Annotated in this window: 55 protein-coding genes, 1 tRNA gene and 1 pseudogene (2 of these 57 cut by a window edge); 21 read left to right on the top strand and 36 right to left on the bottom strand. The window is 70.3% G+C overall.

The window, feature by feature from the left end:
* The 9 genes from ABD299_RS09285 to ABD299_RS09245 all read right to left on the bottom strand — a co-directional run.
* On the bottom strand, window positions 1-598 hold the beginning of the coding sequence (locus ABD299_RS09285; RefSeq protein WP_344260295.1) for an MFS transporter. It extends 857 nt beyond the left edge of the window; the window shows 598 of its 1,455 coding nt (coding positions 1-598); it begins with the start codon at window positions 596-598; the stop codon falls past the left edge of the window.
* A 78-nt stretch (window positions 599-676) separates the two neighbouring features.
* Window positions 677-1,474 carry an ATP/GTP-binding protein gene (locus ABD299_RS09280; protein ID WP_344260293.1) on the bottom strand — a complete coding sequence of 266 codons (798 nt, stop codon included), beginning with the start codon at window positions 1,472-1,474 and terminating at the stop codon, window positions 677-679.
* A gap of 15 nt (window positions 1,475-1,489) precedes the next feature.
* Window positions 1,490-2,155, bottom strand: coding sequence for an AAA family ATPase (locus ABD299_RS09275; RefSeq protein ID WP_344260291.1), 666 nt, complete (start codon window positions 2,153-2,155; stop codon window positions 1,490-1,492).
* Window positions 2,156-2,192: 37 nt separating this feature from the next.
* Window positions 2,193-3,347 (bottom strand): LLM class flavin-dependent oxidoreductase, encoded by a 1,155-nt coding sequence (locus ABD299_RS09270; RefSeq protein WP_344260289.1) that lies wholly within the window; start codon window positions 3,345-3,347, stop codon window positions 2,193-2,195.
* Entirely contained in the window at window positions 3,284-3,730 is a 447-nt protein-coding gene (locus ABD299_RS09265; RefSeq protein ID WP_344260453.1) for a flavin reductase family protein, read from the bottom strand. The genes ABD299_RS09270 and ABD299_RS09265 overlap by 64 nt, the downstream gene beginning before the upstream one ends.
* Window positions 3,731-3,985: 255 nt before the next feature.
* On the bottom strand, window positions 3,986-4,864 hold the full coding sequence (locus ABD299_RS09260) for an MBL fold metallo-hydrolase (protein WP_344260287.1): 879 nt from the start codon (window positions 4,862-4,864) through the stop codon (window positions 3,986-3,988).
* Entirely contained in the window at window positions 4,861-5,739 is an 879-nt protein-coding gene (locus ABD299_RS09255) for a helix-turn-helix transcriptional regulator (RefSeq protein ID WP_344260285.1), read from the bottom strand. The genes ABD299_RS09260 and ABD299_RS09255 overlap by 4 nt, the downstream gene beginning before the upstream one ends.
* A 469-nt stretch (window positions 5,740-6,208) precedes the next feature.
* Complete coding sequence (locus ABD299_RS09250) at window positions 6,209-7,123, bottom strand: serine hydrolase (RefSeq protein ID WP_344260283.1); 915 nt, start codon at window positions 7,121-7,123, stop codon at window positions 6,209-6,211.
* Window positions 7,120-8,013 carry a LysR family transcriptional regulator gene (locus ABD299_RS09245; RefSeq protein WP_344260281.1) on the bottom strand — a complete coding sequence of 298 codons (894 nt, stop codon included), beginning with the start codon at window positions 8,011-8,013 and terminating at the stop codon, window positions 7,120-7,122. Before ABD299_RS09245 ends, ABD299_RS09250 begins: the two co-directional genes overlap by 4 nt.
* A 190-nt stretch (window positions 8,014-8,203) precedes the next feature.
* Between ABD299_RS09245 and bla the strand changes: the two genes are divergently transcribed.
* Entirely contained in the window at window positions 8,204-9,124 is a 921-nt protein-coding gene (bla, locus tag ABD299_RS09240) for a class A beta-lactamase (protein ID WP_344260279.1), read from the top strand.
* 91 nt (window positions 9,125-9,215) lie between these two features.
* On the opposite strand, the gene ABD299_RS09235 is transcribed toward bla, so the two are convergent.
* The 5 genes from ABD299_RS09235 to ABD299_RS09215 all read right to left on the bottom strand — a co-directional run bounded on the left by ABD299_RS09235 (window position 9,216) and on the right by ABD299_RS09215 (window position 13,153).
* Entirely contained in the window at window positions 9,216-10,004 is a 789-nt protein-coding gene (locus ABD299_RS09235; protein ID WP_344260277.1) for an ABC transporter permease, read from the bottom strand.
* Window positions 10,001-10,984, bottom strand: a complete 984-nt coding sequence (locus ABD299_RS09230; RefSeq protein ID WP_344260451.1) for an ATP-binding cassette domain-containing protein — start codon at window positions 10,982-10,984, stop codon at window positions 10,001-10,003. Before ABD299_RS09230 ends, ABD299_RS09235 begins: the two co-directional genes overlap by 4 nt.
* A 65-nt stretch (window positions 10,985-11,049) precedes the next feature.
* The gene (locus ABD299_RS09225) at window positions 11,050-11,895 is read right to left on the bottom strand and encodes a DUF4097 family beta strand repeat-containing protein (RefSeq protein WP_344260275.1); all 846 of its coding nucleotides are present in this window, start codon (window positions 11,893-11,895) and stop codon (window positions 11,050-11,052) included.
* Between the two features lie 88 nt (window positions 11,896-11,983).
* Window positions 11,984-12,496 (bottom strand): toxin-antitoxin system HicB family antitoxin, encoded by a 513-nt coding sequence (locus tag ABD299_RS09220; RefSeq protein WP_344260273.1) that lies wholly within the window; start codon window positions 12,494-12,496, stop codon window positions 11,984-11,986.
* Window positions 12,497-12,787: 291 nt separating this feature from the next.
* Window positions 12,788-13,153: a PH domain-containing protein gene (locus tag ABD299_RS09215; RefSeq protein ID WP_344260271.1), complete on the bottom strand. Its 366-nt coding sequence runs from the start codon at window positions 13,151-13,153 to the stop codon at window positions 12,788-12,790.
* A 905-nt stretch (window positions 13,154-14,058) separates the two neighbouring features.
* Between ABD299_RS09215 and ABD299_RS09210 the strand changes: the two genes are divergently transcribed.
* The 3 genes from ABD299_RS09210 (at window position 14,059) to ABD299_RS09200 (ending at window position 17,378) form a co-directional block, all read left to right on the top strand.
* Window positions 14,059-14,679 (top strand): DUF4956 domain-containing protein, encoded by a 621-nt coding sequence (locus ABD299_RS09210; protein WP_344260269.1) that lies wholly within the window; start codon window positions 14,059-14,061, stop codon window positions 14,677-14,679.
* Window positions 14,676-15,539, top strand: a complete 864-nt coding sequence (locus tag ABD299_RS09205) for a polyphosphate polymerase domain-containing protein (RefSeq protein WP_344260267.1) — start codon at window positions 14,676-14,678, stop codon at window positions 15,537-15,539. The genes ABD299_RS09210 and ABD299_RS09205 overlap by 4 nt, the downstream gene beginning before the upstream one ends.
* Before the next feature lie 84 nt (window positions 15,540-15,623).
* Window positions 15,624-17,378 (top strand): CotH kinase family protein, encoded by a 1,755-nt coding sequence (locus ABD299_RS09200; RefSeq protein WP_344260265.1) that lies wholly within the window; start codon window positions 15,624-15,626, stop codon window positions 17,376-17,378.
* Window positions 17,379-17,449: 71 nt separating this feature from the next.
* On the opposite strand, the gene ABD299_RS09195 is transcribed toward ABD299_RS09200, so the two are convergent.
* The 4 genes from ABD299_RS09195 to ABD299_RS09180 all read right to left on the bottom strand — a co-directional run bounded on the left by ABD299_RS09195 (window position 17,450) and on the right by ABD299_RS09180 (window position 21,425).
* Window positions 17,450-18,328 (bottom strand): LLM class flavin-dependent oxidoreductase, encoded by an 879-nt coding sequence (locus ABD299_RS09195; protein WP_344260263.1) that lies wholly within the window; start codon window positions 18,326-18,328, stop codon window positions 17,450-17,452.
* Between the two features lie 221 nt (window positions 18,329-18,549).
* The gene (locus tag ABD299_RS09190; RefSeq protein WP_344260261.1) at window positions 18,550-19,248 is read right to left on the bottom strand and encodes a glycoside hydrolase family 11 protein; all 699 of its coding nucleotides are present in this window, start codon (window positions 19,246-19,248) and stop codon (window positions 18,550-18,552) included.
* Between the two features lie 449 nt (window positions 19,249-19,697).
* Window positions 19,698-20,963, bottom strand: a complete 1,266-nt coding sequence (locus ABD299_RS09185; protein ID WP_344260259.1) for an MFS transporter — start codon at window positions 20,961-20,963, stop codon at window positions 19,698-19,700.
* 111 nt (window positions 20,964-21,074) lie between these two features.
* A complete protein-coding gene (locus ABD299_RS09180; protein ID WP_344260258.1) occupies window positions 21,075-21,425 on the bottom strand; it encodes an ArsR/SmtB family transcription factor in 351 nt (116 codons plus the stop codon).
* Between the two features lie 216 nt (window positions 21,426-21,641).
* Between ABD299_RS09180 and ABD299_RS09175 the strand changes: the two genes are divergently transcribed.
* The 5 genes from ABD299_RS09175 to ABD299_RS09155 all read left to right on the top strand — a co-directional run bounded on the left by ABD299_RS09175 (window position 21,642) and on the right by ABD299_RS09155 (window position 25,921).
* Window positions 21,642-22,778 (top strand): Fic family protein, encoded by a 1,137-nt coding sequence (locus tag ABD299_RS09175; protein WP_344260256.1) that lies wholly within the window; start codon window positions 21,642-21,644, stop codon window positions 22,776-22,778.
* Window positions 22,779-23,038: 260 nt separating this feature from the next.
* On the top strand, window positions 23,039-23,560 hold the full coding sequence (locus tag ABD299_RS09170; RefSeq protein ID WP_344260254.1) for a tectonin domain-containing protein: 522 nt from the start codon (window positions 23,039-23,041) through the stop codon (window positions 23,558-23,560).
* A gap of 266 nt (window positions 23,561-23,826) precedes the next feature.
* The gene (locus ABD299_RS09165) at window positions 23,827-24,342 is read left to right on the top strand and encodes a hypothetical protein (protein WP_344260252.1); all 516 of its coding nucleotides are present in this window, start codon (window positions 23,827-23,829) and stop codon (window positions 24,340-24,342) included.
* Between the two features lie 24 nt (window positions 24,343-24,366).
* On the top strand, window positions 24,367-25,233 hold the full coding sequence (locus tag ABD299_RS09160; RefSeq protein WP_344260449.1) for a DNA glycosylase AlkZ-like family protein: 867 nt from the start codon (window positions 24,367-24,369) through the stop codon (window positions 25,231-25,233).
* Window positions 25,234-25,249: 16 nt separating this feature from the next.
* Window positions 25,250-25,921, top strand: a complete 672-nt coding sequence (locus ABD299_RS09155) for a DUF6544 family protein (protein ID WP_344260250.1) — start codon at window positions 25,250-25,252, stop codon at window positions 25,919-25,921.
* A gap of 68 nt (window positions 25,922-25,989) precedes the next feature.
* On the opposite strand, the gene ABD299_RS09150 is transcribed toward ABD299_RS09155, so the two are convergent.
* The 3 genes from ABD299_RS09150 to ABD299_RS09140 form a co-directional block, all read right to left on the bottom strand.
* Window positions 25,990-26,520 carry a Uma2 family endonuclease gene (locus ABD299_RS09150; protein ID WP_344260247.1) on the bottom strand — a complete coding sequence of 177 codons (531 nt, stop codon included), beginning with the start codon at window positions 26,518-26,520 and terminating at the stop codon, window positions 25,990-25,992.
* A 215-nt stretch (window positions 26,521-26,735) separates the two neighbouring features.
* Window positions 26,736-29,894, bottom strand: a complete 3,159-nt coding sequence (locus ABD299_RS09145; protein ID WP_344260245.1) for an NACHT domain-containing protein — start codon at window positions 29,892-29,894, stop codon at window positions 26,736-26,738.
* A 131-nt stretch (window positions 29,895-30,025) separates the two neighbouring features.
* Window positions 30,026-31,102 carry a GNAT family N-acetyltransferase gene (locus tag ABD299_RS09140; RefSeq protein WP_344260243.1) on the bottom strand — a complete coding sequence of 359 codons (1,077 nt, stop codon included), beginning with the start codon at window positions 31,100-31,102 and terminating at the stop codon, window positions 30,026-30,028.
* Between the two features lie 31 nt (window positions 31,103-31,133).
* Between ABD299_RS09140 and ABD299_RS09135 the strand changes: the two genes are divergently transcribed.
* Together ABD299_RS09135 and ABD299_RS09130 are read left to right on the top strand one after the other, a co-directional pair.
* Window positions 31,134-31,652, top strand: a complete 519-nt coding sequence (locus ABD299_RS09135) for a MarR family winged helix-turn-helix transcriptional regulator (protein ID WP_344260241.1) — start codon at window positions 31,134-31,136, stop codon at window positions 31,650-31,652.
* Window positions 31,653-31,681: 29 nt separating this feature from the next.
* Complete coding sequence (locus tag ABD299_RS09130; RefSeq protein WP_344260239.1) at window positions 31,682-31,912, top strand: helix-hairpin-helix domain-containing protein; 231 nt, start codon at window positions 31,682-31,684, stop codon at window positions 31,910-31,912.
* Window positions 31,913-31,929: 17 nt separating this feature from the next.
* Here ABD299_RS09130 and ybiA read toward each other — a convergent pair whose 3' ends face one another.
* Complete coding sequence (gene ybiA / locus ABD299_RS09125) at window positions 31,930-32,523, bottom strand: riboflavin biosynthesis intermediates N-glycosidase (protein ID WP_344260238.1); 594 nt, start codon at window positions 32,521-32,523, stop codon at window positions 31,930-31,932.
* Between the two features lie 100 nt (window positions 32,524-32,623).
* A complete protein-coding gene (locus ABD299_RS09120; RefSeq protein ID WP_344260236.1) occupies window positions 32,624-33,250 on the bottom strand; it encodes a LysE/ArgO family amino acid transporter in 627 nt (208 codons plus the stop codon).
* A 70-nt stretch (window positions 33,251-33,320) separates the two neighbouring features.
* Here ABD299_RS09120 and ABD299_RS09115 point away from each other — a divergent pair, with 70 nt between their 5' ends.
* From ABD299_RS09115 to ABD299_RS09100, 4 genes are all read left to right on the top strand, one after another.
* On the top strand, window positions 33,321-34,250 hold the full coding sequence (locus ABD299_RS09115) for a LysR family transcriptional regulator ArgP (protein WP_344260447.1): 930 nt from the start codon (window positions 33,321-33,323) through the stop codon (window positions 34,248-34,250).
* Between the two features lie 700 nt (window positions 34,251-34,950).
* A complete protein-coding gene (locus tag ABD299_RS09110; protein ID WP_344260234.1) occupies window positions 34,951-35,922 on the top strand; it encodes a glycoside hydrolase family 6 protein in 972 nt (323 codons plus the stop codon).
* A 419-nt stretch (window positions 35,923-36,341) separates the two neighbouring features.
* Entirely contained in the window at window positions 36,342-36,575 is a 234-nt protein-coding gene (locus tag ABD299_RS09105) for a FitA-like ribbon-helix-helix domain-containing protein (protein WP_344260231.1), read from the top strand.
* Between the two features lie 166 nt (window positions 36,576-36,741).
* On the top strand, window positions 36,742-37,014 hold the full coding sequence (locus ABD299_RS09100; protein WP_344260229.1) for a hypothetical protein: 273 nt from the start codon (window positions 36,742-36,744) through the stop codon (window positions 37,012-37,014).
* Window positions 37,015-37,400: 386 nt separating this feature from the next.
* Here the strand turns inward: ABD299_RS09100 and ABD299_RS09095 are convergent, their stop codons facing one another.
* Window positions 37,401-37,661, bottom strand: coding sequence for a hypothetical protein (locus ABD299_RS09095; RefSeq protein ID WP_344260227.1), 261 nt, complete (start codon window positions 37,659-37,661; stop codon window positions 37,401-37,403).
* 94 nt (window positions 37,662-37,755) lie between these two features.
* A complete protein-coding gene (locus tag ABD299_RS09090; protein WP_344260225.1) occupies window positions 37,756-39,225 on the bottom strand; it encodes an endo-1,4-beta-xylanase in 1,470 nt (489 codons plus the stop codon).
* 878 nt (window positions 39,226-40,103) lie between these two features.
* Here ABD299_RS09090 and ABD299_RS09085 point away from each other — a divergent pair.
* A complete protein-coding gene (locus tag ABD299_RS09085) occupies window positions 40,104-41,570 on the top strand; it encodes a non-reducing end alpha-L-arabinofuranosidase family hydrolase (protein WP_344260223.1) in 1,467 nt (488 codons plus the stop codon).
* A gap of 422 nt (window positions 41,571-41,992) precedes the next feature.
* Here ABD299_RS09085 and ABD299_RS09080 read toward each other — a convergent pair whose 3' ends face one another.
* From ABD299_RS09080 to ABD299_RS09050, 7 genes are all read right to left on the bottom strand, one after another.
* Complete coding sequence (locus ABD299_RS09080) at window positions 41,993-42,409, bottom strand: PIN domain nuclease (RefSeq protein ID WP_344260221.1); 417 nt, start codon at window positions 42,407-42,409, stop codon at window positions 41,993-41,995.
* Window positions 42,406-42,597, bottom strand: a complete 192-nt coding sequence (locus ABD299_RS09075; RefSeq protein ID WP_344260445.1) for a type II toxin-antitoxin system VapB family antitoxin — start codon at window positions 42,595-42,597, stop codon at window positions 42,406-42,408. The genes ABD299_RS09080 and ABD299_RS09075 overlap by 4 nt, the downstream gene beginning before the upstream one ends.
* Window positions 42,598-42,812: 215 nt before the next feature.
* Window positions 42,813-45,644, bottom strand: a complete 2,832-nt coding sequence (locus ABD299_RS09070; protein ID WP_344260219.1) for a DUF5682 family protein — start codon at window positions 45,642-45,644, stop codon at window positions 42,813-42,815.
* Window positions 45,641-46,762: an ATP-binding protein gene (locus ABD299_RS09065; RefSeq protein WP_344260443.1), complete on the bottom strand. Its 1,122-nt coding sequence runs from the start codon at window positions 46,760-46,762 to the stop codon at window positions 45,641-45,643. Before ABD299_RS09065 ends, ABD299_RS09070 begins: the two co-directional genes overlap by 4 nt.
* 67 nt (window positions 46,763-46,829) lie before the next feature.
* Window positions 46,830-48,335 (bottom strand): VWA domain-containing protein, encoded by a 1,506-nt coding sequence (locus ABD299_RS09060; protein ID WP_425581289.1) that lies wholly within the window; start codon window positions 48,333-48,335, stop codon window positions 46,830-46,832.
* Complete coding sequence (locus tag ABD299_RS09055) at window positions 48,230-49,666, bottom strand: hypothetical protein (protein ID WP_344260215.1); 1,437 nt, start codon at window positions 49,664-49,666, stop codon at window positions 48,230-48,232. Before ABD299_RS09055 ends, ABD299_RS09060 begins: the two co-directional genes overlap by 106 nt.
* Complete coding sequence (locus ABD299_RS09050) at window positions 49,633-50,145, bottom strand: hypothetical protein (RefSeq protein ID WP_344260213.1); 513 nt, start codon at window positions 50,143-50,145, stop codon at window positions 49,633-49,635. The genes ABD299_RS09055 and ABD299_RS09050 overlap by 34 nt, the downstream gene beginning before the upstream one ends.
* A gap of 298 nt (window positions 50,146-50,443) precedes the next feature.
* Here ABD299_RS09050 and ABD299_RS09045 point away from each other — a divergent pair.
* Window positions 50,444-50,663 (top strand): annotated as a pseudogene (locus ABD299_RS09045) (type II toxin-antitoxin system RelE/ParE family toxin); the annotation flags it as partial.
* Entirely contained in the window at window positions 50,663-50,986 is a 324-nt protein-coding gene (locus ABD299_RS09040) for a helix-turn-helix domain-containing protein (RefSeq protein WP_344260211.1), read from the top strand. The pseudogene ABD299_RS09045 and the gene ABD299_RS09040, both read left to right, overlap by 1 nt.
* A 61-nt stretch (window positions 50,987-51,047) precedes the next feature.
* Here the strand turns inward: ABD299_RS09040 and ABD299_RS09035 are convergent.
* A tRNA-Gly gene (locus ABD299_RS09035) sits at window positions 51,048-51,121 on the bottom strand.
* Window positions 51,122-51,414: 293 nt separating this feature from the next.
* Between ABD299_RS09035 and ABD299_RS09030 the strand changes: the two genes are divergently transcribed.
* The 3 genes from ABD299_RS09030 to ABD299_RS09020 all read left to right on the top strand — a co-directional run bounded on the left by ABD299_RS09030 (window position 51,415) and on the right by ABD299_RS09020 (window position 52,611).
* On the top strand, window positions 51,415-51,870 hold the full coding sequence (locus ABD299_RS09030; RefSeq protein WP_344260209.1) for an OsmC family protein: 456 nt from the start codon (window positions 51,415-51,417) through the stop codon (window positions 51,868-51,870).
* Window positions 51,871-51,959: 89 nt separating this feature from the next.
* A complete protein-coding gene (gene trxA / locus ABD299_RS09025) occupies window positions 51,960-52,352 on the top strand; it encodes a thioredoxin (RefSeq protein WP_344260207.1) in 393 nt (130 codons plus the stop codon).
* A gap of 100 nt (window positions 52,353-52,452) precedes the next feature.
* Window positions 52,453-52,611 (top strand): hypothetical protein, encoded by a 159-nt coding sequence (locus ABD299_RS09020; protein WP_425581288.1) that lies wholly within the window; start codon window positions 52,453-52,455, stop codon window positions 52,609-52,611.
* A gap of 120 nt (window positions 52,612-52,731) precedes the next feature.
* On the opposite strand, the gene ABD299_RS09015 is transcribed toward ABD299_RS09020, so the two are convergent.
* The 3 genes from ABD299_RS09015 to ABD299_RS09005 form a co-directional block, all read right to left on the bottom strand.
* Entirely contained in the window at window positions 52,732-54,237 is a 1,506-nt protein-coding gene (locus tag ABD299_RS09015) for a ricin-type beta-trefoil lectin domain protein (protein ID WP_344260203.1), read from the bottom strand.
* 182 nt (window positions 54,238-54,419) lie between these two features.
* Window positions 54,420-54,995 carry a dCTP deaminase gene (gene dcd, locus ABD299_RS09010; protein ID WP_344260202.1) on the bottom strand — a complete coding sequence of 192 codons (576 nt, stop codon included), beginning with the start codon at window positions 54,993-54,995 and terminating at the stop codon, window positions 54,420-54,422.
* A gap of 9 nt (window positions 54,996-55,004) precedes the next feature.
* Window positions 55,005-55,399: the 3' portion of a Yip1 family protein gene (locus ABD299_RS09005; protein WP_344260200.1), read on the bottom strand. It continues 388 nt past the right edge of the window; 395 of the gene's 783 nt are visible here — the last part of the coding sequence; its start codon lies beyond the right edge, outside the window — the gene reads right to left on this strand; its stop codon occupies window positions 55,005-55,007.

The following is a 55,399-nucleotide window of genomic DNA, read 5'->3' as shown; positions in this document are numbered from 1 at the left end:
ACCCCTTGGCGGTCGGCTGGTCGTCGGGCAGCAGGGTGAAGGCGACGAACATGGCGCCGCCGGCCAGGAGCACGTTGACGTAGAACACCGAGGGCCATCCGAAGGCATCGGTGAGCAGACCGCCGAGAATGGAGCCCAGCACCATCCCGGAGCCACCCGCGGCGCCCCACACCGACAGTGCCCGGTTCCGCTCGGCCCCCTCCTTGAAGAGAGTGGTCACCAGCGACAGTGTGGCGGGCGCCAGGAAGGCACCTCCCAGGCCCTGGACGCCTCGGGCGGCGATCAGCAGCCACTGCTCCTGGGCCAGGCCGCCGGCCAGGGAGGAGGCGGCGTACAGGAACAGGCCCAGAAGGAACATGCGCTTGCGGCCGAAGAGGTCGGTGGCCCGGCCGCCGAGCAGCAGGAACCCGCCGAAGGCCACGGCATAGGCGGACACGACCCACTGCAGGTTCTGAGCGCTGAAGCCGAGCTCCCGCCCGATCTCGGGCAGGGAGACGAAGACGATGTTGTAGTCGATAGCGATGATCATCTGGGCGAAGGCCAGAAGAGCCAGGACAGCTCCCAGATGGCGCGGCCTGGCTGAAAGGCTTGTCGGCACGCGATTTCCTCCTTTGTGTTTCTTTGATCGGGGACAGGGGGAGGGGGACCGGCCGGAGAGAGGGGTTCCGGCCGGTGGTCAGTAGCGCAGGGCGTAGGACAGTTGACGGGCGAAGGACTTCTTCCGCTGCGCCTCGTGGAAGCGGGCGTCCGCCTTGAGGTCCTCGATGTCGGCCTTGACCCGGCGCTCCGCCTCTTCGATGGCCTCGTCGATCGGCACCACGACGGGCAGGTCGAAGATCTTCACGATCTGCTCGATGCGGTCGGGTACCGGGCCGCCGATGATGCGGTAGGGGATGCGCATCTTGTCGAGCGATTCAATGAGAAGGTCGTCGGAGAGCCGCCGGAACTTCTCCGAGACCGGACGGTGGCCATCCGGTTCCATGTCGAACTCCACCGGCAGGTGCACATACGCGTCGTAGATCCGCTTGGCCCGGGCCCTGGTGATCTCGCCGAGCGTATCGGTGTAGCGCTGGTAGAAATGCTTCACGGGAAGGCCCATGACCTTCTTGATGCCTTTGAACCACCAGTCGGCACCCGGGTTGATGCCCACCCGCATACGGGCCTCGAAATAGACCCACTCGTGGAAGACGCCACCGTCGGAGATGAACGCGTCCCCACTCGACTCGTTGTGCACCCGCTCCTCGAAGCGGCGCAACCCGAGCTTCACGAGTTCCATCGCGTTGAGTTCCATCACCGTCTTGCCGGGGACGAGGTCGACCAGCAGTTCACGTGAGGTCTTGGCGTGGGTCCGGGGTATCCCGGTCGCGATGGACAGTGCTTCCGTCGTGGTGGACTTCCCCGTCGAATAGGTGCCGGAGATGGCCAGTTTGAGCTTGGGGTTGTCCTTGAAGCTGGGAACTTCCATGACGTGCATGACAGGTCTCTTCCTTCACTCGGTGGACTTCTCGGCGAGCCGGGCGGCTTCGTCGACGGTGGAGACCGAGGGCCGGCCCAGGTACTCACCTGCCTGCTCAAGGCGCTCGGCAAGCGTTCCGCGCACGGTGTACAGGGGGATTCCGGTCGCTTCGAGTGCGGGAATCAGAATCGCATCCGAGAGACGTCGGAAGTTTTCGTTGATGGGGCGGTTCTCCGGGGCCAGCGGGAACTCGATCGGGATATGAAGGAAGGCGTCGTAGGTCCGTCCGGCGTGATGCTTCATGAGCAGCCCGAGCTCGTCCGCGACCTCTTCGAGTACGGCGGTCTCGGTGCTGCGGTGGCGGTCCGCGAGCGGAACATCTGTCCCCGGGTAGGACCCGGTCACCAGACGTACCTTGGCGTACGCCCATTCATGCACCACTGAGCCGTCAGAAATGAACCCGTCCGCATGCCGGGACTCGTCCAGCACGCGTTCCGTGTACCTGTTGACGGTCAGTTGCAGTAACTGTCCTGGTGTCCAGTTGTGGACACTTCTCCCCTCTCCGCCGACAGGCTCCCGCATGGGAGATCCATGAGTGCGGGGCAGGCCGGTGAGATGAGAAAGCGCGGTGGAGAGCAACGTCTTTCCGGACCCGTAGGCGCCGACTACGGCAACTTTGTTCTTCACGGCCAAGAGCATCGCATGGCCGAAAACGGGCTACCAGTGGCCAACAATGCTATTGCTGCCACCAACAGGAAGAGGAGAGGAGAACCGCCGGGCAGGGAGACGCCCCGCAGGGACACGTCCCTGCGGGGCGCGGGGGAGTCAGCGTGAGCGGATGGCCTCGGTATGAGGGAAGAGGGCCCGGTTCTCCACGCTCCACCGGATGGACTCGGCTTCGCCCGACCTTCTCGAAGGAAGCCCAGTTGACGGCGTAGTTCAGGAAGGTTCCGAAACCACCGGTGGTCTCCCGCAGGTGCCCGATGGCTGCCACGGCGTCCTCGGCCGAGCCGACGATGACGCGCCCCTGCTCGACGGCTGCCTCCAGTTCCCGGTCGCGGCCCACACCGGGTGTCGTGACGTCCACGCCGACGGCCTCTCCCCAGTAGCCGTGCAGCCAGGCACCGAAGCCCTCCCGCACGTCGCGGTACGCCTCCTGGCGGGTTTCGGCGATGTGCAGGGGGACCGCGATCCGCCAGGTGCTCCGGTCCATCGTGCGGCCGTGCTCCTCGGCGGACTCCTCCGCGTACCGCCACTGCCGGGCCAGATCCACCGGCGGCCGGCCGGGCGGAGGGGCGCCGAACGAGAGCAGGCCCAGCCCGTACTTTCCGGCGTGCTGAGGGCTGTTCGGGGTACCGACGCTGGACACGGCCATCTCGATGCCCGGTTTGCTGTACCGCGGCAGCTGCATCTTGGCGTCCCGGAGGGCGAACCAGTCCGACGTGGCTGTCACCCGGTCCTCGCCGTTGACGAGCTCCTTGATCACCGGAATCGCCTCGCGGGCCATGCGCTTCAGCTCTCCAGCGTCCAGGCCGAGCATATGGGCGTCGTTGGGGGTGGCCCCGGGCCCGACTCCGAGGATGTAGCGTCCGCGGGTCAGGTGATCAAGAAGGATCGCCCGGGTGGCCACGTGGAACGGGTGGTGGAAGGGCAGCGTGACCACGCCGTTGGCGAGCCTGATCTGTCCGGTGCGCTCGGCCGCGGCGGCGATCAGCGTTTCCGGGGCACCGATGGTCGGCCACGCGAGGGAGTGGTGTTCGCCGAACCAGCACTCGTCGAAGTTCAGCTCGTCAAGATGCTCCACGAGCCGCAGGTCCCGGCGGATCGTCAGGTGCGGATCCTGGCCCGGCTCGTGCAGCGGGGACAGGAAGACGCCGAATCCGGTGTGCATGAGAGGTCGGCCGGGTGTCCTCGCCCCGCGCTCCGCGGATGACCACCTGTCCGAACTGGAGATGCCCGGAGTCTCCGGTGACGAGCAGATCTCCCTGCGTGCCGTTGATCTCCCAGAGAAAGTTCGTGCCCCGGGAGGTCCCGCCCCTCGCCGAGGATGTTGACGCAGAAGCTTTCGGCTGTGCGCAGCCGGGGCCAGCTCGTACTGGTGTGGGCCACGCGGAAGAGAACGAGAGGGGGGTCCAGGGATACCGGGGCGAAGGAGTTCAGCGCGAGCCCGGCAGGCGATGCGTCACCTGTTCGGAGTGCTGTGACGGCGACGACTCCCGTGGGGAATCGTCCCAGGGTCGCGCGGAACCGCTCCGGGGATACGGACGGTTCCATGACGTTGCTGTTCTGGTCGTCCGGGCCTGGCGCGTTCTCCTGCCTTGCGGGAGAAGGGCTTTCGGATGTCCGACTGCCGCGACGGGGCGTAACCGAGGTGGACATGTATCCAGCGTCAGCTCGGGTAAGCGGGGCAGCCAGTGCTTGCTCAACATAGTGGCCCTGCCAACAGACAGATTCACTCTCTTTCCGGAGGCACAACGGAAAGCCCGCCCCGCCTGTGGCGGAGCGGGCCGCGGTCACGACCGTCCGGCTTCAGCGCAAGGGCTGCCAATGCGGGCCCGCGCTGTCCTCGGTGACGTTTCCGAAGACGACATCGGCGAAGTGCCCCCCGAACCCCGCCGTGCCCGGCCGGCGCAGTTCGCGGAGCACCCGCCTGCGGCTGCGTACGGCTTCCGCGGGGTCGGCATCGGAAGCCGCGCGCCACTGCGGTCGGGCCACCTGCAGCGGTGAGTGCATCACGTCCCCGATGACCAGCACACGGCTGCTGCCCGAACCGATGAGGTAACTCAGATGCCCCGCGGTATGCCCCGGCGTGGCCATCACTGTCACCCCGGGAAAGATCTCGTCCCCGTCACCGGCGGTCTCGATCCGGCCCCGGAGTCTTGACGCGGCCGACCGGGGCATGTTCCAGCCCTGCCATTCCTTCTCCGAGGCCACGTACCGGGCGTGCACCGGACCGGCGTCGGCTCCACCGGCACCGAAGGCCCATCCGACGTGGTCGTCGTGCAGATGGGTGAAGGCGATGGTGTCAATGGAGGAGAACGTCCGGCCCGCGGCACTCAGGCTGTCCGGCAGGCTCCCTCCCTCGAGCCTGCCGAGCGGGGGGATCGTGTGCTCGGCGGGGATCCGGTGCGGGCCGAAGCCGGTGTCGATGAGAAGCGCTCTCCCGTCCTGCTCGACCAGCAGCCCTCCCACGGAGCCGATGAGGAACCCCTCGGCGTCGAGGTGATCACGCTTGTCCTGCCAGTAGTCGGGCGAGGACTCGGGAAACCAGGAGAGCGGGTGCAACTGGACGTAACCGTCCGGTAGGTAGGTCAGACGCAGGTCACCGCACGTGAGGGTCCGCAGGGACGAGGCCCGGCTGAACGGGCTGCCGGCACCGGAGTGCGTCTGAGAGGTCGGTCCGGTCATCTGGCTTCCTCCATCACGTCGAGCCCGGGGGTCACTGTCAGATGCGAGAGGCGCCGCAAGGCCGCCTCCGTACCGGTTCCGGGGACCGGCAGGTACACCGTCATCCGCAGTGCGATGCGCTGTGTGAAGTCGAGGGCCGTCCGGGTGAAGTGCAGGTCGTCCGTGGCGGGGTGAGTGAGATACTCGGGCCCGCAGGAGTCCTCCATGACGTCCCGCTGTTCCCACAGTTCGGCGAACCGAGGGCTGGTCGAGGCTAACGCCTCGACCATGGCCTGAAGCTCCTTGTCGCCGGTGTGCTGTGCCGCCCGGCTGCGGAAGCGGGCGACCACCGAAGGGGCGATCTGTTCCCAGGCCGGATACGCCGCACGCACGTGCTTGCTGGTGAAGAACTCCTCGAGCACGTTGTACCGCTCACTCCTGATGCCCAGGAGGATCCGGGCGGCTTCGTTGGCGATGACCACATTCCACCGGTGATCGGCGATATAGGCGGGGTTCGGCGACCAGTTGTCCACGAAGGGCTGAAGGTTCTCGGCCTTCGGGGTGGTCATCGGTACCGGGTAGTTGGCCTGGACGCCCGCAAGGTGCCGCAGGTAGAGCCGCTGGTTGTCATTGAGCATGAGGACCCGGGCGATCGAGTCCAGGACTTCACCGGAGACATTCTCCGCGCGGCCCTGCTCGATCCAGGTGTACCAGGAGACACCGACGCCGGCCAGAAGGGCCACTTCCTCCCTGCGGAGTCCGGGAGTGCGACGCTTGCCCGCGTCCGGGAGGCCTACCCGGGAGGGGGGAACCTGTGCCCTGCGGGCCATCAGGAACTTCCCGAGCTCGGCCAGTTGCCGTGATGTGCCACGTCGGTGCGAAGAGATCTTCCTCATGATGCGCCACCCTTTCTTCTCTGCTCGTGCCCGGCTTGTGCGGTCCGGGAATAGCGCAGCTTCGCAAGGATCTTGATCTGAGATGCTGAGGGCTGTCCTGCATGCAGGAGTCCGGTCGTGCCGCTCTGCGGGTGGTGCACATCTGAGCGGCCGTATGCCTCGCGTGTTCTTCCCCCGTTCCCCCGTTCCCCCCTGGAAAGCCCCGGAGCGGAATGCTACACACTCCTGTGGTCGACGTCCTGATCTTCTTGTGTCAACCTCCGGACAAGATGACGGGGCGCCCGCGAGACAGCGGAGCCGCGCCGAGGCCGGAGCCGGCCAGGACCACCGCCGCGCCGCGGTGCGAGAGGTGAACAGCCGGCCCCCGGCGGTCTATTCCCGCCGGCTGCCCGGACGCACCGGTGAGCGGGGGTGACGGTGATGGTGCCCGTTTCTCCTGGTCACTTCCACATCGCGGCCCGCCCTGGGGTCACCGGCCCCGCCAGTGCCGCCTGAGTTCGTCCCGCAGGGTGCGAGCCACCCGGCCCATGAGGGCGTCGGCGCCCGGCTGGGTGGCCGCCGGCACCCGGGACTCGGTGAGCACGGCCACGGCGAAGCACTGCCCGTCGGCGTGCTCCACGACACCGATCTCGTGGCGAAGGTTCAGCAGCGTCCCGGTCTTCGACGACCAAGTGGACAGGTCGGAGGCGAAGTCCGGGGCGAGCCGGTGCCGCAGCAGGTTGTCCGCCATGAGCCCCCGCACCCGCGCCGCCGCCTCGGGGTGGATCGCCGAGGGCCGCCACAGGGCCTCCAGCAGGTCGGTATAAGCCCTGGCCGTACCGGAGTTCGCACGGGTCACGTCGAGCTGGGGCACCCGGTGCCCCCGGCCGCCGGTGCCTGCGTCGATCGCCAGGGCCTGGGCGAGATGGGCGTCGGCCGCGTCGAAGCGCTCCGCCGGGGTGTCGTTGAGCGCGCCCGTGGTGTGCCGGACGACGATGCCGCGCACGCCCATGCCGTGCAGGATCTCCGTGACCCGGGCCGGCGGGGTGAGACCGAACAGCGTGTCGGCCGCCGTCCCGTCGCTCAGGCAGGTGCTGAGGTAGAGCAGGTCGTCGACGGCGATGCGGGCGGGGTGGCGGAACCGGCTCAGTCCGGTGGGCCCCGGGGAGGTCACCTCGCCCGGCCGCACCTCCAGGGCGGCCGCCCCGTCGAGTTCGCCGCGCCGGATGCGCTCCACGGTGGCGAGAGCCAGCGGCACCTTCACCAGGGACGCGACGGGCAGCTCGGTGTCGGGGTCGATGCCCAGCTCCTCCCCGGTGCGCAGGTCCCGCACCAGTACGGAGCCGCGCAGACCTCCGTCCGCGAGGGTCCGGCGCTGCTCCCGCAGCAGGGACTCGGTGGTCACCGGGCGCCGCCGTGCTCGCCGGCGGCGCCCAGGTACCGGGCGAGGGCGGGGCCCAGCCGGGTCCGGAGGCGGGCCGCGTCGGTCTCTGCCGCCGCGTCCACGCAGTAGCCCCGGGCGAGAGCGAGTTCACCGACGGGCCGCCAGTACAGGTCCAGCTCCCCGGCCTGCGCCGGTGAGCACAGCAGCAGGCCGCCGTCCGGCCCCAGGACCCCGGCCGCCGCGGAGGCGAGGTCGGTCGCGACCGAGAGCTGGGCGGGCATCAGGCCGACCGCGTCGCACAGCCGGGTCACGCGGTCCCGCACGTGCGGCACGTCGTCCTCGGGCTGGAGCCGCACGCACCGGGGCGGGCCGTCGTCGGTGCGGCCGGGCCGCAGCGTCTCCAGGTGGACCGGCCCCGGCCCCGGGTCGCGCGCCGTGGCCAGGCCGAGCGGGACGGTCCACACCGCCTCGCCGGGCGGCACCGCGACCAGAGCCGCGCGCACCTCGTGGGTCCGCACGAGTTCCGCCCGTTCCGCCGGCGGCACGGCGCGCGGGGCCAGCGCGATGCCGTGCCGGCGGGCGTCGGCGATGAGGCGGGCCAGGCCGGCCGTCGAGCACGCCTGGGGGAGCGCGAGACGGAACGGCGCGCGCCTTGCCTGCGCCGCCTCCTCCTCCATGCGGTCGGCCAGTCGCACGAGTCGTCTGGAGACCGGCAGCATCTCCCGGCCGAACGGGGTGAGCGTCACCTGCCGCGAGGACCGCTCGAACAGCTGCTCACCGAAGTGTTTCTCCAGCGCGGCGACGCGGCGGCTCGCCACCGACTGGGCCATCCGGGCCGCCGCTGCCCCGATCGTGAAACTGCCGCGGTCGCTGACGCTGACGAACGCGCGGCACGCGCCGACGAGATCCACGGCAACCCCCCTCCCGCAGGATCATCCATGCCGGATCAGCATCGAACCACACACAACGGTCTTGGACCGCATGGGGCCGCCGGTCCCAGGATGGCCGCGCGGCCGGGTCGCGTCTCCGCGCGGAACCCCCGGCCGCGCCTGCCCGCACGGCACTCCCGGCGGGCAGTCCTCACGACTCCCGGAGGCCCGAATGGCACCTCTTTCCCTGGCCCGACGCGTCGCCCTGCGGGCGCTCGGCGTCCTCGTGCTCGTCCCGCTGGCCGCCTGCGGCCAGGACACGGCTCCACCACCCGCGGCCCCGGACTCCGCGCAGACCGCCGCTCCCGACCACCTGGCCGAGGAGTTCGAGCGGCTGGAGGAGAAGTTCGAGGCGCGGCTGGGCGTGTACGTGCTCGACACCGGCTCCGGGGAGGAGATCACCCACCGGGCGGACGAACGCTTCGCCTACGCCTCCACGTTCAAGCCCTTCGCGGCGGGCATCGTGCTGCGGGACTTCTTCCCGGACCGGATCGACGACGTGATCACGTACACCTCCGAGGACCTGGTTCCCTGGTCACCGGTGACGGAGGAACACGTCGAGGAGGGGATGAGCCTGCGCGACCTGAGCGAGGCGGCTGTCCGGCACAGCGACAACACCGCGACCAACCTGGTGTTCGACGCGCTCGGCGGGCCGGAGGCGCTCGGCGGGGAGCTGCGGGAGCTGGGCGACGAGGTCATCCGGATGAACCGCTACGAGACGGAGCTGAACGAGGCGGTGCCCGGCGACACCCGCGACACCAGCACGCCCCGGGCCCTGGCCACCACCCTGGAGATGTTCCTGCTGGGAGATGTCCTGGGCGACGAGGAGCGGGAGATCCTCGCGGACTGGATGCTGACGAACACCACCGGAGCCAACCTCATCCAGGCCGGGATGCCCGACGGCTGGAGGGTCGCCGACAAGAGCGGTGCGGGGGAGTACGGCACCCGCAACAACATCGCCGTGGTGTGGCCCGAGGACGGGGAGCCCTTGGTGATGGCCGTCCTGTCGAGCCGTGACGAGCAGGACGCCGGATACGACGACGTGCTGGTGGCGGAGGCCGCCGCGGTGGTGGCCGGGCATCTGACGTCCTGACCGCAGCCGGCCGCGCGGTGAACGCGGCCCGGCGGCGCGCTCCGGCGCGGTGCCGGAGTACGCCGCCCCTTCCGGGCGGGCTCGTTTCCGGCTAATTCGGACCCCGGTCGAAGGCCGCCTTCGACCAGAGGAATCCGAGCACGGTCAGGGCCAGGCACCAGGCGACGGCGATCCAGCCGTTGTTGCCGATCCCGGTGCCGAGGAGGAGGCCGCGCAGGGTCTCGATGGCGGGGGTGAACGGCTGGTACGCGGCGATCGGCTGGAACCAGCCGGGCATCGACTCGACCGGGACGAACGCGCTGGAGACGAGCGGCAGGACGATCAGCGGCAGTGCGTTGTTGCTGGCCGCCTCGGCGTTCGGGCTGACGATGCCCATGCCGACGGCGATCCAGGTGAGGGCCAGGGAGACCAGCACGACCAGTCCGAACGCCGCGATCCACTCCGTGGCGGTGGCGTCCGTGGACCTGAAGCCGACGGCCACCGCGACGGCGCCGACGAGGACCACGCTCAGCACGCTGCGCAGCACGCCGCCGAGGACATGCCCGGTGATCACCGATCCGCGGTGGATGGCCATCGTGCGGAAGCGGGCGACGATGCCCAGGGTCATGTCGTTGGAGACGGACACCGCGGTCCCGATCACGGTGCTGCCGATGGTCATCATCCAGATGCCCGGCACGAGGTAGGCGAGGTACTCGGAGCGGTCGGCGCCACCACCGATGCCCGCGCTCATCACGTCTCCGAAGACATGGACGAAGAGGAGCAGCAGCATGATCGGCGTGAGCAGGAGGTTGAGCGTCATGGACGGGTAGCGCCGCGCGTGCAGCAGATTCCGCCGCAGCATCGTGTGCGAGTCGCGTACGGCTGAGGAGAGGGAGCTCATCGGGCGGCCCCGCCTTTCTGTCCGGGCCGGCCGGTGCTGCCGGTCAGGGCGAAGAACACGTCGTCGAGGTCGGGGGTGTGCACGGTGAGCTCGTCCGCCTCGACGCCGGCGGAGTCGAGCCGGCCGAGGAGGGAGCGCAGGGCGCGGGGGCTGCCGTCGCCGGGCATCCGCAGGGCCAGTGCCTTGTCGTCGAGGACGGCTTCGCGCAGGGCGGAGGCGGCGGACCGGTAGGCGGCCGGGTCGGTGAAGCGCAGCCGGACGTGCCCGCCGGGGACGAGCCGCTTCAGTTCGTCGGGGCTCCCCTCGGCGGCGATCCTGCCGTCGTGGAGCACGGCGATGCGGTCGGCGAGTTGGTCGGCCTCCTCCAGGTACTGGGTGGTGAGGAGGACGGTGACGCCGTCGGAGACCAGCTCGCGGACGGTCTGCCACATGGTGTGCCGGTTGCGGGGGTCGAGGCCGGTGGTGGGTTCGTCGAGGAAGATGATCCGCGGGCTGCCGACCAGGGTCATGGCGAGGTCCAGGCGGCGCCTCATGCCGCCGGAGTAGGTGTCGGCGGGCTGTTTCGCGGCGTCGTCGAGGCCGAAGCGCTCCAGCAGGCCGGCGGTGACCCGGCGGCCCTCGCTCCGGGGCAGGTGGTGCAGGTCCGCCATGAGGAGCATGTTCTCCTCGCCGGTGATCAGTCCGTCCACGGCGGAGAACTGCCCGGTGACGCCTATGGCCGCGCGTACCCCGTCCGGGGAGACGGCGATGTCGTGGCCCGCGACCTGGGCCCGGCCGCCGTCGGCGGTGACGAGCGTGGACAGGATCTTCACGGTGGTGGTCTTGCCCGCGCCGTTGGGCCCGAGCAGGGCGAACACCGAGCCGGCCGGGATGCGCAGATCGATTCCGCCGAGCACGGTTGTGTCGCCGTACGACTTGCGCAGACCGACGGCGGAGACGGCGGCCGGCGGCTGAGCGTCCGGTGGAGCTGATGTGGGCATGACAGATGAGCTCATGATTCCTCCCTTGAGGACGAGCGGGCGGGGCGGGGCGGTGGCGGCGGTGTTCAGGGCCGGGCGCGGAGAATGTCGATGTTGCCGTGCCGGGTCCGGGCCCGGACCTCGACGGTCTCCGTCGCCTTCTCGGGGGCCTCGGACGCGGTGAGCGCGTTGCGCACCTGTCCCGACTCCGAGACGACGTCGAGCCAGGCGGCGGAGCCCTCGCGGACGCCGACCTCGATGGCTCCGTAGGCGGTCTTCAACTCGACGTTGCCGCGCACCACTTCACCCAGGCGCAGGGTGCCGTGGGCGGTCGTGGCGACGACCGATGCCTCGGCGCGTGCGATGTCGATGTCACCGTTGGAGCCGCTCACCCGCAGATCACCGGTCGCGGCGCCGACGGTCGTGGTGCCGTGGGAGTTCTTCAGGACGGCGGGGCCGTCGACGAGGCCGACGCGCAGGCTGCCGGAACTGGTGGTGATCTCGGCCTTGCCCCGCACCCGGTCCACGGTGATCGAGCCGTGCGAGGCCGCCAGCCGCAGCGGACCGGTCGTGTCCAGGCGCACATCACCCGAGGACGTCTTCACGTGGACGTCGCCGAGCCGGCCCTCGCCGAGCACCTGGACCCAGCCGCCGGTCATGTCGATGTGCGACCCGGTGGGCAGTTCGATCGTCACGTCGACGGTGCCGGTGCGGCCGAACAGATGACGCTGCTTGGGGGTCCTGACGGTCAGGGTGCCGTCGGCGAAGGCGATCTCGGTCTGTTCGGCCGCCCGCAGGTCCTGGGGCTGGCCGGGGTCGCGGGGCCGCACCCCGACGACGGTGTCGAGCCGGTCGCCCGCGGTGAACCGGAGGGAACCGGCTTCCACGTGCGCCGTGGCCGAGATCGGTCCGGGGGTGTCGAAAGAAGGCATGGCTGTCCCGTCCTCATGGGTGTCGGAAACGTCCTCGCTGGTGGGACGTGGTGTCGGTGATGGTTGGGGGGGAAGTGGTCCGGGCGGGCTAGCGCACCCAGCCCGTGAAGCTCTGGCCGACGGAGTGGGTCCGTCCCGAGGTGTCCGGCCGGGTGCGGCCGTCGACCGCTGCCGACACGGCCCGCACCAGCCAGGCGTTGACCGACAGGCCCTGGCGGCTCGCGGCTTCCTCGGCCCGGGCCTTGAGGTGTGCCGGCAGGCGAAGGTTGACGCGGGCCGTGCCCCCCTCCTCTCCGTCGGCCGGGGCCGCGGGGGGCGGTTCGACGGGTGCGGCCGGCTCCGGGACACCGTCCTCGGCAGGTGGCGGTGTCACCACGAAGTCGGGATCCAGCCCCCGCAGCCGTACGTCGACCGAGCCCGGGGCGAGTTCGCGGGTGACCTCGTCCATCGCGGCGGAGAGCACATTGAGCATGGCCAGCCGCGCCGCCGACTCCAGGGGGCCGGTGAGCCGCTCGGTCAGCTCGCGGGCTTCCTGCCCGCCGGCTTCGGCGGCCACCGCGAGTTCTCGGCGGAGGGTGTCGACATACGGAGTGAGATCCATGGCGCCATGATGGCATCACTGTGGCGCCAAGTGCAACCCCGTGGGTGCTCCCATCCTCGAGCAGGCCGGAAGGGGCTCGAAACGACAGGTGGCGCGGGTGTCGTGGCCTTGCGGCGTCGGCTGCGCCGGGTCGATGAGGGCGCCTCGCGTGGCGCCATTTGGCATCGCGTGGCGCCGGATGGCGCCATCTCGGCGCCGTCGGGTGCCGTCAGGCGCCGTCAGTGGGCCGGGGTGCCGTACGGGCCTTCGGCTTTCCCGCGGTGCTGCCGCGCCCCCGGCCCTCCTCGAGAGCTACCCGGTGACGAACTGGGTCAGGATGGCCTGTACCTCGTAGATGTCGACGCCCTTGGTGAAGGTCTTCTCGACCGGAGTGGGATGGCCCGAGATCCAGATCTTGAGCTCCGCGTCGAGGTCGAAGGTTCCGGCGGTCTCCACCGCGTAGTGGGTGATGGACCGGTAGGGGATGGAGTGGTACTCGACCTTCTTGCCGGTTATTCCCTGTTTGTCCACCAGGATGAGCCGACGGTCGGTGAAGAGGATCGTGTCGCGTATCAGCAGGAACGCCGCGTGTACCTGCTCGCCCTGGCCGAGCAGCCGGGCGTAGTCCTGCTGAGCCGCGGCCGGGTCCACCGTGTGAGCGTTACCGAACAGAGCCATGCCGGCCCCCCGTTCTGACGTCGGACGATTTCCGCACTGTATAGGGACCCGGTCGCGCCGTCTGCGGTTCCGTGGCGGTCTGCCGGCATGGGCCGTCGTGGAGGCGGAGAACGGTGAACGACTCCTTTCCCGGAGTTCCTCGCCGTTCCGCCACCGGTCATGCCCGTGGAGATTTCCCCTTCCGTCCGGTCCGCGCTCGCAGCGAGAGGCGGGATGATCTCCTTCACAATCTCCATGCGGTTCTCACCGTTTCCGCAAGCGGTTGGAGGGGTGAAGGTGAGGGGAAAGGAGAACGAGGATTGTCCGGGGTAAGTTGTACCGGGTTCAACGATTGCTCCGGCATATTTGGGCGTGCGTGTGTGCGTTCCGGAAGACTTCCCGCCGAGGCTCGTGCGTCCCTGTCGGGTAGAGGTGGCGGCGCCTGTCCCCTCCGTCCCGCCCCCTGTGTGCCTCCCGTACCGAAAATTATCGGAGGTCCGAGTGCCTGCCGCCCGTCGACCGGCAGGCTTCGGAGGCTCCCTGTGTGTTCTTCGGAGGGTCGCTTCCCCCGCGCTGAGCAGGCGTTCACCATGACCTCCCGGCTCTCTCCGTGCGTCCCTCTGTACCGGAAACCTTTCGGTAGTCACCGGAGTGAGCTGTACTTCCGGTCAGCCGCGGCCCTCGTGACCGCCGCTCCCCGCCGTCGGCCGGGAACCGGCCGCTGAGCTGGCACGATGGTGCACCTGCCGGAAGCCGGAAGGATTGCGCCGCCGCGTGCTTTGCGGCCGTGACCAGGCAACTTTCCGGAACCGTGATCGGCGGGAAGTAAGTGGCGGTGACCGCGGGGTCACTTTTACCGCCTTTTAACCAACGAGTCGGCGCCTGTTCACCGGGGGGATGCTGCTCAGCCACTGGAAGGATCCGGCATGACGCAACTGGCACTATTCGCCTGCAATATCGTTGCAGTGACACTCCTGGTCTTCGGCCTGTACTTTCCCCGCCACAGGCGCCGGGAGATGGTGGTGGCCTACCTCGGGGTCAACGTCGGGGTGGTCGCGGTGGCCGCCTCGCTGAGCTCGGTCGGCGGCAACACGGGGGTCGGTCTGGGTCTGGCCCTCTTCGGCGTGCTGTCGATCATCCGGCTCCGCTCCTCGGAGCTCGACCAGCACGAGGTCGCCTACTACTTCTCCGCGCTGGCCCTCGGCATCCTGGGCGCACTGGAGACCGACAACGTCTGGCGCTCCGGCGGCCTGATGGTGCTGATCCTCGCGATGCTCTACGTGGGTGACCATCCGCGGCTGCTGCGCCGTTACCGCCGGCAGGTGATGGTCCTGGACGCGGCGTTCCCCGACCACGCCTCGCTCGTCGCCCACCTCGAGAACGTCCTGGGCGCACCGGTCCACTCGGCCATCGTGCAGCGGGTCGACCTGGTCAACGACACCACCGTGGTGGACGTGCGGTTCCGCAGCGTGCCCGGCACCCGCGCCACGGCCGGCGTCGGCACACCGGCCGTCGGCGACGCCGCCCCGGTGGTGATGCGGTCATGAGCCACGCCCGTCTCGGTGCCGCGCTGGCCGGCCTGCCCCCGATCGGACTGGAGGAGCTGGTCTCCCGTGCTCTGCTGCAGACCCGGGTGGACCGCAAGTACGTCCTCCCGGTCGACACCGTCCGTACCCTGCTGCGCCGGCTGCCGGCCGGGACCAGGGTGCTGGAGATCGACGACGACCGGAGCTTCGCCTACCGGTCGCTGTACTTCGACACCCCCGACCTGGTCAGCTACCTGCTGACGGCCCGCCGGCGGCGCCGCCGGTTCAAGATACGCACCCGGCTCTACGAGCAGTCGTCCGAGTGCTGGCTGGAGGTGAAGGTCCGCGGCACCCGGGGCAGCACGGTCAAGCAGCGGCTGCCCTACCATCCGGACGACCACGGGACGCTGGCGCCCGGACGGCCCTTCGTCGACGCGACCCTGGCCGAGCACCAGGTCGCCGGGCGTGAACGGTTCGCTTTCGTTCCGACCCTGACGACCCGGTACCGCCGTACCACCCTCTACCTTCCGGACACCAACAGCCGCGTCACCATCGACACCGACCTGATGTGGCAGGACGACACCCACCGGATCCACCTGCCCTCGCTGGCCGTGGTGGAGACCAAGACGGGCTCCACCGCCTCGCAGGCGGACCGGCTGCTGTGGCGCCTCCACCACCGTCCCAGCCGCATCTCCAAGTACGCGACCGGCCTGGCCGCGCTCCGTCCGCACCTGCCCTCCGGGCCGTGGCGGCGCACGCTGCGCCGGGAGTTCCCGTCCTCCACACTCCGGACCGAGCCGCCCGCCCGGATCCCCTCCCGGGATCTGCCGGACGCGGTGACGGACCGGGCGGAAGCCCGCACAGCCGGCAGTCGCGGATAGACCCGCCGCGCAACGTGCCGATCCCCCACAGCGGCAGCCGACGTCGCCTGCCGCTTCGTCGCGTCATGGACAAGAGGTGTTGCAGTGAGAACGAAACGGATGACCGCGGTGGGCCTGCTGGCCGCGGTTTCTCTCCTGATGACGGGCACCGCGGGTGCGGACTCCGGCACCGGGGCGGCGCCACCGCCGGCCGTCACGGTCTCCGGCGAGCCGGCCGCGGCCGTCGGCGGAACCGGCCCCGCACCCGATGCCGATGCCGATGGCGAGATCATCGCCGCCCAACAGGCCGACCTGACCGGTGACATCGTCTTCTCCGAGTCCAGCCGGACCTTCCGGGGACAGATCTCCGTCTCCCTGAGCACCACGGTGAGCGACGCGGAGATCCGCTACACCACCGACGGCCGGCTGCCCACCGCGTCCTCGCCGGTCTACACAGGCCCCCTGGAGTTCCGGACCACCACTCAGCTGCGCGCCCGGGCGTTCGTGGGCGGGGCCCCCTCCGGGGACCCGGGAACCGCCCTGTACACGGCCCGTTCCTTCGACGCCACCCACGACCTGCCGGTCATGGTGATGGACGCCTACGGCGGCGGGAAGCCGGGCCGCGAGTACCGGGACGTCTCCACCATGGTGATGGAGCCGCAGGGCGGCACCGCCTCGCTCTCCGCCACCCCCACGGTGGCCACCCGGGCCGGCTTCCGCCTGCGCGGGCAGTCCTCCGCCGAGTTCGAGAAGGCGCCCTACCGCCTGGAGCTGTGGGACAACGACAACGACGACGCGGCCTATCCGATGCTCGGCATGCCGGCCGAGGCGGACTGGGTACTGCGCGGGCCGTTCTCCGACAAGGCGCTGATCCGCGACGCGTTCGTCTACAGCCTGGGCCGCGACATGGGGATGGAGACCCCCCGCTTCGCGTTCTTCGAGCTCTACCTGAACCTCGACTCGCAGCCGGTGTCGCCCGACGACTACCAGGGCGTCTACATGCTCGTCGAGACCATCAAGGACGGGCCGGACCGCATCGACATCGAGAAGCTCAGGAAGAGCGACACCACGCTCCCGGAGATCTCGGGCGGCTACATCTTCAAGTTCGAGTGGTTCGCGGCCGAGGAGCCGATCCTGCACTGTCCGGGCGGCGGCTGGGACTGCTGGCGCGACCTGGAGATCAAGAGGCCGAAGTCCCCCAACTCCCAGCAGATGCAATGGCTGGGGCAGCATCTGAAAGAGTTCCACGACGCGTTGCGCGGGCCCGATCCGTCCCATCCGCAGACCGGCTATCCCGCCTACATCGATGTCGGCTCCTTCGTGGACCAGATCATCATCGCCGAGTTGTCCCGCGACATGGACGCCTACATCCGCAGTTCCTACTTCCACAAGGACCGCAACGAGAAGATCGTCGCCGGACCGCTGTGGGACTACGACCTCACCTTCGGCACCGGCGGGTTCTTCAACAACACCGAGATCAGGGGCTGGCAGTTCCAGGAGGTCAGGCAGCCCGTCGCCAACGACTGGTTCGTCCGGCTGATGGACGACCCGTCGTTCGTCCAGCGGGTAGACACCCGCTGGCGTCAGCTTCGGCAGGGCATCCTGTCCGACCAGCAGATCAACGCCCGCATCAACAGCCTGGCCTCGCCCCTCACCAACGGCGCCCAGCGCAACTTCCAGAAGTGGCCCAACCTCACCCAGCCGATGATCGGGTTCTTCTTCACCCCGACCGCCCCGACCTGGCAGGGACAGGTGGACTTCATGCGCGACTGGACGCACCGGAGAGCCGCCTGGCTGGACTCCTCCGGCTGGCGCCCGAACGCCGGCTTCGCCGTGGCACCGGACCGGCAGTTGCCCTGACCCCGTTCCGGTGAGCGACGCTCCGGCGGCGGCACCCCCGGGTTCCGCCGCCGGACGCGCCCGGCCGGCGTTCAGCCCTCCCGCCGCAGGGCTTCCCGGACCGCCGGGACGACCTCGGCGGCGAACACGCGGATCTGCCGGTCGTGGTCGTCCTCCGGCCAGATGACGAAGCCGTTCATGCCGGTCTCCCGCACCAGAGCGACCAGTTGACCGGTCCACCGGCCGGCCGGGCCCCGGAACGGCCCGTCGGAGGAGGACCGGACCAGCCCCGCGATGTTGTAGACCTTGCGGATCGACGCCGGATCCCGTCCCGCCTCCTCGGCGGCGGCGTCGAGCCGCCGGACGGCCGCGGGCAGGTCGTCCAGCCCGAGGAAGGCGTGCGAGGGCAGCCACCCGTCGGCCCGCGCGCCGGTCAGCGCGAGCATGCGCGGTCCGTAGGACCCCAGCCAGAGCCCCAGGTCCCGGCGGGGCGCCGCTCCCGGCCGGACACCGGCGACGGAGTAGTGATCCCCCCGGAAGCGGACGCTGCGCTCACCGCTCCACATCGCGCGGATCACGCTGATCGCCTCGTCCAGCGCGTCGACCGCCTCCCGGGGCCGGCGGCGCGGTCCGCCCATGGCCTCGATGGCGTCCCAGAACGCGCCGGCTCCCAGGCCGAGGTGAACCCGGCCGCCGGTCAGCCGGTCCAGGGTGGCGGCGGCCTTCGCCAGCACGGCGGGCGGGCGCAGCGGGAGCGAGGCGACCGTGGGGACCAGCGTGACGTGCTCCGTCCGCGCCGCGAGGAAGCTGAGCAGCGTCCAGGTGTCGTCGAACGCCGCCTGATAGGGGTGGTCCTGAAGGGTGAGGAGGTCCAGGCCCAGGCTGTCGATGAGCGCTGCCTGCTCGCCCGTCCGCCCGACGGGGGAGGACACCGGATCGACGTTCGCACCGAACAGAACGGGAAGGGACATGCGGGTCTCCTGACGGACGGCGACGGCCACTGGCGGGCGCTGCCGTCCGGGTTCCCCGCCCGGCGCCGCTCTCACCCGCTCCTCCGGACGGACCGGACACGCCGTCGGCACCCTCCCCCGCCGGGCACAGGTGAAGCCCACCTGTGGCACGGCACACCGGCGTGCCACAGGCGGGTGATCATGTGCGGGGAGACCAGTCCTCGCTGCGGGGGGTACCGCCGTCAGTGGACCGTGATGTTGGAGTTGCCGCTGCTCTGGTAGCCCTCGGTCGCCATGATCATGTAGTAGTTGAAGCTGCCCAGGTTCATCCCGGCGCGGTTCCACGCGTCGAAGTGGTTGCCGGTGTTGATGGTGCCGCCCACCCGGCGCTGCTGGCGGACGCTCCAGTACTGGGCGAAGGTCCGGGTGCCCTCGACGGAGGGGGCGTTGTACCGCATCGTGTGGTAGATGTCGTAGGTGCCGCCGTCGCTGTGGACGTTGCCGCGGTAGTCGCCGGTGGGCCGGTAGGTGCCCCAGCTGTCGACGATGTAGTACTCCACGAGCGGGTTGGACGTCCAGCCGTAGAGGCACAGGTAGCCGTTGCCGGACGGGTTGAAGCTCCCCGAGTAGCTCACGTTCCGCCGGCTGCCGTTGCGCCAGCCCTTGCCGCAGACGAAGTTGCCGGTGTTGCTCCACTGGGTGCTGTAGTTGCCGCCGTTCCCCATGGTCATGGAGACGGTCCGGTGGGCGTCGGTCCAGAACGAGAAGTAGTACCCGTTGTGGGTGCCCTCCTGGTTGTCGACGATGGTCTGCTGGGCGCTCACGTCCGCCCTGGCGGTGGCGGGCAGCATCGCCGCGGACGCGCCCAGAGCCAGGGCGCCGGCACCTCCGAGGAGCAGCCTGCGGCTGATCGGGCTGTCGGGGGCGTTGTCCTTGTCCATGCTTCCTCCTTGTGAAGGCATGTGGGAGGCCAAGGCCGGTGTGGTGCTCCCGGCCGGCCTGTGGGGACCCAAGGTGACGCCGACGGCGCGTCGGAGTCCGGCAACGCGGTGAGGGCTGGACCGGTTCGCTCGCGGCCGCGCGAACCGGCGCACCAGGTCAACGGCAAGACCCCGGACTGACGACGACGGTGGGTGTCGGTGTCATGACAATGTTGCGGCGGTGTTGCCGGACTGTCAACGGTTACCGCAAGGTTACCGGAACCCCGACTTTCGCCCTTCTTTCCGCGAGATCAAGTAGTCCCAGTTCAGACGCCTGTCATCAGAGGCCGAGTGGCGATCTCGCGGAGGCGCTCCACGTTCCACGGGGAGGTCCGGGCAACTGATCCCGAAAACTTTCGGTGCTGTTCCGGATCACCGTCCGGTCGTGAGGGCCGCAGTGGAACCGGCATTCAGGGCGCGTTCTCCCTCAGCAGCACTTCGCGCCGTGCAGGGGCACCCCGCATGGGGCGAGGGCCGGGCCACAGCCCGGCGGCGGTGAGTGCGGCGGCCAGGGCCAGCGCGGCGAGCACGGTGGCGGTGGCGGGGAAGCCGGCGGTGGCGCCGAGCCAGCCGGCGAGGGGATAGGTGAGGAGCCAGCAGGCGTGGGAGAGGGAGAACTGGGCGGCGAAGACGGCCGGGAGGTGGCTGTCGGCGGCGGAGCGGCGGATCACGCGGCCGGCCGGGGTGAGAACGGCGGAGGTGGCCGCGCCGGTAGCGGTCCAGGCGGCCAGGAGGCCCCACCAGGTCCAGGGCTGAGGCGAGGCGGCGGTGAGCACGGCGACGGCGGCGGCCAGGGGAGGCAGGCCGAGGGCGGCGGACAGCATGACGGCACGGTCGCCGCGGCTGCCCAGGAGGCGGGGAAGCAAGGTGGCGGTGACGAGGGAACCGGTGCCGTAGGCGCCGAGGGCGAGAGCGACGGCGGTGTCGGGGCGGCCGAAGTGGTCGCGGACGAGGACGACGGTGTTGACGAAGACCATGGCTCCGGCCGCGGCGACCGCCATATTGAGGGCCAGCAGGGCGCGCAGGCGGGCGGTCGTGAGGAACAGGCGGGTGCCCAGAGAGGCCTTGCCGCGGAAGCCGCCGGTTTCCCGCGTCGGCCCGGCGGCCGGCCGGGGGAGTGCGACGGAGACGACGAGGGCGGCCGAGGCGAGAAACCCGAGCGTCGTTCCGGTGAAGAGCCAGTCGTAGGTGACGAGGGTCAGCAGGGCGGCGGCCAGGGCGGGGGAGAAGAGGCTTTCCAGGTCGTAGGCGATCCGCGAGAGGGAGAGCGCTCCGGTGTAGTCGCGCTCGTCGGGGAGGATGTCGGGGAGGGTGGCCTGGAAGGTGGGAGTGAAGAGGGCCGAGGCGGCCTGGAGCAGCAGGATCAGCAGGTAGATCTGCCAGATCTGGGTGACGAAGGGCAGCGCGAGAGCGGCGGCGCCCCGCATCAGGTCCATGGTCACCAGCAGGGCGCGGCGGGACACCCGGTCGGCGAGGGCGCCGGCGAGCGGCGCGAGACAGACGTAGGCGGCCATCTTGATCGCGAGTGCGGTGCCGAGCACGGCGGTGGCATCGCTCCCGGCCAGGTCGTAGGCGAGCAGGCCGAGCGCGACGGTGGCCAGGCCGGTGCCTGCGAGGGCGATGACCTGGGCGGCGAGCAGGCGGCGGTAGACGCGGTGACGCAGCGGCGAGAGCATCGGCAACCCCGTTCCGGCGGACTCGGCGGCGATGTCCCCACAGAATAATCAATAGGTGCGCACGTGTGCACCTATTGGTCGGGCTGTTGGCCGGGGCGTCCACGGCGTGCGTCAGTCGTGCGGCGGCAGGGACCGGACGTGATGGTCGGCGACGTTCATGGCCTCGTCCACCAGCCGTCGCAGATGGCCGTGGCGCAGGGTGTAGACGACCCGCCGGCCCTCTTTGCGTGTGGTGACCAGCCCTGCCAGGCGCAGTTTGGCCAGGTGCTGGCTGACCGCCGGGCGGGCCGCGCCGGTGGCCTCGGTGAGGGTGGTCACGTCCGCCTCGCCGCCGCTCAGGTGCCGCATGATGGCCAGGCGTGTCCGGTCCGCGAGCAGGCCCAGGACCGAGACGGCGACCTCCAGCCGGTCCTCGTCCTCCTGCGCATCATGCGCAGCTGCGGAAACCCGGCGCGTGTTCATGCCCGCCATCGTAGGGCCGCCGGGGCCGGCCTGGAGAGGAAGCGGCCCGCGTACCGTGCCCTCGGCCTGCCCGGCCGAACCACGGAAACGCCCGCGGCCTCCGGCCGCGCGGCGACACCCGATGGCGCACCGTCGCCGCGGCGCTGTCCGCCTCCCGTGGTGATGCCCCGAGAGGCATGGCTCGATTGAATGACACGCACATGGTGTCATGGCGGCATGCTGTATCAGGTTCCTTCCCTTGATGACTCCGACCGGCGAACCCTCGACGAGATCGCGGAGATGTGTCAGGACCTGCGTCGTCTCCTCCGCACGCCGCGCAAGTGGACCAAGCAGTTGCGGAGGAACCTCACCGCTCGCGCCATCGCGGGCTCGAACACCATTGAGGGGTATGCGGCCACGGTCGAGGATGTCGAGGACCTGATGGCAGGAGAGATGCCACTGGAGGCGAGTGACGTCACCCGCAGGGAACTCGAGGGATACCAGAGGGCGATGACCTACATTCTGGCCCTGTCGGACGTCGGCTCGGAGTTCCGCTACGACCTCGGCCTCATCAACGGCCTGCACTACATGATCCAGGAGCACCACCCGCAGAAGCGTCCCGGACGTCTGCGAAGGAGTTCCGTCTATGTGTCGAGCCCCGAGGACGAGTTGGTTCCCGTCTATACGGCGCCGGAGAGCGACGAGGTGCCAGGGCTCATGGAGGAACTGATCGCCTGGCTCAACGAAGGGGACCTGGACACGCCCGTGCACGTGCGGGCCTCCATGGCGCACTTGAACCTCGTGAAGATCCATCCGTGGGCGGACGGGAACGGCCGCATGTCACGCGCCCTGTCCACGCTCGTCTTCGCTCTTGAGGAACTCATGCCGGCCGAGTTCTCCTCGATCGAGGAATGGCTGGGGCACGGCCAGAACACCTACGGCTACTACGAAGTGCTCCGGGAGACGGGTGGGGCGGGCTGGAGCCCCGGAGCCGGGACGTCGGCGTGGGTGAAGTTCTGTCTCACCGGACATCACGTCCAGGCTCAGCAGGCGAAACGACGTTTCGATCTCTACACGCGGGCATGGCAGGCCCTGACAGAGGCCGCTTCGAAGGCGAAACTGGACGAACGGGTGGCAGTCGCACTGCTCCCGGCCTTTCTCGGAGGCCGTGTCCGGCGGCCCGTCTATCAGTCCGACGCCGAGCTGAGCCTGCAGCAGTCCACTCGCGACATCCGTGAAATGGTCCGCACGGGCTGGCTGGAGCAGCACGGCGAAGCACGCGGGAGGTACTACACGGCGGGGCCCCGGATCCTGGCGGTCCGCGAGTCGGTCCGTCGCTCGACGGAGCCTTTCGTCTACCCGTACCGGCGATAGCGGGCGCGGTCGAGCGCCCAGCGGTTCCTCGACCGAGAGGGGCGCCGCCGCGGGATGTGCGGGGCAGTCAAGGGCAGGGAGCGTAGACCACACCTGAGTGTGACGGTGTGTTCGGCCAAGCGGCAGTGGGTGCAGGTCGGGCGGCTCCCTTTGCCGGCAACGGGAGGCCGGGCTCAAACGTAGAATTCGCGACCAACCGAGGGGACGAGCCGGACATCGGAGCGTTTGCCGATCTGCCTTTCTTCGGATGCTCCCGGTGCATGTCCTCCGAAGAAAGGCAGGCTCTCGTGCCCGAGTGGATCAGAATCTCCGGCGGCCTCTCCGCCATCGCGGCCGGCTCGCGGACGAATGTGTGGGGTGTGAACTCCGGCGGGAACATCTACAGGTTCTCCGGCAATGATGTGGGGGAGCCGAGCCCTTGGGTGCGGATCCCGGGGGCGCTGGTGGATGTCGGTGCGGGGGCCGACGGCACGGTGTGGGGTGTCAACAGCGGTGGGAACATCTACCGTTACGCGGGTGATCAGGACATCCAGGGATCGTCGCGGTGGGTGCAGATCCGTGGTTCCCTCTCGCGTATCGCGGTCGGGTCGCGGACGAACGTGTGGGGTGTGAACTCCAGCGGGAACATCTACAAGTTCTCCGGCAACGACGCCGGAGACCCCAGCCCCTGGGTCCGCATCCCGGGCGCGGCGGTCGACATCGGGGCCGCCGCGGACGGCACCGTCTGGCACGTGAACAGGGCGGGCGACATCTACCGCTACGCCGGGGACCAGCCCGGCTGACCCGGTACGCCCCCGGAACCGGGCGCGTACCGTTCGCCGCCGCACCAGGCCGCCGCAGCCCTCAGGACCCGTGCCCGAGGGCTCGCCGCGGCTCCTTCCGCCGTCCGGTGCGGGAAGCTGCCGGTGCGGCGAAGCGGCTCGGCCCTCCGGACCGCGACAGCGGTCACCGGGTGTCAATCCGGCCACTCCCAGGACAGGCACGGGGGAGAGAGGCATGATTGTGTCTGCCCCGAAGGGGCTCATCGTTCGGCAACCGGAGGTGCGGGATGAACGGATGGAGACGCGGCGTCGTCGTGCTGGCCGCATTACTGCTGGGCGGGTCGATGACCACGGGCACGGCAGGCGCCGCGACGTCGCAGGACGTGTGCGGCTCGACGAGCACACCCGCCGGATGGGTCGAGGTGAGGTACTGGGACAGCTCCCAGTGCGGTCCGACCGGCGGCGGCATGTACAACACGAAGCGCATCACGGACACCAGCGGCGTGGGTCCCGGCGGGACGGTGCAGGCCTGCACCTACAGCCCGGTACCGGCCGGATTCCGCGTCACCAGGTACTCGTCCGTCTCCGACTGTGAGCGGAGCCGCGGCACCAGCGACTACCACAACCGGACCGACCTGGTGAACCTCACCGGTCTTCCGACAGGTTCCACGCGGACCATCTGCGGCCTGTTCGACGTCCCCGCCGGGTGGACGGTGGTCAGCCGTCACAAGTCCACGAACTGCCAGCAGTACAAGTACGGCATCCCGTCCAACGACAACACCATGACCATCCGCAAGTCCTGAACGGACCGCCACCGCTCGGGCGGGCTGCGGCAAGGGCCCGACGAGCACGCCTCCCTCGACACGTACGTGCTGCGCTACCTGGCCGCGTACGGCCCCGCGAGCGTGAAGGACATGCAGAAGTGGTCCGGGCTCTCCCGCCTCGGCGCGGTCTTCACGCGGCTGGGTGAGCGGCTGCGCCGGTACCGGGACGAGCACGGCACGGTGCTCCACGACCTTGCCGAGACCGGACTCCCGGACGCGGACATGGACGTGCCCGTCCGTTTCCTGCCGGAGTTCGACAACATCCTGCTCTCGCACGCCGAGCGCGAGCGGATCCTGCCACCGGAGTACCGGAGAGAGGTGTTCACCGTCAACGGCATCATCCGGCCCACGATCCTGGTCGACGGTTTCGTCGCGGGCCGCTGGAGGATCGACCGCGGGAAGGGCCCGGCCGTCCTGACCGTCGAGCCGTTCGCCCCCCTTCCCGGCACCGGATCGCCGGACTCACCGACGAGGGCGAACGCCTGGTCCGCTTCGCCGCGCCCGACGCCCGGAGCCACGAGGTCCGCATCACGAGCTGAAGCCGCCGAGGGCATCACTGCCCTCGCCGACGGCTTTCCCGTCACCCGACAGCCGGCAGTCCGCAGCGTGGCCGACCCTGCCCCCCGGCTCCGCGCGCGGCTCGCGAGGGCCGTCCGGCCGAGGGACATGACCCATTCGGCTCTGGGAAGAGGCACCCGCCCCCGGGCACGCTGGGAGCGTGAACAGTGGGAGTGGTGCAGGTGGGGAAGGAAGGCCGGCACGGCGGAACGCCGTCGTGCCGGCCGGACCCGCCCAGTTCCCGCCCGGAGCGACCCGCGGGGAGCTGCGGCACACATGGGCCGAACTGGCCGCACCGACCCCGCGCCCTGAGCCTTTCGACCCAGCCATGGTGGCCGGGCTGCCCGAGCCTGTGAGGCGCTGGCTGACGCACGCCATCGCGCCCGGCACCCCGCTGCGGGAGACCGCCGAACTGTCCATGCGGGGCGAGATCCGGCTGGGCGCCTGGCGCCCCTTCCGGGCCACCCAGGTGCTCGCCCCTCCCCGGGGGTTCATCTGGGCGGCCACCACCCGGGTGGCCGGTCTGCCGGTCACCGGATACGACCGCTACAGCCGGGGAACGGGCGAGATGCGATGGCGGCTGCTGCGCGCGGTGCCGGTGATGTCCGCCACCGGGGCCGACATCACCCGCAGTGCCGCCGGCCGCCTGGCCGGCGAACTCCCGCTCGTCCCGGCCGCGGCGCTCCGTCCGGAGGTCAGCTGGCATCCCGTCGACGCCGCACGCGCCACCGCGAGCGTCCGGGTGGGCGACGAGGAATGCCGGGTGACCCTGACGGTTTCGCCCTCGGGCGCACCGGAGTCTGTCACCGTGCCCCGCTGGGGCAACCCCGACAAGGCCGGCTACCGCGAGCACACCTTCGGCGGCGTCTTCACCGACCAGGCCTTCTTCGACGGCTTCACCATCCCGTGCGGCGGCCGTTTCGGCTGGTGGTACGGCAGCAGCCGGTGGCCGAAGGGGGAGTTCTTCCACATGACCATCGACCACGCCGCATACCACTGACCCCCTCCGCCGGCGTGTTCAACCGCACCGGCGCTTGCAGCCCCGCCCCGCCCCGGCCGGGGAAGAGCTCAGCCCTGCAGCAGTTCCTCGACCGCGATCTCGCAGGCGACGGGCCCCGGGATCTGTGCTTTGTCTCCCGGAAGATACTCCGCTTCACTCTGGTACTTGCCGTGGTGCGGGCGGCTGAGCACAAGGACCCTGCCGTGCTCCCGGTCTGCGATCAGATACACGGGTACGCCGACCGTGGCGTATGCCGATACCTTGCTCTCTGTGTCGTCCCGCCAGTTGGAGGAGGTCACCTCGGCCACCAGACGGAAAACGTCAGGCGGATAGCCGTTGTAGGGCAGCGGGTGCTCCAGGAAGTCCTCGTCGACCACCGCGAGATCCGGGATGACGAAGTCCTTCTTTCCCGGACGCAGATACAGACCGAGCCCTTGCAGGACGTGCAGACCTCGGTCCCGCGCACCGGCGGTCATCAGAACGGCCATCAGAGAGGTGAGGGCCAGGGCGTGCCGCCCGTCGGCCGGTGGGGTGACGACGATTCTTCCGTCGATGACCTCGACCCGGTACCCCTCGGGCACCTCCAGCCCTGCAGCCACGTCCAGGATCTCTTCCTCACGATCGCGTGTGACGTCACCCGGTACGTGAGTTGCGTTGACAGACCGTGCCATGGAGCCATTGTTCCGAATGTCCCACATCACAGTACGCCCCACGCTCTTCGGGCGGGACGTACTCCACCACCGACTGAGAGGCGCGCAGGGCCGAGGCTTCCGCCGGCGTGCTCTGCGTGCCGTCGGCGTGCATGTGCGGAGGGTCAGTACCGGGAGGCCGGTTCGGTGATCACTTCCAACCCGTCCCGTGGTGCCGGAACCGGGCCCCGGAAATTCAGCAGCCTCACTGTTTCCAACCGCGGATGATCTTTCAGTGGCTCCAGACTCTCGAAAGGCCCGACGAGATGCAGTCTTGTCAGGCCGGGAAATTCTTGGTTCACGAAGGCCAAGTCTTTCGCTGTGATTCTCTCGGAGTTGCCCGTCGCCCATGCGTACAGTTGCTGGATTCGCGGTAATGCTGTGCCTGATTCGGCGAGGCTGTGCAGTGTGAGCCGGTTGATGACCATCACTTCCAGCCGTGGAAACGATGCGATCGTCTCGCACTCTTTCCGGGAAAGGGGGCGAACGCAGTACTGCAGGCCTAGATAACTGAGGCGGTTCTTGGTTTCGACCACCTCCAGCGAGGGTGGTTCGGACGGAAGAGTCAGCCGGTCCACTGTCCGTGGAATCTCCGCGAGGGAATCAAGTGGCACGTTCCCCACAACGGTGAGAAGCCGCAGTCCGTCGAACCCACTGAGGCCTCGCAGAGCGTCCGGGGGTGGGTTTTTTTCCTCGCATGTCAGAATCAGTGCCTCAAGGCCCAGAGGGTGCAGGGCTTCGATCCCACAGGGAAGACGGCTCACGTCGAGGATGAGGGTGTTCAAGCTTCGCAGACGGCTCAGAGGGCTCACGTCGGTGAGTTGAATTTTGCTGAGATCCAGCCGGTTCAACTGCCGGTCCGTGAGAAGCTGATCGAGCTGCGTTTCCGAGGTTTCGTGCGGAACGGAGAGGAGTTGGATCCCTTTCGTGGCCAAGGTGCACTTGAGGCTCTTTTCGTCCCAGGGGGAGAAGGTGACCTTGTCCCGGGGAAGGCGACTCATGATCTCCGCGTAGTACTGGCCGGCCTCGAACGAGGACCAGTGATTGGACAGTTCATAATGCACGCCGTGATTGTCCAGAGCGACGAAGCGTCGCAGCACCGGCAGGGCGCGGTCGCCGGCGATGAGGGCTGCTGTGCTCACCACGGAGGTGGCCTCTTCCTCGGTCAGCCTGTCGGGGCCGGGCAGCAGGTCGAGGACGACCGGCCCCGCGGCGGCCAGGGACTCCGCCTCCTCGAAGGTACGCGGCGGCAGGTAGGACGTGGCCCGGTCGGTGACCAGCTCGCGGATCTCCGGAGAGAGTTCCGGAGCGTGTTCCAGACAGGCGACTGCCAGCAGGTGGAGTCGGATGCGGTGCTTCTTCACGCGGTCGCCCCGCTGGATCAGCTGCTTGAGCAGCCGGTCCCGTTCGGCCGGACGGCCGTGGGCCACGGCCATCCGCACCACGTCCTCGAACTGGTCGAGGTGTGCCCGGCCGACCAGCCACGGGATGTCGCGCCCCTCCACCGCCGCCTTCGCCGCCAGGTAGTCCTGGAACGTCCGGTGCACGAAGTCCACCGCGCCCTCCGCCGGTTCGCGCAGCAGACCGGAGCGGTCCAGCAGGAAGCGGTACACCGCTTCCGCGTCCCCCTGCTCCGAGGCATGGGGCATGCTCGGCAGCGCGTCGGCGATCACCTCGACCGCGTCCTCGCGTTCCATCTCGGTGCGGCCGTTGCGGATCAGCCAGTAGGCGAGGCGCTGCAGCAGCAGGATCTGGGCCGGGGCGTCCAGTTCGATGGCCGACCGGACCTTGCGTTCCTGGTTCCGCCGTTCCAGCAGCATGTGCAGACCGGCCTCGTACAGTGCCTGCCGGCCGCGCGGCAGGTGGCCGCGGCGTGTGCGGTGCAGGGCGCACACCAGGCCGCACATCAAGGGGTTGGTCGCCAGCCGGGCGAGATCGGGACGCCGGCGCAGCACGTCGAGCAGGTCGGCGCAGGTTTCCTCGTCCGTGCGGGTGGCGGTGTGCCAGCGCCGCACGAACGCGGTGGTGTCCTCGCGGCTCATCGGGGCGAGCGAGAGGTCGGTGAACCCGTCCCCGGCCAGCCAGTCGTGCCGCACGGCGGAGGGCCGGGCCGTGACCAGCCACAGATTGTCGGGGAAGTCCCGGACCAGCGAGATCAGCCAGCGGCGGACTTCGGCGCGTTCGTCCTCCGGAACCTCGTCGATCCCGTCGACCAGGAGCAGGCCGCGCCCCGCGTTCAGCACGCGTTCGACCCAGCCGTCGGGAGGGGTGTGCGGACATCCGGCGGCGGCGAGGAGGGCGCCGGGCAGCGGGAGGTCGGCACCGTGCCGGGTGAGGCGGCGCAACGGCAGCACCAGCGGTACCCGGCCGGTCAGCTGTTTCCGCAGCGGACTGCCCGCCTCGAACTCCCCGCGGGCCGTGGTCACGGCCAGCCACTGCACCAGCGTGGTCTTGCCCGATCCTCCCGCTCCGCGCAGCAGCACTCGGGACTTTCCGGCGAGTGCCGCTTCCGCTCGCCGAGGAGCCGGGGGCGGTGCGTCGGCCAGAGCCGCCCGGCCCCCTTCACGGTCGTGCGAGGCGGATGTGCCGGAGGCCGACGTGGTCTCCAGGCTGAGGTAGGCATCGTCCAGCGGCCACTCGTCCTCGACGTCGATGCCGTGGATGGTGAGCTGTCCGTACCGCCGGATGATGTGGGCGGCGTACCGGCTTTCGAACTCGATGTCCTCGGCGGTCTGCGGCGGCAGTCGTGCGGCGAGTGTGTCCAGGTGCTCGACGAGCCCGGTGATCCGCCGGCTCTGCTCGACCAGGGTGCGGGCGATGAAGGTGGAGCGGCGGGTGAAGTGGTCGATGATGTGCAGGCACAGCACGGTCAGCAGCGGGTCGTAGAGCGCCAGTGCCCCGGCCGAGAGCGCGTCCGGGCGGGAGCGGACGCGTGCGGCCAGCCCTTCGGCTCCGAGGGAGACCGCCTGGACATCGTCCATCGACAGATCCCCGCACGCCCGGAGCGAGGAGACCAGGGCGTCGGTGACCTCGGAGCGGATCTCGATGTCCGGTGCCTCGTGCGGTCCGCGGGCCTCCGCCGCGCGCTCCACCAACGCGGCCGTCAGCTTCCGCAGCTGCTTCTCGTTCAACGCCCCGGGCTCCGGCCCGAGGTTGAGCAGCGAGGAGATCCGTACCGGCCGGTCCACCAGACCGGCGCCCGGCTCCTCGCGTCGCAGGAGTTTCTTCAGCAGTGGACCGATGGCGGCCGACCCCAGCCGCAGTCCGATCGTCCCGGCGTCCAAAGCCCGCCCCCTCCGTGTCCCGTGCCATGAGCGTAGAGCAACGGGACCGTCACCGTGGAGGTACCGGCTTCGCCCGGGCGGCCCATGCGGACCGGCGTGGAGGGCGGGACGCCGCGCGGCCCGGGCCCGCGTCAGCCCGGGCGGCCGGATATGTCCTTGGCGAGGAGCACCGTCCCGTCAGGGGCGGCCCGTGACACCGGCTGGTACCCCTCACTCCGGTAGAAGTCGATGTTGTGCAGGCTCTTGGCGCCGGTGCACAGCACGATGCGGCGCAGGTCCGGTCCGGCGGTGGCCTCCGCGGTGCGCAGCAGCCACCGGCCCATGCCCCGGCCGCGCAGATCGGGTACGACGGCGAGCCGGCCCAGGTGCCAGTCGTTGGCGACGCGGCGGGCCCGGACCATGCCCAGCAGTCGTCCGTCGAGCCGGACGCCCGTGGTGTGCCAGCTCGTCAGCCACCCGCGCACGTCCTCCGGCGACTCGTGCAGGGCCGGTATGGCGAGGGTGTCGTTGGCGATGGCCTCTTCCGCCCAGCAGCACCGCTGCAGCACGGTGACTTCCGCCGCGTCGTCCGGGGTGAGCTGCCTGGCGTAGCTCCCGGGCACGGGGGCGGGCGCGGTCCCGGGCCGCCCGCGCTCGCGCATCGGGCGCAGGGCGTGGGCGACCCGGGCCAGCTCGTCCAGGAGGGCGGTGGCCGCCGCGTCGCGGGCGGTGTCCGGCCGCAGCCGTCCCTCTTCCACGGCGTCGCCGATGCGGAGGGCGACCGTGGCTCCCAGCGGGACCAGGCGCAGCGTGGTCACCACCTGCTTGGCGTGCTGGACGGAACGGGTCCCGGCCGAGGTGTTGCCGTAGCTGACGAAGCCGACCGGTTTCCACGCCCACTCGCCGCCTAGGTAGTCCAGCGCGTTCTTCAGGGTCGCCGGCATCCCGTAGTTGTACTCCGGCGTGACCACGATGAATCCGTCGGCCGCGTCCACGATCCCGCTCCACCGGCGGGTGTGCTCCCGCCGGTAGACGCCCGAGGACGGATGTTCCTCCTCGTCGAGGAAGGGGAGCCCCAGGTCGCCGAGGGCCACCGGCACGAGCTCGGCGCCCAGTTCCGCGGCCCGGGGGGTGATCGCGTCGATCAGCCACCGGTTCACGGCGGGGCCGAGGGCGCCCGGGCGGGTGCTGCACATCAGAGCGAGAACGCGAAGCTTTTTCGTTGACATGGAAACAAACCCTAGGTGGTAGATTGCTTACATGTCAACGACCTCCTCGGCCGGTGCCGCGCGCTGGCTGACCCCCGACGAGGACCGGGCCTGGCGCGCCTTCCGGCGGGTCATGGTCGCCGTCCGGACCGGCACGGCTCGCGACCTGGCGGCGATCGGCCTGTCCGAAGCCGACTACGAGGTGCTGAGCACGCTCTCGGAACGTCCCGACCACACCAGCACGCTGGGCGAACAGGCCAAGAAGATGGGCTGGTCACGCAGCCGGCTGTCCCGGCACGCGACCCGCATGGAGGTGCGCGGCCTGCTGCGCCGCGCACCGGACCCCGCAGACGGCCGGGGCTGCCTGCTGGTGCTCACCGATGAAGGCCTTGACGCGCTCAAGGGCGCCGCGCCGGCCCACGTGGAGTCGGTGCGGCAGCACTTCATCGACCACCTTGCCCCGGAGGACCTCGCCGCCCTCGAACAGATCGCCCGGAGGCTGGAGGGAGCGGCCCCCGAACCGGTGACGACCCCGGCGAAGAGCCGCCCACGCGGCATACCTCAGAAGTGAGCGGAACCGACGAGGTGAGGAGAAGAGCGATGGCCGGAACACCCGATGTACGCCCCGTGGGGGACCTCCCGGACGAGATCGGCAGAACCGCCGCACGTGAGCTCTCCCTCCACGGCGTGACCAGCCTCGCCCGGGTGGCCGAGCACTCACGGAAGGAGCTGCTGGCCATCCACGGAGTCGGCCCCAAGGCGATCGCGATTCTCGGGGAAGCGCTGGCGGCGAAGGGCCTCGCCTACAAGGGGGACACGGCCGCGTCGTGACGCGGTCCGGTGGTCGGTCAGGCGCTCCGGGCCTCGGCGGCCAGCCGGGTCCGGGCCTCCATCAGAGCGAAGCCGAGAAGGTTCCGGCCGCGCCACAGGGCGGGGTCGGCGGCATGCTCGTCGGTGGCGGCGAGACCGATCCCCCACACCCGGTCCCGCGGGCTCGCCTCGACCAGGACCCGGCTCCCGGTGCCGAGCAGGTAGGCGCGCAGCGCCGGGTCCTGCCCGAACTTGGCGACGTTGCCCGCCACGACCAGGTCGAAGCGGGAGGCGGCCCAGCGTGCCTCGTCGAAGCCCCGGACCAGCCGTCCCAGCTTCTTGGCCTCCGCGGGGGTGCGGGCCGCGAGGATCGCCGGGAGCGCGTCGGTGTCGCCGAACAGGCGGGCCTTGCCCGCCATCATCCAGTGCTCCGCACCGGCATACGTCACGCCGTCCACGGTGAACGGCGCGGGCCACCACTGGCTGAGGACACCCGGCCCGATCGAGCCGTCCCGCCGCGGCCGGTGCCCCCAGAACATCAGCCACTTCGGCCGCGCCCCCGAAGCCATGAGCTCCACCAGCTCCTCCCGGGTGCGGGCCTGGTCCGGGCGCGTCGCGTCGGTCGTCTCCATGGCGGCGATCCTCGCAGCCCTCACCGACAGCGGACAAAGCGATTCGCGTGATGCCGCAGGGCCGCCGAGACGCCCCGGCAGGCGGCCCGAGGCGGCGCGGTCACAGGGCGCGGACCACCAGCATGGCGCCCATCGCGAGCATGATCGCGGCGATGAGGCTGTCCAGTACCCGCCAGGCGGAGGGCCGGGACAGGACGCCGCCGAGCAGCCGGGAGCCGTAGCCGAGGGCGGCGAACCACACCAGGCTGGCCGCCATCGCGCCGCCCCCGAAAGCCCACCGCAGGGAGCCGCGGTCGGCGGCGACCGCGCCGAGCAGCAGCACCGTGTCCAGGTAGACGTGCGGGTTGAGCCAGGTCATGGCCAGGCAGGTGAGCACCGCGGTGCGCACCGACCCGGCCGCGGCGCCTTCCGCCGACAGCGTCTGTCCGGGGGCGGGGCGTATCGCCCTGCGGGCGGCCAGGAGTCCGTAGCACAGCAGGAAGACGCCGCCTGCCAGGCCGATGACGGTCAGGGCGCCGGGCCACGCGCTGATCACGGTGCCGAACCCGGCCACGCCGAGCGCGATGAGCAGCGCGTCGGACACGGCGCAGATGCCGACGACGGCGAGTACGGCCTGCCTCCGCAGGCCTTGGCGCAGCACGAACGCGTTCTGCGCGCCGATGGCGACGATGAGGGACAAGCCCGTACCGAATCCGGCGGCGGCCGCCGTGAGAGACCCGCTGTTCATGGCTCCCGACGCTAGAGCCGGACACGTCATGAGTACAGCTGAACTTTCTTACATACCATTAGCCGCCATGATGACCGACCTGCCCCACGACCTGGTGCGCACCCTGCTCACCGTCGTCGACGAGGGAACCTTCGACGCGGCGGCGGCAGCCCTGTACGTCACGCCCTCCGCCGTCAGCCAGCGGGTGAAGGCGCTGGAGCAGCGCACCGGCCGGGTGCTGCTCGTCCGGACCAAACCGGTCCGGCCGACCGAGTCCGGGCAGGTGATCGTACGGCTCGCGCGCCGGCTCGCCGCGCTGGAGGACGGCGCCCGGCGGGAGCTGGGCATCGCGGCCGGGTCCGGCCCGGCCAGGCTGCCCATCGCGGTGAACGCGGACTCGCTGGCGACCTGGCTCCTGCCGGCCCTGACCCGGGTACCGCAGGACGGCCAGGTCTGCGTCGAACTGCACCGGGAGGACGAGGCGCACACCGCCGCGCTGCTGCGCGAGGGGCGGGTGATGGCCGCGGTGACGTCGCTGGCGGAGCCGGTGGCGGGCTGTGCGGTCCGACCGCTCGGCCTGGCCCGCTACCTGGCGGTCGCCAGCCCCGGGTTCGCGGCACGCCACCTCTCGGACGGCCCGGTGGCCGACCGCCTCCCGGACGCTCCGGTGATCATCTTCGACCGGCGTGACGAGACGCAGGACCGCTTCGTGCGCGCGCTGGCGCCCGAGCGCGCCGGCGCGGGCCCGCACCGGAACTACGTGCCCTCCACCGAGGGCTTCTGCGCGATGGTGGTCGCCGGCCACGGCTGGGGCCTGGTGCCGGCAAGCCAGGCGGAACCCCTGCTGCGTTCCGGTGCGCTCACCCAGCTCGCCCCCGAACGCCCTTGGGACGTACCGCTGTACTGGCAGCAGTGGAAGCTCGAGGTCCCCGCCCTCTCGCTGGTGGCCGACGCCATCACCGCGACCGCCGCCGAGCTCCTGCTTCCCCCGGTCCCCCGGAGCTTCACGGGACCGGCATGAGCACCGTGACGGGAGCCACTCCTGCGACAGCGAGGATGCCGCGCCGGACGAGTGGGTCGAGCCAGGCCCGGGCTCCCGGTCCGGTATGGCGCGCCGGGGCTGACGTGCCGGGCGGGTTGAAGCGGGAAGCCGGACGTCACGGCGCGACCCACGCCTGCCGCGGACCGGCGGATGCGCACCCGTGAAGCCGGCTGTGGCGGCTCCCGCCGCCGGACTGGGCCGAGCACGCTCCGCACTCAGCGGAAGGGAAAATGGTACTACCTATGTCGCATCCGTCTCGCTGCGCCTACGATTGACGGGTCCCCGAACCGCCTGACGCACGGTATGCCGGTCGTCGGGCGGGCCGTAACGGCCTGTGTACCCGAGCCGCAGGCCGGCATCGAGCGTACGTGCGCCATCCGTTTGTTCCGGTGAGGCTCCCTCCGCACGCCCGGTCGCCGGGCTCCTGAGGACACCAGGGGTTGTTGTGCGGGTGAGCCTTCTGCTGTGCCGTCATGGAGTCGCCGTGCCTTCCTTCAGCCTGCCGCAACGGCTTGTTGATGGCCCGTCGCACCGTGGTGCGTGCAGACGAACAGCCCGTACGTCACAGCCACGAACGGCGGTGGCGGCCGCCCGGCCGTCCACTGCCGCGTCGAACGGCGCCCGAGAGTTGTTCGACCTGACCAGCGACTGCTCCCTCCCCCATGAATGAGGTGCATCCATGCGTAAGCTCCTGCGCGGGTTAGTAGCGGCATCCCTCGCTCTCCCTCTGCTCCTGACCTCGGCGCCGTCCGCACAGGCGGCGTCCGACCCGGTCGCCATGACCGACGGCTTCTACGTCGACCCGAATTCCAGCCCCGCGGTCTGGGCGGCGGCCAACCCCGGTGACGGACGGGCCGCGGCGATCCGCGACTCCATCGCCAACACCCCGATGGCCCGCTGGTTCGGCTCCTGGAGCGGCGACATCGGCTCCGCCACCAGCTCCTACGTCGGCAGCGCGCAGGCCGCCAACAAGCTGCCGGTTCTCGTCGCCTACAACATCTACGGCCGCGACGCCTGCGGTGGTCACTCCGGAGGCGGAGCCGCTTCCCCGTCCGCGTACGCCGACTGGATCTCCGCCTTTGCCCGTGGCATCGGCAGCCGTCCGGCGGTCGTCATTCTCGAGCCCGACGCCCTGGGCGACTACAGCTGCATGAATCAGGGCCAGATCGAGGAGCGGCAGCGCATGCTCACCAACGCTCTCTCGCGGTTCCGGTCCGATGCGCCGAACGCCTGGGTCTATCTCGACGCGGGCAACCCCCGCTGGGTCGACGCCTGGACCATGTCCGAGCGGCTCCAGGCCTCCGGCCTCAGCCTTGCCAGGGGTTTCTCCCTCAACGTCTCGAACTTCATCCCCACGTCGGAGAACGTCTCCTACGCCGGCAGCGTCAACCAGGCGCTGAGCCAGCGTTACGGCTACAGCAAGCCGTTCGTCGTGGACACCAGCCGGAACGGGAACGGCTCGAACGGTGAGTGGTGCAACCCGGCCGGCCGCAAGATCGGCACTCCTCCCCAGCAGGGTGGCGGCGGCGCCGAGATGCTCCTGTGGATCAAGACCCCGGGTGAGTCAGACGGCAACTGCGGTGTCGGGCAGGGCTCCTCGGCCGGGCAGTTCCTGCCGGAGGTCGCCTACCGGATGGTCTACGGCTACTGACCGATGTCGGCGTCCTCGGCGCCGGCGCACCTCGCCGGCGCCGAGGACGGCCGCGCTGCCCTCCGGCCGAAGCCACGCCGCCGCTTACCCCGGCATCCAGTCCTCGCAGGTCCCTCGGGCCGACGAGGGCTGGACACCCCTGAGCCCCGTATCGCTGACGCGGGCGTTCACACGTGAGCGGGAGCCGGGGAGCTCGCTCTGAACTCCAAAAGCCTCGCCCTTCGGCGACACCGTGGACTGTGACCTGCTCAAACGTCGCCCTCGGGGGGCGTCAGTGGCCACAGGTCAGGGCGCGGGGGAGTCCAGCCGGTGAGCGGTACCGGGTGTGCCGGCCCATGGGTGGGTCCCAGGGAGGCGCGGGGAGCCGCTCACGATGACGAATGACTGCACAGTGATGTCACTGACGACAGAATGGAGTCATGGGTAGGGCATTCACCATCCGAGAAGTCCCGGACGACGTCGCCCGCCGCCTGAAGACACGCGTGGCCGAAGCGGGCCAGTCCCTCCAGGCAGATCTCCTGAGCCTTGTCACCCGCGAGGCGGCTGAACCCACCCTCGCTGAAATTGCAGCCCGGGCCGAGCGCTATGCCGTTCGCGAGGTCAGTACCGAAGGCATCCTCGCGGTGATCGACGAAGGGCGGGCCGATCGTTGATCGTCGTGGACTGCTCAACGCTCGTCGCCTTCCTCACGGACAGCGACCGGCGTGGACAGCAGGGCCGCAGCCGCATCGCCCGGGAACCGCGTCTCTATGCCCCGCATCTGCTGGACACCGAGATCGCTTCGGCACTACTGGGTATGCGCGCGGCACCCGAGGCGGCGTGCCCAAGGTTACGGCTGCCGAGCTCGACGAGCACTTCAAGACGTACGCAGCCCTGCCCACCCACAGAGGTGAGGCCGCCCCTCTTCTGCCTCGCGTACGCGTTCTGCACGCCGACTTGTACGCCAACGACGCCACATACGTCGCCTTGGCGGAAGTGCTCGGCATACCACTCGTCACCGCCGACGTGCGGATCAAGAAGGGCCTCACCAAGCCCAACGGCGGTTCCATGGCCCGTTGCGAGATCGACGTGATCGGGGGCATCTCGCGTTAGCCGGGCACGCTGGGGCACGTCGGGCACCAGCAGCCCGACCAGCTCCCCGACGTGCCACTGCCCGACAGCAGGATCGCCGAACGCCCTGGGGCGAGGAAGAAGAGGAGACGGATCCGGGGGCATGCTGATCACGTCGGTGGCCCTCTCCTCGGCCTCCACGCGCGTGCACCCGTGTTGTTCGACTGTGCCTGTTCGCCGCAGGAGGACCAGGCGTTCCCGCTCGTTCCGCCCGAGGCGACATCGCCGGCGGTTCCGCCTCCCCAGTGGAACGCGGAGATCAGCCGGCAGGGGTGGCTGTGGCCGTAGTGTCGGGAGCTCCGAGGATGAGGCTACGGTTCTTCCCGCCACTCCGGACCGTGTGCGTACCGCTTGTCGGACTCGGGGCGTTACCGCATCCGCCCTCGTCTCCGGACGACAGCTTGATCGTCTGCCATTGCTGGCCGGCGCTGCCCCAGTCGGCGTACTGAGACGACGTTGCCGCCGTCGGCGGTGGAGGCGCCCCGCGCCTCCACCGCCTTGCCGCTGGTGCGATCGGCGTACCAGCCGTTGGTGTCCACGGCCGTGGCCTCGACAGGCGCCGGCAGCTCCTGAGCGGGGGCGGTGATCACCGAGGTGAGCAGGCCGGTCGCGAGGACCGCCGCCGGCACGGAGGTGAACCGGGACCACCAGCGCGATCTGCGTGGGTGGGCGGAGAAGCCGCACCGTAGGTCTTCACCGGTTCACCCCCTTGTCAGCGGCACATCAGGTGAGAGTCCAGCGCTGGTTGTCGCCGTTCCAGCAGGAGTAGAGCTGGATCGCTGCGCCGTTGCCTGAGCCTGCGGCGTCGAGGCAGAGGCCGGACTGGACGCCGACGATGGAGCCGTCGGAGTTCACCTGCCACTTCTGGTTGTCGCCGCCCCAGCAGCTGTAGATCTGGACCCTGGTGCCGTTGCCGGTGCCGGCGGCGTCCAGGCACTTGTTGCCGTAGACCCTCAGCTCGCCGGCGGCGGTGTGCTCCCACTGCTGGTTGGTGCCGGTGTGGCAGTCCCACAGCTGGACCTGGGTGCCGTCGGCGGTGCTGGCGTTGGGTACGTCCAGGCAGCGGCCCGAGCCGACGCCCCTGATCTGCCCGCCGTCCGGAGGGGGCGTGGACGAGCCGCCGTTGAGCGCGTTGAGGACGGCGTCGTAGGCGGGCTTCTTGCTGCCGTCGTTGTTGAACAGCAGCGGCGTGTGGTGCGATCGCCAGGAGTCGCTGTCGCGCACACCCCAGACGGTGATGCCGAGGCAGCGCGCGACTGCCAGGCAGTCGTTGATCACGTTGGCGTAGGTCGTGGGCGAGGCGCCCTGGATGTCGAGTTCGGTGACGGACACGTCGACGCCGAGAGCGGCAAAACTCTGCAGGGTGGTACGGAAGTTGCTGTTGTAGGGGTTGCCTTCGTTGAAGTGCGCCTGGAAGCCGACGCAGTCGATCGGAACGCCGCGCTGCTTGAAGTCCCGCACCATGGCGTACATGGCCTGGGTCTTGGCCGCGTTCCAGTTCTCGACGTTGTAGTCGTTGTAGCAGAGCTTGGCGGCCGGGTCGGCGGCGCGCGCGGTGCGGAAGGCGACCTCGATCCAGTCGTTGCCGGTGCGCTGCAGGTTGGAGTCGCGCCGGGCTCCCGAACCGCCGTCTTCGAAGGCCTCGTTCACGACGTCCCACTCGACGATCTTGCCCCTGTAGTGGGCCATCACGCCGTTGATGTGGTCGATCATCGCCTGGCGCAGCGCACTGCCGCTCAGGTTCTGCATCCAGCCGGGCTGCTGGGAGTGCCAGGCCAGGGTGTGGCCGCGCACCTGCTTGCCGTTCTGCACCGCCCAGTTGTAGACGCGGTCACCGGCGGTGAAGTTGAACTGTCCCCGCTGCGGCTGGAGGGCGTCGATCTTCATCTCGTTCTCGGCCGTCACCGAGTTGAACTCGCGGTTCGCGATCGTCGTGTACGTCGAGTCGTTCAGTCTGTTCGCGGCGATGGCGACGCCGAAGTAACGACCGCTCTGCGCCGCCGCGGCGCCGAGCGTGGTCTGCGCCGCCTCGACGCCTTGCGTGCTCTCGGCGCCGGGCGTGTTCTCGGCGGCGTGTGTGCTCGGCGGCGCGACCAGTGCAGCGATCACCCCGAGGACGCCGACGACCAGCGCTATCAGCAGACCGCGGAACTTCCGGCGGACGGCGGGTGGGGATATGGCATACAAGCCCATGACTGTGTACTCCATCGCGGCTCAGCCGGGGGACCGCCACGCGGCGTCGCGTACCTCTTCCACTGTGCGAAGAGTCAGGCTGCGCTGGTGCGAACCTCACCGGATCGGAAAAACGGGGTGGTGCGGGTGCTGTGGTGCGCGGTTCTGCCGTGCAGCACAGAGGCTCGCGGCACACTGTTCGTTATTTCGGACAGTGATCGCCTCCACAGACAGGGAGAGTGCGGGATTGACGGTGGATCGTCAACCCTCCAGGAGGGATTTCCGTTCATTGCCCGAAACTTTCCGGAAACCGGGCGAGTCCGTCGGGGCGCGGAGGCCCCGGCGCCGCCGTCGCCGGACGCGGCAGGACCGGGCCCCGGCGAAAGGCCCGAACCAGCAGGTCGGCAACCTCGCGCGGCCCCGAGCCGACCGGGTCCGTGTTCCGGCCGACGGCTCGAGGCCGGGTGCCGGCCAGGGCCGGGTGTGCTCGCTCAAGCCTGAAGGAGAGGCGCTGTTTATGGACAGATCGGCGACAGGCCTTGACCGGGGAGGTCTCACGTTCCTAGCTTGTCGCGTCAAGGATTCCGTGAAGTTCCGTAAGGTTTTCGGTAACTGACACTTCCACCCCGGAGGTCTCCATGGCCCACTCGCCCGGACACCTGATGGATCCGCCGGCGTGACGGCCTTCCGGCGGTAGCCGTCACAACCGGCCGTCCCCTGGGGTGGCTGAAGGACGAAGACCTGCCTCCTCCCGGTCCACGGCGACGTGCTCCGGCTTGAACCCAGCGCACCAGCACGTCGGCATACACGGCCGCCTTCGCACTCTCCCGTCCCCGACCCCGGGCGGCCGCTCCGCGGTTCACCGGGGTCACTCACCCCCCAGAACAGGGAGGCCTCTGATGTGGTTCCGCCGTCCGTCCCCGCTCCGCCCGAGACGCCTGCTCGCCGTCCTTGCGCCCTTACTGCTCGTCGCCACCTTTCTCGGTGCCCAGCCCGCCGGCGCGGCGACCGTGGACCCCGACGCCTCGTATGTGCTGATCAACCGCAACAGCGGCAAGGCGCTGGACGTCTACAACCGGGCGACCGACGACGGCGCCCGCATCACCCAGTGGACCAGGAACGATCAGAGCCAGCAGCAGTGGCAGTTCGCCGACTCCGGTAACGGCTACTACCGCATCAAGTCCCGCCACTCCGGCAAGGTCCTGGACGTCCACAACTGGTCCACCGCGAACGGCGGCTCGATCGTCCAGTGGGCCGACCTGAACGCCACCAATCAGCAGTGGCGGCTGGCCGACAGCTCGGACGGCTACGTGAGGTTCATTTCGCGCCACAGCAACAAGGCGCTCGAAGTACAAGGCGGCTCCACCGCCGACAACGCGAACATCGTCCAGTACGACGACTGGGGCGGCGCCAACCAGCAGTGGCAGCTCGTCAGGGTCGGCGACAGCAACCCCGGGCCCTGCGCTCTTCCCTCGACATACCGCTGGACATCAACGGGCGCGCTGGCACAGCCCAAGCCGGGGTGGGTCTCGCTGAAGGACTTCACCGTCGTCCCCTACAACGGCCGGCACCTCGTCTATGCGACGACGCACGACACGGGGACGCGCTGGGGGTCGATGAACTTCGACCTGTTCAGCGACTGGTCACAGATGGCCTCGGCCGGCCAGAACACGATGTCGGCTTCCACCGTCGCGCCCACGCTCTTCTACTTCGCGCCGAAGAACATCTGGGTGCTCGCCTACCAATGGGGCAGGACTTCCTTCTCCTACCGGACCTCCAGCGACCCCACCAACCCGAACGGCTGGTCGGCCGAGCAGGAGCTCTTCTCCGGAAGCATCTCCAACTCCCCGACCGGACCCATCGACCAGGCGCTCATCGCCGACGACACGCACATGTACCTGTTCTTCGCCGGTGACAACGGCAGGATCTACCGGGCCAGTATGCCGATCGGGAACTTCCCGGGCAGCTTCGGCACGAACTCGACAGTGATCATGAGCGATACGACGAACAACCTGTTCGAAGCCCCGCAGGTCTACAAGCTGCAGGGCGAGAACCGCTACCTCATGATCGTCGAGGCGATCGGCTCGCAGGGCCGTTACTTCCGCTCGTTCACAGCCACGAGCCTGAACGGCTCGTGGACGCCCCAGGCCGCGACCGAGAGCAACCCCTTCGCCGGCAAGGCCAACAGCGGCGCCACCTGGACCAACGACATCAGCCACGGCGAACTGCTCCGCACCAGCGCCGATCAGACCATGACCATCGACCCCTGCAACCTGCAGCTCCTCTACCAGGGACGCAGCCCCGACTCCGGCGGCGACTACGGCCTCCTCCCCTACCGCCCGGGCCTGCTGACACTGCAGCGCTGACGGCGCGGACCGGCGGGCTCGGCGGAAGGCCGAGCCCGCCGGTTCACGTGACAACGTCAGGACTCATGCGGCGACGGAGCGGGGGTCGAGCAGCGCTCATCAGCCCGAGCGGCGCTCATCAGCCCGAGCGGCGTTCCGCTCAAGAAGGTCCCAGCTGTTGATCGACCTCGGCGTCACACGGTCGCACCCGCGGCCTGAGACCTCCAACGACTTGGTGAGCGCTCCCGCTTCAGGGATCGCTTCTCAGGGCCCGCGGAGGGTCTGCTGACCTGCCGGAACACCGCTCACGACACCTCGTTCCTCCGCTGCTGGGGCTCCCGTCGGCCGCGCTTACCGCCCTGGGGAGCACGCATCGGGCACGGCACCAGAAAGGAGCCGGCGGTAGTCCCTGAGTTGGCGGTGCAGCGATGCGGGATGTGTCCTCAGTCGGCGGTGCCGGGTTCGGCTACCCACTGGTGGGGCTGGCCCGTAATGGCGGCGATCTGTTCGTAGTCTTCGTCGTAGTGCAGGATGCTCACGCGGTGCCGCTCGGCGGTCGCGGCGATCAAGAGGTCCGCGGTGGACAGGGCGTGGTGGTTGCCTTTGCGGATGGCCTGTACCTGGATGTCCAGGGCCCGGTCCCATACTTCGTCGGGGCAGGGCAGATAGTCGAAGCCGCGCAGCAGATCACGGATGAGGTCTGCTTCCCGGGCGTTACGGGCCGAGTACAGCATCTCGACCTCGACCACACCGGTGACGGCGAGAAGGCCGCGTTGGACGAGCGGGTCGAGAATGGCCCGGACCCCTGGTTTGCCACGGCGTGCCAGGGCGGACTTGTCGAGCAGATAGCGCACCCTCACGCTGCCCGGGCGTCGTGGCTGAGGTCGATCTCGCCGCTGTCGATCGCATCCATGAGGGCCATCCGCTTGTGCAGCTTGATCGTCTCGTCGATGGCCCGCCGGACGGCCTCGGCTTTGGTCTTTGCCCCGTACAGGCGCATCAGTTCCTCGGTTGCCTGGTCGTCCAGGTCGATCACGGTCCTCGACATGCTTCCTCCCGGTTGTGGACGATACCTAAACGATATCGCGGTCTTCGGCTGCAAGGTATCGAGTGTGGACCCGTGCTGCTCCTGGTGCCGCCGCAGGTCGTCGCCGAGGAGTTGGTGCCGGATCTGGCGCGCCACTGCCGGCCGACAGCGGTGCCCCGCCGGTCCTCGACCCGGCGGGGCACCGTCTCGTACGGGCCCGTCTCGTGCGCGGCGGGTCAGCCCGGCAGCAGTTCCGCCACCGCCGCCGCCGTCTCCGGGTGGGCGGCGAGCAGGGCGGCGCCCACCGGCTCCGCCGACGCCCAACCGTCGTTCCTTAGGCCCAGCAGCTCCGCCACCGCGTCACAGGCCGCCGGATGCGCGGCGAGCAAGGCGACGCCCCGTCCGCCGCCGCGTCCCGCCGCCCCGGCCGCAGCCGGTGTCTCCGGCCGCTCCCGCCACGGCGGCACCCAGGCGTCCAGCTCCTCCAGTCGCCCGGGGAAGATCCTCCCGGCCTCCCGGATCAGCAGCGGCGCCAGCTCGGCGCCCTCCGCGCGGAGCGTGGTGATCAGCGTCGGCAGCCAGGGCAGCAGCACCGGATCCGGCAGCCGCCCGAAAGCCTGCGACACCGCCTCCACCACGAACCCGGCCAGGCCCGGAACCGGCTCCAGGGCGTGCAGAAAGCCGCTGAGGTAGCGCGGATAGGCGGGCACCACCAGCGGATGGGCGAGCAGTTCCGCGCACCGGGCCCGCAGCTCCTCCCGGGACAGCGTCCCCAGCTGCGTCTGCGCCGCCCACAGCAGCGCCGACTTCGCCGGGTCCTCCGGATGCGACTGGCCGACCGCCAGCTCCAGCTGGGTTCGGTCGCAGCCCAGCGACAGTGCCAGGCCCTCCATGCTGAACAGAAAGCCCAGCATGGCCGCCACCTGCCGCACCGTGGCGTCATCCTCGGTGAACGCCGTCGGCAGCAGGGTGCAGTAGTGCGCATAGCCGGTGGTGACGAAGGACTCAATCCAGCACGGGAGTTCGGCCCCGCTGGTGCGGTAGTACGCGAGCAGCCGCCGGACCCGCCGCAGCACCTCCGGCGCGCCGTCCACCCCGCGCTCGGCGCGCAGCACCTCCAGGGCGCGGGCGCCCAGCTCCTCGGCGAGGCGACGGCTGCCCAGGTAGAGCGTGGCGTCCTCCACGGCCGCCAGCACGCCCGCGATGGTGACCTGCGCGTCGTACGCCGCGCGCCGCAGCCGTTGTTCCAGGACCTGTTCGATGCTGACGCCCTCGTAGCCCAGCTCGATCAGGGCCCTCTGGTGGATGCCGAGCGCCAGGTCCCAGGACTCCTGGAGGGACTTCTCGCCCAGCCGCCGCTCGCCCATGATCGGCCGGGCGGCGCCCTTCGGCAGCAGATAACGCAGCATCCACAGCACATCGGAGCACTGCTGCAGCTCCGGCCGCCCCGCGATGTCCAGCAGTGCCCGCTGCACCCCGCGCCGCTCCAGCTTCAGCTGCAGCGGCGCCAGCCGGTCGTGCACGTCGCGGGCCAGTGGCGGCAGCGCGTCATAGCCGACCTTGCCGGTGCGGTCGCCACCCATCATGATCTCCACCAGGCGGCGGACGTCCCGGCGGCCGGGCACCGCGTCCTTCTCGATGCAGGTGACGGCCGCGTCCTGGAAGTCGTACGGCGTCGGTTTGGCGCGGTCCCGCATCCCGGCGAGCAGGATCGAGGTCTCGAAGACGGCGATGGCGTCGGCGGTGGAGGAGAGGTAGCCGTTGCGGCGGGCGGCCCGCACGATGTCCACCGACCAGCCGAGGAGTTCGGCCTCGTCCAGTTGGTCCAGCACGGGCGACTGCTGGAGGAATCCGGTCAGCCGGTCCCCGGCCGGTGTGGTGCCCGGGTCGGGTGCCGGGGCCGCGATCTTCTTCCGGGCCCGCGGCGCCTTCGTCTTCTTCGTCCCGGACTGGCCGGCCAGGCGGTACGGCTGGACGCGGGTGCGCTTCAGGTTTTTCGCCCAGACCGAGGCGGCGATCGACACCGATCCCCCGGCGAGGCCGAACTGCGCCTCGATCGCCGCGTGGCTGGACGGGATCAGGCCGTACTGCCAGGTGGTGGCGGTGCGCGGGCTGATCTCGAAGGTGTCCTCGCCCGTGAGGCCGAACTCGGCGACCCGGCTGGCGGCGTGGAAGGCGCCGCAGACGTAGAGGCAGTCAGCTGGGTCGGTGCCGGTGGCGGCCAGATGCTGCCGCATCCGGGTCCACATGTACCGCTCGCGGTCCTCGTCCACCCGCATCCGGTCGCCGCCGGGCGCCAGGCGCCGGAAGAGGCTGCCGATCAGCAGCATCACCTGCCGGTAGGTGTCGTGGTCGCTGTCGCCGAGCGGTAGTTCCACGTACTGGTGCCACCACTCGGACCAGTGCCGCACCCGGCCGTGCCGCAGCAGATGCTCCTCCAGTCCGGCGAAGCGCGGCCGCAGATCGCCGATCTCCACGCCCACCGCATCACCGTGCAGTGCGGCCCCGTCGGCCTCGGCGCCGCCTTCCTCACCGTCGGCGTGGGCATCCTGGTCGTCGGCTCGCTGGGCTCGCTCGTCCCACTGGAAGACATGGTCCGCGGATCGGTCCACCAGGACCAGCTCCACGCCCGGCGTGTCCAGGGCGTAGGCGATGGCCTGGTATTCGGCGGAGGCCTCGGTGACCGGGGCCACCACCGACAGCGGGGACCAGTCCGCCGGGAAGCCCTCCACCTCGGTCGCGAACGCCTGGACGGCTACCGGAAGCTGGCAGTTCCGCAGCTCGGTGAGGAGCGGCGCCAGGTCCTCGCACAGCTCCAGATAGACGACCCTGGGCTGCTTCTCGCGGAGGCGGCGGGCCATCGCGGTGGCGGAGGCGGGCGAGTGGTGGCAGACCGGGAAGATCTCCAGCGGCTCCCGGGCGGCGCGGTCCACGTCGTCGACGATGCCGAGCAGCAGGTCCTCCAGGGCGCCGGGCCCGTCGGCGAAGGCCGCAGCAGCATCCCGCAGCTGGCCGCGCAGCGCGTCAAAGCCCCCGCTGGCTGCGGTAACTGTGGTGGAACCGCTCATGACAGGGTCGCGATCGTGTCCCGGCCGCCTGCCAGGAACTCCGGCCAGGGCCCGCCCTCTTCCTTGCTGCGCGGCTCGACGACGCCGTGCAGATATTTGTTGAGAATGGCGAGGTCTTCGGGGGCCCGCCGGGAGAGCGAGCCGACGAAGGAGGACGCCAGGGTGCGGGCGGTCAGCGCGGTCTCGCCGAAGAAGTTGCTGTGCAGGACGGCGTCTTCCAGCACGCCGATCTGCTCGGCGGTGGACAGCGCGGACTCCAGCTTCTGGTCATCGCTGCCCGCCGCGGCGGAGGAAGCCCGCAGGTCGGCGAAGCTGCGCAGCAGCACGTCGAGCAGGGTCGGCGGCACGTCCAGCTCGATCTGGTGGCGGCGCAGCAGCTCCTCGGTGCGGAAGCGGACGATCTCCGTCTCGCTCTTCTTGTTGGTCACCACCGGGATGCGGACGAAGTTGAAGCGCCGCTTGAGCGCCGAGGACAGGTCGTTGACGCCGCGGTCGCGGCTGTTGGCGGTGGCGATCACGGAGAAGCCGGGCTTGGCGAAGATGATGCTGTCGCGGTCGGCGCTGTCCAGCTCCGGGACGGAGATGTACTTCTCGGAGAGGATCGAGATCAGCGCGTCCTGCACATCGCTGGTGGCGCGCGTCAGCTCCTCGAAGCGGCCGATGGTGCCGGCCTCCATGGCGGTCATCAGTGGTGAGGGGATCATCGACTCGCGGGACTGGCCCTGGGCGATGACCATGGAGACGTTCCAGGAGTACTTGATGTGGTCCTCGGTAGTCCCGGCGGTGCCCTGGACGACGAGGGTGGAGTTCCGGGAGATCGCGGCGGACAGCAGCTCGGCCAGCCAGCTCTTGCCGGTGCCGGGGTCGCCGATCAGCAGCAGGCCGCGGTCAGAGGCCAGCGTGACGATGGAACGCTCCACAAAAGTTCGGTCGCCGAACCACTTCGGGGCGATCTCCCGGTCCAGGCCGTCGGAACGCTCGGAGCCGAGGATGAACAGCCGGACCATCTTCGGGGAGAGACGCCAGGAGAACGGCTTGGGGCTGTCGTCCATGGACTCCAGCCAGTCCAGCTCTTCCGCGTACTTGATCTCGGCCGGCGCGCGCAGGAGTTCCGGCATGTCAGACATGGGGGTGCCTCTCTTGGCAGGTAGTGGATGAGCGCGGGCGTCAGGTGCTCGGGCGTGCTCAGGTGAGGAAGGTCTTGAGCTCCTGGACGAGCTTCTTGATGTGACCGGATATCACCGGGGTGCCGAGGTCCTTGAAGCGCTCCCGGAACCACGGGTTGACGCTGCCGCGGCCGGAGCTGTTGACCGAGCCGACGGGGATGAACTTGGCGCCGGAGCGGTGGATGGCCGCCATGCTCTCGAAGAGCGGTTCGCGCTGCCATTCGTAGAAGTCGGAGATCCAGACGACGACGGAGTTCCGCGGCTCGGTGATCTTCGGCTGGGCGAGGGCCATCGCGGCCGTGCCGTCGGTGCCGCCGCCGAGGTTGGTGCGCAGCAGGGTCTCGAAGGGATCGTGCACCCAGGGGGTGAGGTCCAGGGCCCGGGTGTCGTACGCGACCAGGTGGACGTCGACCTTGGGCAGACCGGCGAAGATGGACGCCAGGATTGTGCAGTTGACCATGGAATCGACCATCGAGCCGGACTGGTCGACGACCACGATCAGCCGTTGCGGGGTCGTCTTGCGGGCCGTCTGCCGGTAGTAGAGGCGGTCGACGTAGAGCCGCTCCTCCTCCGGGCTCCAGTTGGTGAGGTTCTTCCAGATGGTGCGGTCGAGGTCGAGATTGCGGAAGACCCGCTTGGGCGGCACCGAGCGGTCGATGGGGCCGACCGTGGCCCTCTCCACCTGCGTGCGCAGCACCCCGGCGACCTCGTCCACAAAGCGGCGGATCAGGTCCTTGGCGTTGGCCAGGGCGAGGCCGGAGAGATTGTCCTTGTCGCGCAGCAGCTGCTCGATCAGGGACATGCTGGGCGTCAGCTGGTCGGCCAGCTGCTGGTCGGCCAGCACCTCGCGCAGCCGCATGCGGTCGACCAGATCGGCCTCGATGGCGCCGAGTTCGGGCCCGATCTCGGGGATCAGGCGGCTGAGGTCGGGGCTCGGGCCCCCGGCGCCGGTGCAGGTCGGGTTGACGCCGGGCCCTGCCGGGCGGGCGCCCCGCAGCTCGCCGGGCCGGCAGCCGAAGGCGCGCTCCAGCCAGCCCGCGTCGGACTGCCAGCGGGCCAGCTGCCCGGCGGTCACCGCGCCCGGCTCCTGGACGAAGACATTGAGGAGCACCTTGCTGGCCAGCGCGGCCCGCCGTACTTCCCCCTCGCGGTCTGTCTCCCCCTCCTCTGCCGGGGCCGGCTCGGGGGTCATCAGGCCGTCGAACTCGGTGGCCAGGTCGGGGTGGCGCTGGACCAGGGAGTCCACGGAGGTGCCCGGGTCGAGCAGGGCGGGCGGCAGGCCGAGATCTTCCACCACGGCGAGGCTGGCCGACTCCAGCGAGGCCTGCTCCTCGCCGTTGAAGAGGCGGGCGAGCAGCCGCCAGTAGAGCACCTGCCGCCGGTTCTCCTGGGCGTTCGGTTCGGCGCGGGCTTCGTCCGTCACGTTCGCAGCAGCCTTCCCGCTCGCTCCCGGAGCACCGTCACCGCGTCGGTGGCGGCCTTCTCCGCCTTGGCCCCGGCCTTGTCGGCGGTGCCCCCGGCCCATCCACCGGCGTGCACGGCCACCGGTTGCTTCTTGACGGTCTTCTCCACTGCCAGCGGCTGGACGTGGAACGCCCCGGCGTCCCAGCGCAGCAGCCCGATGCAGGCGGCCGACTTCGCCACGTCCTTCGCCGTGAGGGGACTGGCGGCCGGTATCCGGTCGGCGTCCACCGACAGCGCGGTGCCGTCCCCGCCGGGGAAGGTGAACGTCACGCTGCCGTCCTCGTCCTGCGCCGCCCGGTAGCCCTCCAGCAGCACCGGCACGGCGAGGCGCGCCGGGTGCCGGTCCAGGGGGGCGGTCACCGGGTCGGTGGCGGTGGCCAGCGCGACACGGGCGGTGGTGAAGGCGTCGGCGGTCTCGTCCGGGCGGGCCTTCTCCTTGTCCCACAGCAGATCGCCGTCCGCCGTGACCGGCATGCCGGTCAGCTCCATGGCCCGGCCCTCGCCGACCGCCGCGAGCAGCGACAGGCGGGGCCGCAGCAGCTGCCACAGTCCGGCGCCGATGACGGTGTCCGGCTTGGGCGTGGCAGCGCCGGCCCGCACCAGGCGGGGCGGGCCGCCGTCGTCCGGCTCGAACACCGCGTGGACCTGGGCCTGGACGGCAGTGGCGTGCTCGTGGAGGTCCACGCCGAGCGGCAGCAGTCGCCCGGTGAGGGTGCCGCCCGGCTGCGGGTCCGCGGCGCCGGGCAGGGCCAGCAGCAGCGCCCGCGACCACAGGTCGCCCCAGCGGCGCTCCGGCACCCGCTCCAGGTCGGCCCCGGGGCAGGACGCCGCCAGCTCGGCGGCGAAGCCGTCGAGCAGCGTCGCCAGCCGCCGCAGCGCCGGGTCCGGCAGCATCGCGGAGACGACCTGCGCCGAGGCGGCGATGGTGTCGTGGTCGATGCCGCGCCAGCCGCAGCGGGCCAGGTCGGCGAGCCAGGCGCGGGCGGCGGCCAGCAGGTTCGCCGCCGTGGGCTCGCGGCGCGGTGCGGGCTCGGGGGCCGTGCCCGGCGAGCGGCCGGTGGCCTCGGCGACGCCGTCGGCCAGCGCGTCGTGCACGGAGCCGAGCAGCGCGACGCGGGCGGCGGCCAGCACCGTGAAGTGGTCCTCGCCGGCCGTCCCGGCCGCGGCCTTGTCCGCCGCCTCGGCCGTGCGGGCGGCCAGCGGGCTGCCCGCCACCGCCTGGGCGAGTGCTGCCAGCCCGGCGGTCTGCGCGGGTCCCGGGCGCAGCAGCCCGCCGGTCAGCGCCGCGTCCAGGGCATCCACGGCCGCCAGGGCCTCGTCCAGCCCTGCCACCGGGGCGGCCAGCACATCCGCGCGCATCAGGCCACCGCCGCACGGGTCGCCGGGAACCACTGCATCTCCGGCAACGGCGCCGTGTCCGGGGCGAGTTCGAGATAGGCGAGATGTCGCAGGAAGCGGCTGAACACGGGTGCTGCGGCGGCCTTGCCGTCCTGCTGCTGCGCCGGGCGCGCCGCAACGATCCCGGCAGTGATGTCCTCCGCCGCAGGCGGGGCCTCCGCCGGCTCCACCTTCAGGTAGCGGGCGACACGCTGCGCGCCGTACTGCAGCACGGCCTCCTTGACCAGCGCGCGGATGTGGTTGCAGATCCAGCCCTGCGCACCGCCGCAGGGGCGGTTGTTGTTGGTGCTGCACGCGAAGGCGTAGCTCCCGGCCGCGACCGAGGAGACGTAGACCCGCTCCAGCGAGGACCCGCTGGAGACCACGCCCTGAAGCCGCCCGTCGGCCAGCTCGACAAACGGCACCTTGGCGAGCTTCCGCGCCCGCGCGGGCGCCACCACCCGCACCCCGCTCGACCTCTCCCAGGCAGACAACGCACCATCTCCAATGCACCAAGGGGGATTTCCGCACCAGACCGGCTCGGACACCTTCGAAGGTAGGCGCCCCCACTGACATTCCAGTCGACCACGCACGCCCCCCGCGAGACGTCGGGTCGCCACGGCCGTCCGGACCACCAGGTGCTGTTGGCACGTGTCGCACACTGGCTGGGTGAAGAGTCCACGCCCCGGGAACACCGAGAACGTTTCCGTGTCCGTGCCGGCCGACTTCGTGAGCTTCTTGCGGGGTCGCACGGGGAAGCGTGGCATGCAGGCGGGCGAGTCGGAGGAGGGCCTGGGTGAGGTTCCCCGTGAACTGTGGATGGTGCTTGACGGGGACGCTGTACGTCCCGTACTGGTTTGCCCCGGGTCGGCGGATCGTTCTGCTCACGGTTTTCCGCAAGACCAGGATGCGCGAGGCGGCCGAAGTCGAGCGAGCTCAACAAGCCCAGAAGATCTGCGAGGCCGAGCACGGCCAGGCGCAGCACACCTATGACCGTGTCAGGGAGGCGTGATGAACCACGGCCAGTGGAAGACGCGTCGTACCGAGCAGCTTCTCGGTGAGGTTGTGGAGTACGACCAGGAGTACATCGACGCCCGCCTCGCCGGTGACCTCGGCCAGGCCGTCTACGACCGCCGTGTCGAACTGGGCCTGTCCCAGACTGAACTGGCCGAGCGCGCATCGATGACCCAACCGCAGATTTCCCGCATCGAAGGTGGCGACACCGTGCCGACGCTTCCGCTGCTGCGTCGCCTGGCCAAGGCCCTGGACGGCTCCCTGAACGTCGCCCTTACCGCTGAAGACTCCCGCGTCACCTTTACCCCTCACGCCGCCTGAACAGTGCCCACCAGGGCCCGGCGACACCGAAGCCCCAGGTCGCTGACCTGGGGCTTCAAGCTGGAGCGGGCGACGGGAATCGAACCCGCGCTCTGAGCTTGGGAAGCTCATGTTCTACCATTAAACTACGCCCGCCGAGAGCTGCCGATGGCTGCTCGTCGCAGGTCACTCTACCTCATCGCCGATTCCCCGTGCACGGTCCGCGGCGGGGCGTGAGGGCGTGCCGGAGGGCTTCCGCGGGGTGGTGGGAGGGCGCGCGGGAGGGGTGTGGTGCGAGGGCCGGGCGGGGCGGAGCCGCAGGTCTTTCCGGGGCCGTGCGCGGGGGAGTTGGGGCCGGTTGGTCCCCGGGGGAGGTCTGTCGGCCCCGTCCGCCGACGGGGGGCCGGGGCGTGTACTGGAAGCAGGCACCCGAACCCGAGGAGACGGTGATGGCAACGACTCAGCAGATCGAGGTCCCGGTGGGCGGGGACACCGCGGAGGTTCTTCCGAGCGGGCGGATCGAGGTCGAGCCGGTGGTGGGGGACGCCTACCGGGTCGCGGTGCGCGGGCACAAGTTCCTGGTGGACCAGCCGGTCGGTGCCGGAGGCGCCGACGCGGGGGTGACGCCGGTGGAGCTGTTCGCCGCGTCCGTCGCCTCGTGCGTGGCCTTCTACGCGGGCCGCTACCTGCAGCGGCACGGCATCTCGCACGAGAAGCTGCGGGTGACGGCGGGCTTCGTGATGGCCCCGGACCGGCCGGCCCGGGTGGGCGGCATCCGGGTGCGCATCACACCGCCGCCGGAGCTGCCCGAACAGCGCCGCACGGCTCTGCTCGCGGTGGCCTCGCACTGCACCGTGCACAACAGCCTCATCCAGCCGCCCGACGTGCAGGTGACGCTCGACTGAGACCGCTCCCCGCCGGGTACGCGTTGCCGGGAAGGTATGAACACCGGCCCGGCCCCCACCGGGCGGGGACATCTCAGGAGGCAGTTCTCATGACGGCGACGGTCGAGCTGACCAAGGACAACTTCACCGAGGCGGTGGCGAGCAAGGACATCGTGCTGCTCGACTTCTGGGCCTCGTGGTGCGGGCCGTGCCGCTCGTTCGCGCCGGTCTTCGAGAAGGCGGCGGAGCGGCACGACGACCTGCTGTTCGGCAAGGTCGACACGGAGGCGGAGCAGGAGCTGGCGGCCTCGTTCCAGATCTCGTCGATTCCGACGCTGATGGTGGTGCGGGACCAGGTGGTGCTCTACTCGCAGCCCGGCGCGCTGCCCGAGCAGGCGCTGGAGGACCTCATCAAACAGGCGCGGGAGCTGGACATGGATGAGGTGCGCAAGCAGCTTGCGGAGGAGCAGGGCCCGCCCCCGGCCGGCCCGCCGTCCGGCTGAGCCCGTCCCGGTCGGGGCCGGTCCGGAGTGGCTGGCCGGGCGGCGTCGGTGGGATCGCCTAATGTGGCGGCGTCGTCCAGAGACAGGGGAGTGGCAAGCGTTGCAGACCACTGTTGTGCGGTGTGCCGATGGGCACCAGTTCAGCACCTCGCAGTTCCCGATGCAGCAGCTCGGCAGTGAGCGGATCGGCCCCGGCCGGCTGCTGCGGTGTCCGCGCTGCGCGCGGCTGCGCAGTGCGGTGCCGGTCGAGCGGCGGTAGGCGCGGAAGGCGGTAGGGGCAGGGGCCGTATCGGGCCGCGCGGTGCGCGGCGCCGGATACGGCCCCTGCTTTCTTGGGGGGACGCCGGCCGTGAGGGGGGTGGCGGCCGGCGGGGGATGGTCAGGTGAAGGACTGGGCGGGGCTGCCGTCGCACTCCTGGAGGGTGAGGCGGGAGGTGGGCCCGGTCAGGGTGGCGCACATGCCCGGGGCCTCGACGGGGGACAGGGTCCCGCCGGCGGTGGTCCACTGCTGGTTGCCCTGGCCGTGGCAGTCGAAGACCTGCAGGCCGGCGCCCGCCACGTACCTGCTGGAGGGGACGTCCAGGCAGCGGTCGTGGCTCAGCTCGATGTGCACGGTGCCCTTGGCGGTGTCCTGCCACCAGCCCTGGGAGCGGCTGTCGTCGCAGGCCGCGCCGGAGACGGCGGTGCGGTTGCGGGTCTTTTCACCGGCGACGCCCAGGCAGGTGCCGGTCCCGGCGTTGCGCAGCGGCGCGAACGAGTCGTCCCAGGCGCCCGCGTACAGCACGGCCTCCTCGGTGCCGGCCGGCACGGCGCAGGACGCCTCGCTGAGGCCGGAGGCGCGCAGCTGGGTCAGGCAGGAGGCGAACGCGCCGTGGCCGCGGCCGTTGGGGTGGAAGGACTGCCGCACGGAGTTGGAGTCGGGCGGGAACGGGTTGCTGAGGTCGACGGTCAGGCCGCGGACCCAGGGGGTCTCCATGCACACCTCGTGGCCGTGGAAGAGCCGGGAGGCGTCCAGGTAGGTGGCGCCGGCGTTGCGGACGGCCTCGCGCATGCCCTCCTGGAAGAGGGGAACGGCGGTGTTGCGTCCCCAGGCGGCGTCGGAGGTGTGGAGGGTGCATCCGCCGATGAGCTTGCCGGGGAAGCGGGGGTTGTCCTCGAAGTCGGGGCCGACGGGGCCGGGGTAGCCCATGACGACGAGGGTGTAGTCGGCGCGGCTGTAGCCGGCGTCGGCCATGACGGTGTGCAGGTCGTTGATGGTGGCCTCGACCTTGGGCTTGAGCCCGTCGACGCGGTCCTGCCATCCGGGGTTGTAGACGGGGGCGCACGGGCCCTGCCAGAGCAGGAACCAGCGGACGGTGCAGTCGGTCATGACCGGGCCGAACTCGAGGTCGTCGTTGGCGCCGGCGACCAGCAGGATGGTGTCGAGCCGGGTGTTGCGGGCGGCGATGGCCAGGCTGTCGCTCTGCACGAGTTCGTCGGCGTACTGCTGGCGGCCGCCGATGCGGATGTTCTCGGTCTTGGCGCCGGAGCAGGCGGCGTTGTAGGTGATGTCGGCGGGGATGCCGGTGCGGTGGATGGCGGCGTCGTGGGAGCGGTGGCACCAGTTGTCGGGGCCGTCGGTGGGGTCCTCGTAGTTGCCGACGCCCTCGCCGCTGATCTGGCTGTCGCCCAGGGAGATGATCGAGGTCTGGCGTTCGTCCATCGGCCGGACGGCGGGGTCGCCGTAGAGCTCGGTGGCTTCCGCGGCCCGGATCTCCTCCAGGTGGGCGGGCAGGGGGGTGGCCGGGACGGCGGGTTCCTCGGCGCCGGCGGTGGCGAGGCCGGTGGCGAGCAGGGGGATGAGGGCGGCCAGGACGACCGTGGTGCGTGTTCGCTTCCGAGCCATGTGGGGGCTCCCGTCAGCAGGCGGACATGGGGGTGGGGCTGCTGACGGTTTCTACTCGCAAGTAACGGCTTTGGGAATCCCCCGCGTTGAAATCCGCGGCGGTTTCCTGCGTGCGCCGGGGGCGGGCCGAGGCGCCCGCGCCCGTCCGTGACGGGGCGTGAACGGCGCCCGGGCCGGGGCGGTCAGACCTGGGTGCGGTGGAAGTTCAGGAAGGACCGGGAGGGGGTGGGCCCGCGCTGGTTCTGGTAGCGGGAGCCGGTGCCGGAGGAGCCGTAGGGGTGTTCGGCGGGGGAGGTCAGCCGGAACATGCAGAGCTGTCCGATCTTCATCCCGGGCCACAGCTTGATGGGGAGCGTCGCGACGTTCGACAGCTCCAGCGTGACGTGCCCGGAGAACCCGGGGTCGATGAACCCGGCCGTGGAGTGGGTGAGCAGCCCGAGCCTGCCCAGGGAGCTCTTGCCCTCCAGCCGGGAGGCGATGTCGTCGGGCAGGGACACCACTTCGTAGGTGGAGGCGAGCACGAACTCACCGGGGTGGAGGATGAACGGCTCGTCGCCCAGCGGCTCGATCATCCGGGTGAGGTCGGGCTGTTCGACGGAGGGGTCGATGTGCGGGTAGCGGTGGTTCTCGAAGACCCGGAAGTACCGGTCGAGCCGGACATCGATGCTGGAGGGCTGGATCATCGCCGGGTCGAACGGGTCGATGCCGACCCGTCCGGCGTCGATCTCGGTCCTGATGTCCTTGTCTGAGAGAAGCACGCCCCGAGGTTACAGCGTGCCGAGCTTGACCAGCATGAGCAGGGCCAGCAGCTGGATGGAGGAGGCGGCCAGCGCCCGCTGCCAGGGCAGGTCGTGGGAGCGGCCGACCATCATGGTGAACAGCACCCCGGCGAACACCCAGGTGGCCCAGCCCAGGACCTGCACCAGCGGCGCGCCGCCGCCCAGGAAGACGGCCAGCGCCAGGCGGGGCACGTCGGTCAGGGCCATGATCAGCATCGCGAACCCGGCGGTGGGCGCCCACAGTCCGGTGCCGCCGAACTGGCGGGCCAGGTTGTGCGTGACGGTGCTCAGCAGCAGCGCGCCGAGCACCATGGCGACGCCGGTGACCAGCAGGTACGGGATGAGGCTCGCGGTGGTGGTGTTGAGGATGTCCTCGCGGGCGT

Source organism: Streptomyces sodiiphilus (assembly GCF_039529215.1).
In the GTDB taxonomy this organism is placed as follows: domain Bacteria; phylum Actinomycetota; class Actinomycetes; order Streptomycetales; family Streptomycetaceae; genus Streptomyces; species Streptomyces sodiiphilus.
The sequence above is the reverse complement of the archived record's forward strand: the minus strand, read 5'-3'. Positions and strand labels throughout refer to the sequence as shown.

Bases quoted from the DNA above. Each gene is read 5' to 3' on its own strand.
- ABD299_RS09280 (WP_344260293.1), bottom strand. From the start codon at position 1,474: ATGCACGTCATGGAAGTTCCCAGCTTCAAGGACAACCCCAAGCTCAAA.
- ABD299_RS09275 (WP_344260291.1), bottom strand. From the start codon at position 2,155: ATGCTCTTGGCCGTGAAGAACAAAGTTGCCGTAGTCGGCGCCTACGGG.
- ABD299_RS09270 (WP_344260289.1), bottom strand. From the start codon at position 3,347: ATGCACACCGGATTCGGCGTCTTCCTGTCCCCGCTGCACGAGCCGGGC.
- ABD299_RS09265 (WP_344260453.1), bottom strand. From the start codon at position 3,730: ATGGAACCGTCCGTATCCCCGGAGCGGTTCCGCGCGACCCTGGGACGA.
- ABD299_RS09260 (WP_344260287.1), bottom strand. From the start codon at position 4,864: ATGACCGGACCGACCTCTCAGACGCACTCCGGTGCCGGCAGCCCGTTC.
- ABD299_RS09255 (WP_344260285.1), bottom strand. From the start codon at position 5,739: ATGAGGAAGATCTCTTCGCACCGACGTGGCACATCACGGCAACTGGCC.
- bla (WP_344260279.1), top strand. From the start codon at position 8,204: ATGGCACCTCTTTCCCTGGCCCGACGCGTCGCCCTGCGGGCGCTCGGC.
- ABD299_RS09235 (WP_344260277.1), bottom strand. From the start codon at position 10,004: ATGAGCTCCCTCTCCTCAGCCGTACGCGACTCGCACACGATGCTGCGG.
- ABD299_RS09230 (WP_344260451.1), bottom strand. From the start codon at position 10,984: ATGCCCACATCAGCTCCACCGGACGCTCAGCCGCCGGCCGCCGTCTCC.
- ABD299_RS09225 (WP_344260275.1), bottom strand. From the start codon at position 11,895: ATGCCTTCTTTCGACACCCCCGGACCGATCTCGGCCACGGCGCACGTG.
- ABD299_RS09220 (WP_344260273.1), bottom strand. From the start codon at position 12,496: ATGGATCTCACTCCGTATGTCGACACCCTCCGCCGAGAACTCGCGGTG.
- ABD299_RS09215 (WP_344260271.1), bottom strand. From the start codon at position 13,153: ATGGCTCTGTTCGGTAACGCTCACACGGTGGACCCGGCCGCGGCTCAG.
- ABD299_RS09210 (WP_344260269.1), top strand. From the start codon at position 14,059: ATGACGCAACTGGCACTATTCGCCTGCAATATCGTTGCAGTGACACTC.
- ABD299_RS09205 (WP_344260267.1), top strand. From the start codon at position 14,676: ATGAGCCACGCCCGTCTCGGTGCCGCGCTGGCCGGCCTGCCCCCGATC.
- ABD299_RS09195 (WP_344260263.1), bottom strand. From the start codon at position 18,328: ATGTCCCTTCCCGTTCTGTTCGGTGCGAACGTCGATCCGGTGTCCTCC.
- ABD299_RS09190 (WP_344260261.1), bottom strand. From the start codon at position 19,248: ATGGACAAGGACAACGCCCCCGACAGCCCGATCAGCCGCAGGCTGCTC.
- ABD299_RS09185 (WP_344260259.1), bottom strand. From the start codon at position 20,963: ATGCTCTCGCCGCTGCGTCACCGCGTCTACCGCCGCCTGCTCGCCGCC.
- ABD299_RS09180 (WP_344260258.1), bottom strand. From the start codon at position 21,425: ATGAACACGCGCCGGGTTTCCGCAGCTGCGCATGATGCGCAGGAGGAC.
- ABD299_RS09175 (WP_344260256.1), top strand. From the start codon at position 21,642: ATGCTGTATCAGGTTCCTTCCCTTGATGACTCCGACCGGCGAACCCTC.
- ABD299_RS09170 (WP_344260254.1), top strand. From the start codon at position 23,039: ATGTCCTCCGAAGAAAGGCAGGCTCTCGTGCCCGAGTGGATCAGAATC.
- ABD299_RS09165 (WP_344260252.1), top strand. From the start codon at position 23,827: ATGAACGGATGGAGACGCGGCGTCGTCGTGCTGGCCGCATTACTGCTG.
- ABD299_RS09155 (WP_344260250.1), top strand. From the start codon at position 25,250: ATGGTGGCCGGGCTGCCCGAGCCTGTGAGGCGCTGGCTGACGCACGCC.
- ABD299_RS09140 (WP_344260243.1), bottom strand. From the start codon at position 31,102: ATGTCAACGAAAAAGCTTCGCGTTCTCGCTCTGATGTGCAGCACCCGC.
- ABD299_RS09135 (WP_344260241.1), top strand. From the start codon at position 31,134: ATGTCAACGACCTCCTCGGCCGGTGCCGCGCGCTGGCTGACCCCCGAC.
- ABD299_RS09130 (WP_344260239.1), top strand. From the start codon at position 31,682: ATGGCCGGAACACCCGATGTACGCCCCGTGGGGGACCTCCCGGACGAG.
- ybiA (WP_344260238.1), bottom strand. From the start codon at position 32,523: ATGGAGACGACCGACGCGACGCGCCCGGACCAGGCCCGCACCCGGGAG.
- ABD299_RS09120 (WP_344260236.1), bottom strand. From the start codon at position 33,250: ATGAACAGCGGGTCTCTCACGGCGGCCGCCGCCGGATTCGGTACGGGC.
- ABD299_RS09115 (WP_344260447.1), top strand. From the start codon at position 33,321: ATGACCGACCTGCCCCACGACCTGGTGCGCACCCTGCTCACCGTCGTC.
- ABD299_RS09110 (WP_344260234.1), top strand. From the start codon at position 34,951: ATGCGTAAGCTCCTGCGCGGGTTAGTAGCGGCATCCCTCGCTCTCCCT.
- ABD299_RS09105 (WP_344260231.1), top strand. From the start codon at position 36,342: ATGGGTAGGGCATTCACCATCCGAGAAGTCCCGGACGACGTCGCCCGC.
- ABD299_RS09090 (WP_344260225.1), bottom strand. From the start codon at position 39,225: ATGGGCTTGTATGCCATATCCCCACCCGCCGTCCGCCGGAAGTTCCGC.
- ABD299_RS09085 (WP_344260223.1), top strand. From the start codon at position 40,104: ATGTGGTTCCGCCGTCCGTCCCCGCTCCGCCCGAGACGCCTGCTCGCC.
- ABD299_RS09075 (WP_344260445.1), bottom strand. From the start codon at position 42,597: ATGTCGAGGACCGTGATCGACCTGGACGACCAGGCAACCGAGGAACTG.
- ABD299_RS09070 (WP_344260219.1), bottom strand. From the start codon at position 45,644: ATGAGCGGTTCCACCACAGTTACCGCAGCCAGCGGGGGCTTTGACGCG.
- ABD299_RS09065 (WP_344260443.1), bottom strand. From the start codon at position 46,762: ATGCCGGAACTCCTGCGCGCGCCGGCCGAGATCAAGTACGCGGAAGAG.
- ABD299_RS09060 (WP_425581289.1), bottom strand. From the start codon at position 48,335: ATGGGCCGGGGGCACCGCCGACAAGGCCGGGGCCAAGGCGGAGAAGGC.
- ABD299_RS09040 (WP_344260211.1), top strand. From the start codon at position 50,663: ATGAACCACGGCCAGTGGAAGACGCGTCGTACCGAGCAGCTTCTCGGT.
- ABD299_RS09030 (WP_344260209.1), top strand. From the start codon at position 51,415: ATGGCAACGACTCAGCAGATCGAGGTCCCGGTGGGCGGGGACACCGCG.
- trxA (WP_344260207.1), top strand. From the start codon at position 51,960: ATGACGGCGACGGTCGAGCTGACCAAGGACAACTTCACCGAGGCGGTG.
- ABD299_RS09015 (WP_344260203.1), bottom strand. From the start codon at position 54,237: ATGGCTCGGAAGCGAACACGCACCACGGTCGTCCTGGCCGCCCTCATC.